Below are 57,051 nucleotides of genomic sequence, written 5' to 3'. Positions count from 1 at the left end.
GCGCATTGACGCCCGGATCGCGCAGCAGGAAATCGGGATCGGTGGGTTTCGCGCCGCGCTTGACGAAACAGGTCAGCGGCACCCCCCAGGCGCGCTGGCGCGACAGCACCCAGTCGGGCCGCGCCTCGATCATCGAGTAAAGCCGGTTGCGGCCCGTTTGCGGGGTCCATTTCACCAGCTGGTCGATCGAGGTCAGCGCGCGTTGGCGGATCGTCTCGCCATATTGGCCCATGCCGTCATCCAGCCTGTGGTCGATGGCGGCGAACCATTGCGGCGTGTTGCGGTAGATCAGCGGCGCCTTGGAACGCCAGCTATGGGGGTAGCTGTGCTTGAGCTTGCCCTTGGCCAGCAGCGCCCCGGCATAGGCCAGTTGCTTGATGACCGAGACATTCGCCGGACCTTCCTTGCCCTCGGGCGTCAGGATCGCCTGCCCGCCGAAGATCGGCAGGTCAGGCCGGAACGAGCCGTCTTCCAGCACGTTATAGGTCATCGGCAGGCCGTGTTTCAGGCCGATCTGGTAGTCGTCGTCACCATGGCTGGGCGCGGTGTGGACAAAGCCCGTGCCGGCGTCATCGGTGACATGATCGCCGGGCAGCGTGGGCACGTCGAAATCCCACTCGCCATTGCCGCCCTCGATGCCGCGGAAGGGGTGGGCCAGCGTCAACGCGCCGAGTTCATCGGCGGCCACGTCGCGGACCCGTTCCAGCGTGGCGCCCTTGGCGGCGGTGGCGACGCTGGCAGCCAGCGCGTCGGCGAGGATCACGGTTTCACCGGTCTTGGCGGTGCTGCCCTCGGGCGCCTCGGTGACACGGTAGAGGCCATAGGCGATGCCCGGGCCGAAGCAGACGGCACGGTTCTGCGGGATCGTCCAGGGGGTGGTGGTCCAGATCACCACCCTGGCCGAGAGAAGCTCGGTGTCGATGCAGGCGTCCTTCCCGGGGAAGGCAGAGGCCGAAACGACCGGAAACTGCACCCAGATCGTGTGGCTCTGGTGGTCGTGATATTCGACCTCGGCCTCGGCCAGCGCGGTCTTTTCCACCGGCGACCACATCACCGGCTTCGAGCCCTGGTAAAGCGACCCGTTCATCAGGAATGTCATGAATTCCTGCGCGATCACCGCCTCGGCGTGGAAATCCATGGTCAGGTAGGGATCGGCCCAGTTGCCGGTGATGCCGAGGCGCTTGAATTCCTCGCGCTGGATCTCGATCCAGCCTTCGGCGAATTTGCGGCATTCCTGGCGAAAGGCGACAACGTCAACCGCGTCCTTGTCCAGCCCCCTGGCGCGGTACTGTTCCTCGATCTTCCATTCGATCGGCAGGCCGTGGCAGTCCCAGCCCGGCACATAGCGCGCATCCTTGCCCATCATCTGCTGCGACCGCACGATGAAATCCTTGAGGATCTTGTTCAGCGCGTGGCCGATATGCAGATGCCCGTTCGCATAGGGCGGGCCGTCATGCAGGATGAAGGGCGCCCGCCCCGTCCGTTCCCGCAGCCGGTCATAGACCCCGAGCCGCGCCCAGCGGTCCAGCCAGGCGGGTTCGCGTTCGGGCAGGCCCGCGCGCATCGGGAAATCGGTTTCGGGCAGGAAGACGGTATCGCGATAGTCGGGCGTGTCGGCGCACATGGGGGCGGTCCTCGGAAAACGGGTCATGCGATCTGTTGAAGCTTCGGCGCGACGGGTCAAGCGCCTTGTCCCGGCCGCTCTGGATCAGAGCGCCGGGCGGCTAATTCGAATGATGCGCATGGGGCCGGACGACATGGGCGGGCTTATAGGCCGGGCGCGCGGGGCCGTAAAGGGCGGCTCAAGCGTCGGATTTCGAGAACAGCCCGGTCAACGCGCGTTTCACCAATGCCCCGACCGAGGGGCGCTTGAGCGCGCGGAAGGGCAGCGGGCGGCAGACCTCCATCGCGGCGACACCGACCCGCGCGGTCAGCGCGCCGTTCACCACGCCCTCGCCGAAGCGGCGCGAGACGCGCGACAGCATGCCGCCGCCCGCAATCGAGCCCAGCATGTCATCGCCCACCGCCACCGCCCCCGTGGCCACCAGATGCGTCATCACCGCGCGACCCAGCCGGATCGAGCCCAGAACCCCGCCGCGCCCGCCATAGATCTCGGCAATCCGCCGGATCATGCGCAGATTGGCCACCATCGCCGTCGCGACATCGGCCAACGCCAGCGGCACGATGGCGGTCACCGCGGCCACGGTCCGGGCGGCCGCCTCGATCTCGCGCGTGGCGGCGGCGTCGAGCGGGGCCAGCAATTCGCGCTCGGCCAGTCCCAGCAGCCCGTCGGCATCCAGGATATCGTCCCGCCGCTCCTTCAGCCGCTCGCGGCCCCAACTCGTATCCTCGCGGCGGGCATAAAGCGCCATCAGCCTGTCCAGCACCGCCCGCGCGGCCCCAAGGTCATGCGCCGCCAGCGCCGCCTCGGTCTCGGCATGCAGCCGGTCAAGCCGTGCCAGCCGCGAGAACGCCGCCAGCTCGCGCAGCCCGATCAGCAGAAGCGCCAGCAGAACGCTGCCCGCCAGCACGACCGCGATGCCCCCCAGAACCGGGTTGCGTGCGACCAGCCCGGTCACGAAATCCCATGCCGCCAGCGAGACGGCAAAGCCGATCAGCGCCGAGAGCGAGGCCCAGAAGAACCGCCCCAGCCGCGAGGGCGGCCGCGCGGCCAGCGCCACCACCGCCTGCATCGCACGCCCCTCGGGCAACGCATCGGGCTCCGGCACCGGCGGCGCGGAGGCAGGCGACAGCCGCGCCTCGGCCTCGTCCGCCTCGAACAGAAGCGGCGCCCTGGCCCTGCGGACCTCGCGGCCCGCCGCGCCCACCCTTGCGTCCCGCTCCCGCTCCTGTTCCAACCGTTCCCGCTCCTGCCGTTCCTGTTCATCCCGCGCGCGTTCCAGCCGCTCGGCCTCTGCCCGTTCCCGCTCGGCCCGCTCGCGTTCGGCCCTCTCGGCCTCGGCTAGCGCGCGCTCCCGGCGCGCCCGCTCGGCCTGTTCGCGTTCGACGCGTTCACGTTCCAACCGTTCTGCTTCCGCACGCGCCCGCTCGGCCTTCTCGCGCTCGACACGCTCTCGCTCGGCCCTTTCGGCGTCGGCCCGTTCGCGCTCGACGCGCTCACGTTCCAACCGCTCGGCCTCCGCACGCGCCCGCTCGGCCTTCTCGCGCTCGACACGCTCGCGTTCGGCCTGCTCGGCCTGCACCCGGGCGCGTTCCAGCCGCGCGGCTTCGGCCCGTTCCTGCTCGATCCGCTCCCGATCCAACCGCGCACGCTCCAGCCGGTCCCGCTCGGCGTCCTCCCGCTCCAGCCTTTCCGCCTCCGCGCGCTCCCGCTCGATCCGGGCCTGTTCCGCCCTTGCCTCGGCCAGCGCCTCCCGTTCCGCCCGTTCCCGCTCGGCCCGCTCCGCTGCCGCGGCCTGATCGCGCCGCCCCTCCGACCCCGCGCCGGGCTTGTCCCCCTCGCCATCGAGGTCGAAAAGCACCGGGCGGCGGGTCATCTCAGCCGATCCCCCAGCAGGAACTCGGCCGCCTTGTCCAGCCGGATATGGGGCGGCCCCTCGCCCGGGCGCAAGGTCAGCCGCGCGGGCGCAAAGCGCATAACCTCGTATTCGGCGTCCAGCCACGCCTCGGCCCCGTCCCGCGCCGCCTCCAGCAGGATACCGGGATCCTCGGGCAACTCGCCGGGATAAAGCGCCGCCTCGCGGCCGGTGTCCAGCAAGGTCCCGCGCACGCAGTCATAGCTTTCGCCGCCACGGGTGCGGGTCTCCTCCACCGTGGCGCGCAGCGCGGCGATCGCCATGGCGGCGGTCTCGGCACCCGCGAAATCGGCGCGGCGGCGGGCGTCGCGCATCAGGGCCTGCATGATCGCGGTCAGCCGGGGATGCTGGGTGTGGTGCAGATGATCGGCCTTGGTCGCGGCGAACAGGATCCTCTCGACCCGCCGCCCCAGCAGCAACTGGCTCAACCAGGCATTGCGCCCCGGCCGGAACGCGCCCAGGATCTCGGTCATCGCGCGGCGCAGATCCTCGACCGCGCGCGGACCTGCATGGATCGCGCCCAGCGCGTCGACCAGCACCACCTGCCGGTCGATCCGCGAGAAATGCTCGCGGAAGAACGGCTTGACCACCTCGGCCTTGTAGGCGTCGTAGCGGCGCTCCATCTCGCGCCACAGACTGCCGCGCGGCGTCGCGGCGCCGGGTTCGGGCAAGGGCGCAAAGGTCAGCACGGGCGAACCCGCCAACTCGCCAGGCAGGAGGAAGCGGCCCGGCGTGCAATCGGAAAACCCCGCCACCCGCGCCGCCTGCAACGCGTCGGTAAAGGCCGCGGCCAGCCCCTGGGCCCGGACCTCCTCGAACTTCGCGGCCGGATCGGCCTGCGCCAGCACCGCGGCAAACGCCTCGCCCCCCGGGCGCTCGCGCATCCGCGCCAGCGTGTCGCCCGACCACTCGGCATAGCCGCGCTCCATCAGCGCCAGATCCAGCAGCCACTCGCCGGGATAATCCACGATGTCCAGATGCACCGTCCGCGGTCCCGTCACCGCGCCCAGAAGCCCGCCGATCCCGCCCGGCCGCACCTTCATCGACAGCCGCAACTCGGAGACCGCGCGGGTCGACTCGGGCCAGTGCGGTTCGCTCCCGGTCAGCGCGGCCAGATGCGTTTCGTAATCGAATCGCGGCACGGTGTTGTCGGGCTGGGGCTGCAGATAGGCGGCCGAGATCGCGCCCGAGGCGGCAGCGCGCAGCTGCGGCATCCGCCCCCGCTCCATCAGATTGGCGACCAGCGAGGTGATGAACACGGTCTTTCCCGCCCGCGACAACCCCGTCACGCCCAGCCGGATCACCGGCTCCATGAAGGTCTCGGACACCGCGGCGGCAATCCCCTCCACCCCGCGCGTCACCCCGTCGGCAATATCGCCTATGCGCAAGATCGCTCCTTTCACGGCTCTGGCCAAGGTAAGCCCGGCGCCGCGCCCGCGCCAGCCCCGGGATAGGCGATTGCCAGGGAAGGATTGTCGCGGTAACGACCGGCCCATGCCCCGCTACGCGCTGAAGATCGAATATGACGGCACGCCGTTTTCCGGCTGGCAACGCCAGGCCGACCGCCCCTCGGTGCAAGGCGCCATCGAGGCGGCGCTCGCCCGGCTCGAACCCGGCCTGCCCGCCATCGCCGCCGCCGGGCGCACCGATGCCGGCGTGCACGCGCTGGGTCAGGTCGCCCATTGCGAGATGCGCAAGGACTGGGACCCGTTCCGACTGGCGCAGGCGCTGAACCACCACCTGCGCCCCGCGCCCGTTGCCGTGCTGGATTGCGCACGGGTGGGCGACGCGTTCCACGCCCGCTTCTCGGCGCTCGAACGGCGCTACCTCTTTCGCCTCGTCGCCCGCCGCGCCCCGATGACGCTCGAGCGCGGACGGGTCTGGCAGGTGCCCCACCCGCTCGCACTCGCCCCGATGCAGCAGGCCGCGCAGCACCTGATCGGGCGGCACGACTTCACCACCTTCCGCGCCGCGCTCTGCCAGGCGAAATCCCCGGTCAAGACGCTCGATGCGCTCGAGATCGAGGAACTGGCGAACCCGGACGGTCAGGAATTCCGCTTCCACCTGCGCGCCCGCAGCTTCCTGCACAACCAGGTGCGCAGCATCGTGGGCACGCTGGAACGCGTCGGCGCGGGCGCCTGGCCGCCCGGGCGCGTCCGCGCCGCCCTCGAGGCCCGCGACCGCGCCGCCTGCGGCCCGGTCTGCCCGCCCTCGGGGCTCTACCTCGCCGCGGTGGCCTACGACCCCGCCCCCTTCGCCAACCCGACGCGACCGACATCGGATATTTGACGCCAGAAGAAGGACAGGATCCGGCCCACCCGTCTTCTGGCCCTTCTTCTGGCCACAAATATCCCCGCCGGAGGCACCGCGCGCGCCAGCGCGCGGCCACGCCCAACCGCGGACAAGCGGGGCGCGCAGCGCGCCCCGCGCGGGCCGGGGGCGGGAGGGCTAGCTCACCACGTCGGGTCCGCTGCGGCCGGTGCGCGCGGTGATTCCCGCGATCTCGTCGGCGGCGGCGATGACCGGCGCCAGCACCTCGGATACCGGCAGGTCCAGCCGCCCGGGCGCGTCGACATACTCCTCCAGATAGACCCTCAGCGTCGCGCCCTCGGTCCCGGTGCCCGACAGCCGAAAGACGATCCGCGCGCCGCCCTCGAGCCCGATCCGCAGCCCCTGCCCCTCGGACCGGCTGCCATCGACGGGATCGTCATAGGCGAACTCGTCCGCCGCCACGATCCGCCGCCCAGCGGCCAGCGTCCCGACAAGCCCGGGCAGGCGGGCGCGCAGATCGTCCAGCATCGCCCCGGCAAGCCCCGCATCCAGCGCCTCGTAATCGTGGCGGGCATAGTAGTTGCGGCCGAACTCCCGCCAATGCGCGCGCAGCATGTCCGCCACCGAAGCCCCCGTCTCGGCCAGGATGTTCAGCCACAGAAGCACCGCCCAAAGCCCGTCCTTCTCGCGCACATGGTCCGATCCGGTCCCGGCACTTTCCTCGCCGCACAGCGTCACCCGGCCGGCATCCAGCAGGCTGCCGAAGAATTTCCACCCCGTCGGCGTCTCGTAAAGGGCTAGGCCGCGCGCCGCCGCGACCCGGTCGACCGCGGCCGAGGTCGGCATCGAGCGCGCCACGCCTGCCAGCCCCCGCGCATAGCCCGGCGCCAGATGCGCATTCGCGGCCAGCACCGCCAGGCTGTCGGAGGGTGTGACCACGATGCCGCGGCCCAGGATCATGTTCCGGTCGCCATCCCCGTCCGAGGCCGCGGCGAAATCGGGCGCATCCGGCCCCATCACCAGGTCGACCAGCGCCTTCGCCCAGATCGGGTTCGGGTCCGGGTGGCCGCCGCCGAAATCGGGGCTGGGGACTGCGTTGACGACGCTGCCTTCGGGCGCGCCCAGCATGTCCTGCAGGATCGCCCTGGCATAAGGCCCCGTGACCGCATGCATCGCGTCGAACCGGATCGTGAAGCCGCAAGCGATCAGCCGCGCGATGGCGCCGAAATCGAACAGCCGCGCCATCAGCGCCGCGTAATCGGCAACCGGGTCGACGATTTCCACCACCATGTCGCCCAGCCGCGTGGCGCCAAGCTGCGACAGGTCCACATCCTGCGCCTCGAGGATGGCATAGCTCTCCAGCCGCCCGGTCGCCTCGAAAATGCGCGCGCCCAGCTCTTCGGGCGCGGGGCCGCCATTGGGGCCGTTGAACTTGACGCCGAAATCCTCCTCCGGACCGCCGGGATTGTGGCTGGCCGACAGGATGATGCCGCCATCCGTCCCGCGCTGGCGGATCAGGTTCGAGGCCGCGGGGGTGGACAGCAGCGCGTTCTGCCCCACGATCACCCGCGCCGCACCGCCCGCCGCCGCCATGCGCAGGATCACCTGCGCCGCGCGGTCGTTGAAATAGCGGCCGTCGCCGCCCAGCACGAGGGTCTTGCCCTGCACCCCGCCGATCGCGTTCCAGACCGCCTGGACGAAATTCTCCAGGTAATGCGGCCCCATGAAGATGCGGGTCTTCTTGCGCAGCCCCGATGTGCCGGGTTTCTGCCCCTCGATCGGCCGGGTCTGGATCGTCCGTTTCTGCATGCCTGTCGGTCCCCTCCTGCCCGGCCACCCGCACGGGCAGGCGCGAGCATAGCGCCGCCGCCCCGGACCACAACCCACGCAGCCGTGACGGCCCCGCCCGGCCGCATGGCGTTGCCAAACCGGGCCGAAACGGGTGATTGATGCGCCCGGCGCCCTAGCTTGGGTGCCAGGGGATTCGCCGTGAAGGAGGCCGGGCCGCCATGAGGCTGACCGTGAACGGAACCGAGCACGATCTCGATATCGAACCCGAGATGCCGCTTCTGTGGGTGCTGCGCGATGTGCTGGGCCTGACGGGCACGAAATACGGCTGCGGCATCGGCCAGTGCGGCGCCTGCACCGTGCATCTGGGCGGGCGCGCGGTGCAGTCCTGCCAGATCGCGGCGGGCGATGTCGATGGCCCCGTGACCACCATCGAGGGGCTGGGCACGCCCGAGGCGCCGCATCCCGTTCAGGCCGCCTGGATCGAGACCCAGGTCGCGCAATGCGGCTATTGCCAGTCGGGCCAGATCATGGCCGCGGCCGCCCTTCTGGCCGAGACGCCCCAGCCCGACGCGGCGCAGATCGACGCCGCGCTCGACGCCAATCTCTGCCGCTGCGGCACCTATCCGCGGATCCGCGCGGCGGTGCGGCTGGCCGCCGACAAGCTGCGGGAGGGCTGAGCCATGGCAGGCATGGGCAAGATCGCGCGGCGGGGCTTCCTGATCGGGGCGGCGACGGTGGCGGGGGGCCTTGCGCTGGGCGTCTATTCGCTGCGCCAGCCCTATTCGAGCCCGCTGTCCAAGGACCTGCCCCCGGGCATGGCGGCGCTGACGCCCTATGTGGTGATCGACCGGACCGGGGTCACGCTGATCACCCCGCGCGCCGAGATGGGCCAGGGCGCGACCTCGATCCAGGCCGCGCTGCTCGCCGAGGAACTGGATTACCCGCTCGATGCGGTGCGCACCGATCCCGGCATCCCCGCCCCGGCCTATTACAATGCCCGCATCGTGGCCGAGGGGCTGCCTTTCGCCGCAACCGATACCGGCTGGCTGGCCGAGACCGCGCGCGAGACCGGCGCGATGGTCGGCAAGCTGATGTCGCTTCAGATCACCGGCGGCTCGACCACCGTGCCCGACGCCTATGACCGGCTGCGCATGGCCGGCGCCACGGCGCGCGCGATGCTGGTCACCGCCGCCGCCCGGCGGCTGGGCCTGGACGAGGCCGCGCTGCGCACCGAGGCGGGCGCCGTGATCGCGCCCGACGGCACGCGGCTGTCCTATGTCGAGCTTGCGCCCGCCGCGGGCAGGCTGCTGGAACCGCGCAAGGTCGCGCTCAAGGACCCCTCCGACTGGCGGATCCTGGGCAAGCCGATGCAGCGGCTCGACATCGTGGCCAAATCGACCGGCACCGCGCGCTACGGCATCGACCAGACCGCGCCGGGGATGCTGTTTGCCACGGTGCGCACCAATCCCGCACGCGGCGGCGGCGTGCTGAGTTTCGATGCAAGCCGGGCCGAGGCGATGCGCGGGGTGGTCAAGGTCATGCGCCTCCCCGACGGCATCGGCGTGCTGGCCGACAACACCTGGCGCGCCTTTCAGGCCGCGAAGGCGGTCGAGATCGAATGGGGTCCCGCACCCTCGCCCGCGAATACCGAGGCGCTGTTCGACAGCATCGCGGGCGCGTTCGAGACGCGGCGCGACAGTCGCCTGAAGAACGAGGGCGACGTCGAGGCCGCGCTGGCGGGCGGCGCGGATGTCGAGGCCGAATACCGCGTGCCCTTCCTCGCCCATGCGCCGCTGGAACCGATGACCGCCTTCGCCTGGTTCCGCAACGGCATGCTGGAATTGCGGGCGGGCACCCAGATCCCGCGCTTCGTGATCGACACCGCACAGCGGCTTTCGGGGCTGCACGAGGATCTGGTCGGGCTTTACGCTCTGCCGATGGGCGGCAGTTTCGGCCGCCGGCTGGAGGATGATTTCATCGACCAGGCGGTGCGCCTGGCCTGGGCGGCCGAGGGACGGCCCGTAAGGCTGACATGGTCGCGCGAAGAGGACATGGCCCGCGATTTCCCCCGCCCGGCCGCCATCGCGCGCGGTCGCGGCCGGGTCGAGGGCGGGCAGGTCGCGGCGCTCGATCTGGCGATCGCCGCGCCCTCGGTCTCGGCCTCGCAGATGGGGCGGCTGGGCGTGCCCACGATGGGCCCCGACACCGCCATCGTCGCGGGCGCCTGGGACCAGCCCTTCGCGATCCCGTCCTGTCGCGTGACGGGCCATCGCGCGCCCGAAACGGTGCCGGTCAGTTCCTGGCGCTCGGTCGGGGCCTCGGCCAATGCCTTCTTCCATGAAAGCCTGATGGACGAGCTGATCCACGCGGCGGGCGCCGATCCGCTGGCCGAACGGCTGCGGCTTTGCACCCACGCGCCCTCCGCCCGGGTGCTGGAGGCGGTGGGCCAGCTATCGGGATGGGGCACAGATCCGGGGCCGGGGCGCGGACGGGGGCTGGCCTTCTGCCTGTCCTTCGGGGTGCCCTGCGCCGAGGTGGTCGAGGTGACCGCGACCGCGGAGGGCATCCGCATCGACCGGGTCCTTGCCGTGGCCGAGGTCGGCCGGGTGCTGGACCCGGTGAATATCGAGAACCAGATCCAGGGCGGCGTGATCTGGGGGCTTGGCCACGCGATCTGGGGCGAGCTGACCCATGCCGAGGGCCGCGTCGAGCAGGCGAATTTCGACAGCTACCGCGCGATGCGGATCGGCGAATGCCCCGAGATCGTCGTGCAGGCGCTGGGCAGCGGCGGGCCGGTGCGCGGGATCGGCGAGCCCCCCGTGCCGCCCGCGGCCCCGGCCCTGGCGAACGCGATCTTCGCAGCGACGGGCCAGCGCCTGCGCAGCCTGCCGCTGGCCCGGTCGGTGCGCTTCGTCTGAGCGGGAAGGGGGGCGCTGCCCCCCGTCCTTGCGGACTCCCCCCGGGATATTTCCGGCCAGAAGAAGGACGGATCAGGGGGCGGCGACCGCCTGCTGGCGCTGCTGGCCCAGCCCCTCGACGCGCAGTTCCATCACGTCGCCGGGGCGCAGGAAGCGCGGCGGCTTCATTCCCATGCCCACGCCCGCAGGCGTGCCGGTGGCGATCAGGTCACCCGGCAACAGCCGCATGAAGCGGCTCATGTAGCTGATGATCTGGCGCACCGAAAAGATCATGTCCGAGGTGTCGCTGTCCTGCACCCGTTCCCCGTTCAGATCGAGCGAGAGCGCCAGCGCCTGGGGATCGGGCACCTCGTCGGCGCTCACCAGCCAGGGGCCTATGGGGCCGAAGCCGGGGGCCGACTTGCCCTTGATCCACTGGCCGCCGCGTTCAAGCTGAAAGGCGCGTTCCGACACGTCATTGACCACGCAATAGCCCGCCACATGGGCCAGCGCGTCGGCTTCGGAGACATTCTCAGCCGCACGCCCGATCACCACGCCCAGTTCCACCTCCCAGTCGGTCTTTTCGGACCCTTTCGGGATCACGACCGGATCATGGGGGCCGGACAGGCAGGAGCTGGCCTTGGTGAACAGGATCGGCTCGGCCGGCGGTTTCGAGCCGGTTTCTGCGGCGTGTCTGGCGTAGTTCAGCCCGATCGCGTGGAAATTCGGCACCGCGGCGAGGCAGGGGCCGATCCGGGCGCCCGGTTCGATCAGCGGCAGCGTGGCCGGATCGAGCGCGCGGATCGCCTCGAGCGCCTCGAGCGACACGCCCGGCCCGGCGAAATCGGGGACGCGGCCCGAGAGGTCGCGCATCCCGCCCCCGGCATCCAGGATCGCCGGTTTCTCCTGGCCCGCGGGGCCCACCCTCAACAGTTTCATGCGTCCCTCCCCTGTCATGTGCCGCCGCGCCGGCGGGTTGCGTCAGCTATACCGGGCGGGCGGCGCTTGTCGAGGGTGCCGCGCCAATGCAAACGGCCCCGCGGGTTGCGCGGGGCCGGCAGGCAGGATCGGGGGGCGGGTCAGGCGGTGGCCTGGGCCTTCTCGATATCCTTCTTGATCTTCAGCACCTTGCTGGACAGTTCGTCCTCGCGCGCCTTGGCGAGGAAGGCGTCCAGCCCGCCGCGGTGATCGACCGAACGCAGCGCAGCCGCCGAGATGCGCAGCTTGAACGAGCGGCCCAGAACGTCGGACAGCAGCGTGACCTCGTTCAGGTTCGGCAGGAAGCGCCGCTTGGTCTTGTTGTTGGCGTGGCTGACATTGTTGCCGACCATCGGCCCTTTACCGGTCAGTTCGCAGACGCGCGACATGGGGTTCTTCCTCGTCTCGAATAGCAGGGGGCGCCGCAGGGGCAGCGCCGCGAATTCCGTCGCGGTGCATTACGGGCAATCCCGGGGGGCGTCAAGCGATTCATGGGGAAAGCGGGTCAATGGCATGCATAGCGCGCCACGAAGCGCCTGAGGATCGTTTCGGGCAGGCGCACATCCTCGGCCCGGCACATCGCCACCAGGTCATCGGCGGTTTCGGGCGGGAAATAGCCGCGGTCGCGGTAGATGCGGATGCGCAGCTCGAACCCCGCGCTGTCGGCCTCGGGGTGGAACTGCGTGGCATAGACGTTCGCCCCGTAGCGGATCATCTGGAACGGGCACGGGTCCGAGGACAGCAGATGCACGCAGCCCGGCGGCAGCGCCTGCACCGCCTCCTTGTGGCCGACAAAGGCGCGGAAGGTGTCAGGCAGGCCCGCCAGCAGCGGATCAAGGCGCCCCTCTTCGGTCAGATGGCAGGTGGTGGCGCCGACGGGTTCGGAATAGCGGCGCTTCGACACCTCGGCGCCCAGGTGATGGGCAAGGATGCCGATACCGTAGCAGCAGCCCAGAAAGGGGATGTCGCGCGCGGTGATCTGGGGCATCAGCCCCATCACCGCCGCCTCGATCCGCCGCTCGACCGGGGATTTCGCGGCCTCCGGGTCCGAGACGCAGCCCGGACCTCCGCCCACGATCACGCCCGAACAGGCGTCCAGATCCAGCCCCGCGGGCAGCGGTTCGGCATCCAGCCGGATGCGCCGCACCTGATCGGGGGACAGCCCGCCCTTGGCCAGGATGGCGGCGAACTCGTCATCGGCGGCCTCGGTCTCGGGGCGCAGTTGCAGCACCAGAAAGGGCTTCACGGCGCCGCCCCCAGCGCGGTCAGCATCTCGGCGGTGGCCCGTTCCACGCTGGTCTCGCCCGCCGCCACCTGCGCGCCCAGCGCCGCCATCCGCGCCCGCATCGCGGGATCGTGGTCAAGCCGGGCCAGAAGCCCGCGCCGGACCTCCTCGGCGAACCAGTAGCGCGCCTGTTCGGCCCGCCGCGCCTCGAAATGCCCGGTTTCGCGCCGCCATTGGGCCAGCGCCTGCATCTCGGCCCAGGCATCCGACAGCCCCGCCTCCTGCAATGCCGAGACGCAGATCGCCTTGGGGAAATCGGGCGGATCCTGCGGGCGGCGGCGCAACAGCCGCAATGCGCCCGCGTAATCGGACCGGGTGCGTTCGGCCGCCGGTTTCAGGTCGCCATCGGCCTTGTTCACCAGGATCAGGTCGGCCATCTCCATGATGCCGCGCTTGACGCCCTGCAATTCATCGCCGCCCGCGGGCGCCATCAGCAGGATGAACAGATCCGTCATCTCGGCGACCATGGTTTCGGACTGGCCCACACCCACCGTCTCGATCAGCACGATGTCGAAGCCCGCCGCCTCGCACAGGCTCACCGCCTCGCGCGTGCGCCGCGCCACGCCGCCCAGCGCCGACTGGCTGGGCGAGGGGCGGATGAAGGCATCCGGGTCGCGGCTCAGCCGCTCCATCCGGGTCTTGTCGCCCAGGATCGAGCCGCCCGACCGCGCGGAAGACGGGTCCACCGCCAGAACCGCGACCTTGTGCCCCTGCCCGGTCAGCATCATGCCGAAGCTCTCGACAAAGGTGGACTTGCCCACCCCCGGCGTGCCTGACAGCCCGATGCGCAGCGCCTGCCCCGGCGCATCGGCCAACAGGTCCAGCAAGGCCCGCGCGGCGGCCCGGTGATCGGCCCGCCCGCTTTCGATCAGGGTGATCGCACGCGCCAGCGCCCGGCGTTCGCCGGCGCGGATGCGGGTGGCAAGATCCTCGATATCCATGGGCGGCTCCGCTGCTGCGCGGTCCTTCTCTTGCCGCGTGTGCGGGGGGCTGTCCACCCCTCTGGCGACCCCGCTGGCCAGCCCTCTGGCGAAGCGGGGCGGTTTCGCCCATAACCCACGGCCATGACGCCCCTGCCCATAGACGCCGCCCTGCCCGACCTGATCGCGGCCCTTGCCCGCGCACGCCGCGGCGTGCTCCAAGCCCCCCCGGGTGCGGGCAAGACGACGCGGGTGCCGCTGGCGCTGTTGCAGGCGGGCCTGACGGGGGGCCGCATCGTGATGCTGGAACCAAGGCGACTGGCCGCCCGCGCCGCCGCCGAACGCATGGCCGAGACGCTGGGCGAGGATGTCGGCGAAACGATCGGCTACCGCATCCGGGGCGAGGCCAAGGTCGGACGCAGAACCCGCATCGAGGTCGTGACCGAAGGCATCCTGACCCGGATGATCCAGTCCGATCCGGGGCTCGACGGCATCGGCGCGGTCATCTTCGACGAGTTCCACGAACGATCCCTGGCCGCCGATCTGGGCCTTGCGCTGGCCTGGGAGGTGCGCGGCGCGCTGCGCGAGGACCTGATCCTGCTGGTGATGTCGGCCACGCTGGACGCCGCCCCGGTGGCCGCCCTTCTCGACGACGCCCCGCTGGTCAGTTCCGGAGGCCGCGCCTTCCCGGTCGAGACATTCTGGCTCGACCGCCCCCTGCCCAAAGGCGCCCGCCTGCCCGAGGCCACGGCCGATCTGGTCGCCCAGGCGCTGGCCGAGACCCAAGGCGGCCTCCTCGTCTTCCTGCCCGGCGAGGGGGAAATCCGCCGCTGCGCCGCAGCCCTTGCACCCCGCCTGCCGCCCGATTGCCATATCCGCCCGCTCTACGGCGCCCTGCCCTTCGCCGAGCAACGCGCCGCGATCCGCCCCGAGCCCGAAGGGCGCAAGATCGTCCTTGCCACCGCCATCGCCGAAACCTCGCTGACGATCGAGGATATCCGCGTCGTCGTCGATGCCGGCCGCGCAAGGCGCGCGCGCTTCGACCCGAATTCGGGCATGGCCCGGCTGGTGACCGAACGCGTCACCCGCGCCGAGGCCGACCAGCGCCGCGGCCGCGCCGGGCGGGTTGCGCCGGGGCGCTGCTACCGGCTCTGGACCCGCGGCGAGGAGGGCGCGCTCGCCGCCTTCCCCCCGCCCGAGATCGTCGCCGGCGACCTGACCGGGCTCGCGCTCGACCTCGCGCTCTGGGGCACGGCCGATCCCGGCGCGCTGGCCCTGCTGACGCCCCCCAATCCCGGCGCTCTGGCCGAGGCGCGCGCGCTGCTCACCGCCCTCGGCGCGCTCGACGGCAAGGGCCGCGTCACCGATCACGGCTGCGCGCTGGCCGCGCTGCCGCTGCATCCCCGGCTCGGCCACATGCTGGCCATCGCAGGCAAACAGGCCGCCCCGCTCGCCGCCCTGCTCGAAGACCGCGACCCGCTGCGCGGCGCAGGCACCGACCTGACGCTACGCCTGCGCGCGCTGGCCGACCCCCGCGCCGAGACGCCCATCCCGCCCGACCGCGCAACGCTCGCCCGCATCCGCACCGAAACGAAGCGGCTGGCCGCCCGCGCCCCCGACAGCCCCCGGCCAATGTCAGCGGGCGAGATGGCGTCGCTTGCCTATCCCGACCGCATCGGCCTGCGCCGCAAGGGCGAGGCGCCGCGCTTCATCCTGTCGGGCGGCAAGGGTGCCGTGATGGACGCGGCCGACCCGCTGGCGGGCCAGCGCCTGATCGTCGCGCTCGATCTCGACGGCGACACGCGCGAGGCCCGCATCCGCCTCGCCGCCCCGCTGACCGAGGCCGAGCTGCGCGCCACCCATGGCCCCGCCATCGCCTGGCACGAGATCTGCCACTGGTCAGGCCGCGAAACCCGGGTGGTCGCGCGCCGACAGGAACGTTTCGGCGCGCTTGTCCTCGACGACCGCCCCTGGCCCGACGCGCCGCCCGAGGCCATGGCCCGCGCCGCGCTCGACGGTATCCGGGCGCTGGGGCTGCCCTGGACCGATTCCGCCCGCCGCTTCCAGGCCCGGGTCGAGTTGATCCGCCGGCAGGGCGCGGACCTGCCCGACCTCTCGGACACCACGCTTCTGGACCGTCTCGACGACTGGCTCCTGCCCCATCTCTCCGGCGCGCGCAGCGCCGAGGATCTCCGACGCCTCGACCTCCTGCCCGCGCTCCGCGCCTGCCTGAGCTGGGACCAACAGCAAGGCCTCGACCGCCTCGCACCGGCGCATTTCGAAACCCCGCTCGGCCGGCAAGTGCCCATCGACTATTCCGGCGACAGCCCGGCCATCGAATTGCGGCTTCAGGAACTCTTCGGCACCACGACCCATCCCTGCATCGGCCCGAACCGCCTGCCGCTCCGGATCACGCTGCTGTCGCCTGCACAGCGCCCGGTGCAGGTCACGACCGACCTGCCGGGCTTCTGGGCGACCAGCTATTCGGATGTCCGCAAGGACATGCGCGGGCGCTACCCCAAACATCCCTGGCCCGAAGACCCCACCGCCGCCACGCCCACATTGCGCCGGAAACCCCGGCCCTGAGCGTCTGTCAGACCGAGCGCCTGCGGCGCACGCCATTTATCTCGGGCCCGGCCCTCCGGCCGGTCCCTCGGGTGGCGCCCCACTCCTGACCGCTTTTTCTTCTTGGCCCAAATACCCCCGCCGGAGGCGCCGCGCGCGCCCGCGCGCGGCCACGCCCAACCCCGGACAAGCGGGGTGCAAGCCCCGCGCGGGCCGGGGGCGGGAGCGCCCCGTCAGACGCCCAGGCACCAGCGCAGGATCGCCTTCTGCGCGTGCAGCCGGTTCTCGGCCTCGTCGAAGATCACCGAATGCGGCCCGTCCATCACCGCGCTCGTCGCCTCCTCGTCGCGATGGGCGGGCAGGCAATGCATGAACAGCGCATCGGGCTTCGCCGCCGCCATCAGCGCCTCGGTCACCTGGTAGGGGCGCAACTGGTTGTGCCGCCGTTCGCGCGCCGATTGCGGGTCATGCATGCTCACCCAGGTATCGGTCACCACGAGGTCCGCGCCCTCGACCGCCTTCACCGGGTCGCGCTCGATCTCGACCCGCACGCCGCTGCCCCGCGCCTCCTCGACGAAGACCGCCTCGGGGTCGAGCGTCGGCGGGCCGGTGAAGGTGAAATCGAACCCGAACTGCCCCGCGGCCTGGAGGAAGGACGCGCAGACGTTGTTGCCGTCGCCCGACCAGACCACCTTGCGGCCCGCGATCGGGCCGCGGTGCTCCTCGTAGGTCAGGATGTCGGCCATGATCTGGCAGGGATGGGTGCGGTTCGTCAGCCCGTTGATCACCGGCACCGTCGCGTGCTCGGCCATCTCGTGCAGCGTCGCCTCCTCGAAGGTGCGGATCATGATGAGATCGACATAACGCGACAGCACGCGCGCGGTGTCGGCGATGGTCTCGCCGTGGCCCAGCTGCATGTCCGCCCCCGACAGGACCATGGTCTGCCCGCCCATCTGGCGCACGCCCACGTCGAAGCTGATCCGGGTCCGGGTCGAGGGTTTCTCGAAGATCAGCGCCACCATCCGCCCCGCGAGCGGCTGGTCGTCGTCGGGCGCGCCCTTCGGCCGGCCGGCGCGGGCCGCCTTCATCGCGCGGGCCTGGTCGATCATCGCCCGCAGCGCCCCGGCCTCGGTCCGGTTGATGTCGAGGAAATGGGTCATGCGCCCGCCCCCTCCAGCGCCGCCGCGGCGGCCTCCAGCCGCGCCACCCCCTCGGCGATCTCATCGTCGGTGATGTTCAGCGGCGGCAGCAGCCGCACCACGTTGTCGGCCGCACCCACCGTCAGAAGCCGCTGGGCATAGCCGGCCTGCACGACCTCGGTGTTCGGCACCCGGCATTTCAGCCCCAGCATCAGCCCCGCCCCGCGCACCAGTTCGAACACCTCCGGGTGCGCGGCCACCAGCCCCTCCAGCCGCTGGCGCAGAAGCCCCGCCTTGCGGTTCACCTCGGTCAGGAAGGCGGGCTCGGCCACGATCTCCAGCACCGCCTTGCCCACCGCGCAGGCCAGCGGGTTGCCGCCATAGGTCGAGCCATGCGTGCCGACCGTCATGCCGCTGGCGGCCTCCGCGCTCGCCAGCACCGCGCCCAGCGGAAAGCCGCCGCCGATGCCCTTGGCGATCATCATGATGTCGGGCGCAACCCCGGCCCATTCATGGGCGAACAGCCTGCCCGTCCGGCCCATCCCGCATTGCACCTCGTCGAAGATCAGCAGCGCCCCGGTCCGGTCGCACAGATCGCGCAGCCCCTTCAGGCAGGGTTCGGGCAGCGGCCTTATGCCCCCCTCGCCCTGCACCGGCTCCACCATGATCGCCGCCACATTGCCGTCGACGGCGGCCTCAAGCTCTGCGCCATGGGCCGGAAAGGGCAGATGGACAAAGCCCGGCAGCAGCGGGCCGAAGCCCCTGGTCATCTTCTCCGACCCCGCCGCCGCGATCGCGGCCGAGGACCGGCCATGGAACGCGCCCGCGAAGGTGACGATGTTCACCCGCTCGCTCTGGCCTTTGTCATACCAGTATTTGCGCGCCATCTTGACCGCGAGTTCGCAGCTTTCGGTGCCCGAATTGGTAAAGAACACCGTGTCGGCAAAGGTCTTCTCCACCAGCGCATCGGCCAGCGCCTGCTGTTCGGGAATGCGGTAAAGGTTCGACAGATGCCACAACCGGCCCGCCTGTGCCGTCAGCGCCGCGACCAGCGCGGGATGGGCATGGCCCAGCGCGTTCACCCCGATCCCGGCGCCGAAATCGAGAAAGCGGCGGCCATCCGTGGCGGTCAGCCAGGGGCCTTCGCCCCGCTCGAATTCCAGCGGCGCACGGTTATAGGTCGGCAGGATGGACGGGATCATGCGGAAAATCCTTGGGATCAGAGGCCAAAGGGGTGCCCCACGGCCGGGATCGTGTCAACGTGGGAGAGGAAGACGCGTTGGCGCACGCGCAGGCGGCCGGGTCAGGCCCGGCGGCGGCGTCGGCGCGAAAGGGGGCGGCACAGCGGCGTCATGGCCGCCCCGATAGCGCGGTTTCGACGCCCTGTCCAGCACCGGGGCGGCCCCACGGCCCCGGTTGCGATCCGCTCAGACCTGGGGATGCACCGCGCCCGGTCCTGCGGCCTCCTTCGGCGCGGGCGGGGTTGCGGCCAGCAGCGCCAGCGGCCCCAGCAGCACGGTCAGCAACCGGCCATTCTCGCGCCGGGTGATATGCCAGCCGATATAGGGCAGCGTCTGGTTGTCGGCCTTCCAGGGGCGCGGCTCGGCCCAGTCATCCGCAAGCCGCAGGCACAGGAAAACCGGCAGCGTTCCGCGCCGTTCGGGGATCATCACCTTGAAAAGCGTTCTGGGCATCCTTCGATCCGTTCCTTGGGGGCGCGCGCGCCCCGGTCTGCTCGGGAATCTATTCCAATTCAGGGGTTTGACCACAGCCTTTCCGCGGCATTCAGGCGTTTTTTCCGTGACGCCCCGCCGCCAGCGCCGCAAGGTCCTCCGGCGAAAGCCGCAGCACCGCGCCATGGGCAAAGCGGCTGGCCCAGGTCTCGTCCCGGCCCAGAAGGTGCTGGGCGGCGCGCATCAGCCCGGCATGGGTCACCGCCAGCCAGTCCTGCGCGGCACCCAGCCCGGCCAGCGCCTCGGCCACCCGCGCGGTGAACATCGCCACGCTTTCGCCGCCATGCGGCCGCGCATGCCAGAAATCCGCCGCCCAGGCATCGAGTTCCGCGCGCGGCACCGCGTCCCAGGCCAGCCCTTCCCAGGCGCCGAAATCGATCTCGATCAGGTCCGGCGCGACCTCGACCGGCAGCCCGCGCGCCGCACCCACATGCTCGGCCAGCGCCCGGCAGCGGATCAGGGGGCTGGTCAGCACCCTTGTCACGGGCGGCAGATTGGCCAGGACCCCCGCGGCCTCGTCGGCGAATCGCGGGCCGGGCGGCAGGTCGAGACGGCCGTAACAGGTGCCCGGCGCCACATCGGGGGCGGTGTGGCGCAGCAGGATCAGACCCATGCCAGCACGCCCAGCAGGATCGCCAACTCGGTCAGTTGCTGCACCGCGCCCAGCCCGTCGCCGGTATAGCCGCCCAGCCGCCGACGCAGCATCGCGCCGATCCACAGCGTCACCCCCGCCGCCGCCGCCAGCGCGCTCAGCGCCGCCCCCGGCCCCGCCGCAACCGCCAGCCCCAGCGCCGCCACCGCCCCGGTGCCCAGCACGATCCAAAGACCGCCCGGCCCGATCTCGGCCAGGCTGGCAAAGCCCGCCTTGCCCTCGGGGCGTGCATAAGGCAGCCGCAACATGGTCAGCACCACGAAGACCCGGCTCAGCCCATGCGCCGCGATCAGCGCCGCGACCGCCGCCCCGCCCAGATGCGCCAGCGCCCCGGCCTTGAGCAGCAGCACCAGCACCAGCGCGACCGTGCCATAACTGCCGATCCGGCTGTCGCGCATGATCTCCAGCGCATGTTCGCGGCTCTGCCCGCCGCCCAGCCCGTCGGCGACATCGGCCAGCCCGTCCTCGTGCAGCGCGCCGGTCAGCCGCACGCCCGCCGCCAGCGCCAGCCCCGCCGCCACCCATTCGGGCAGCACCAATGCCGCACCCCAGAACACCAGCGCCACGACCGCACCGATCCCCAGCCCCACCAGCGGGAACCAGCGCGTGGCCCAGGCCATCCGCTGCGGCGTGAAACCCGGATCGGGGGGCACCGGCAGCCGGGTCAGGAACCCCGCCGCCAGCAGGATCAGCCGCCCCTCCTGGACCAGACGCCCGGTCATGCCGGCCCCGTCACCCCGGCATCGGCGAAACTGGCCATCTCGGTCAGCATCGCCGCCGCGGCCTTCAGCAGCGGCCAGGCCAGCAGCGCGCCCGTCCCCTCGCCCAGCCGCATGCCCAGCGACAACAGCGGCTCGGCCCCCAGCGCGTCCAGCAGCGCGCCATGGCCCTGTTCCTCGGAGCGGTGGGCAAAGACCATCGCATCGCGCGTTCCGGGCGCCAGCCGCACCGCCGCCAGCGCCGCCGACGTGGCGATGAACCCGTCCACGATCACCACCCGGCCCGCCTCTGCCGCGCCGATCATCGCGCCCGCCATCATCGCGATCTCGAAGCCGCCATATTCGGCCAGCGCCTCCTGCGGGGCCAGGTCGCCGGTGCGCGCCGCGGCCCGTTCCAGCACCGCGCGTTTCTGCGCAAGGCCCGGATCGTCCAGCCCGGTGCCGCGCCCGGTCAGCACGTCCAGACCCACGCCGGTCAGCTTGTGCCCCAGCGCGGCGGCCGTGGCGGTGTTGGCGATCCCCATCTCGCCATAGGCGACCGCGTCCCAGTCGCCATCGGCCCCCAGCGCGCGGCCCGCCTCAAGTGCGGCGGCGCATTGCCCGGCGCTCATCGCCGGGCCGGTCAGGAAACTGGCCGTGCCCGCGCCTATCCGCCGCTCGATCAGCCCCGCGACCCCGAAGGGTTCCCCCGCCACGCCCGCATCGACCACGCGCAGATCGGCCCCGACGCTGCGGGCAAAGACATTCGCCGCCGCCCCGCCCGAAAGGAAGTTCAGCACCATCTGCCGCGTCACCTCCTGCGGGAACAGCGACACGCCCTCGGCCGCGATGCCGTGATCGGCGGCGAAGATCGTCAGCTGGCAGCGCTCCATCCGCGGCGTCAGACTGCCCTGCACCAGCCCGATCCGACGCGCCAGCGCCTCGATCCGACCCAGCGAGCCGGGCGGCTTGGTCTTGAGGTCGATCCGGCGTTGCAATTCGGCGGCAAGGGTCTCGGTCATGGTCGCTCCGGTTTCTTGTGACCGCGCCCTGATAGTCGCGCCCGCCCGCCCCGGCAACCGGCACCCGACGCCGCAGCCGCCCCGGACGACCGCCTCAGCCGCCCGCCGCCATGCCCGCCAGGAACACCGCGACCGCCCGGTCGACCCGGGCACGCGCGGCCTCCAGCGGCTCGTCGACGCCGTCGGTCCGCAGCAGCCGCTCCAGCGGACAGGGCAGCGCCATCCGGTGCAGCAGCGCCGCCGCCGCCCCGGGATCGTCCAGCGCGATCTCGCCCCGGCTCATCCCGCGCTCCAGTTCCTCGCGGATCAGCCGGCGCACGGCCAGCGGCCCCTCCTCCAGCATGCGCGCGGCCAGGTCCGGCTGGTGCGGCGCCTCGGCGATCGCCGCGCGCATCACCTCCAGCGCGGCCGACCCCGTGCCCGGCAACCGCTCGGGCGTCAGCAACAGCCGCAGCCGCTGCGCCAGCGGCAGCGCCTGCTGCACGTCGCCAAGCGGCCTCACGATCCCTTCGCGCAACCGGCGCACCAGCGCCTCGACCAGTCCCGCCCGCCCGTCGAACAGCTCGTAAAGCGTGCGCTTGGACATCCCCGCCTCGGCCGCCACCGCATCCATCGAGGTGCCCTGCAACCCGCGCGACAACAGCACCCGCTCGGCCGCGTCCAGAATCACCCGCGCGCGTTCCTCGGGGTCCATCCGGGGCGGACGCCCCCGGCGCGGCATGGGTTTGCCCATCCTTGCGGCACTTTCCTCGACCAGATCGCCCCCGCGGGCCGGGCCGGGCGGATTCCCGCTTGCACGAACCGGCGGAAGCGAATAACAAAACGATATCGTTTTATAAACGTGCGCGCCCCTCTCCGCCAGAGAAATCGCCTATCCCACGAGGTTCCCCATGCCCCGCCTTCCCCGGGTTCTCGCCGCAATCCTGACGCTGTCGCTGGCCGTGGCAACCGCCGCCCCGGCCCAGCAGGCGCAAGGCCAGCGCCCGCCCACGCCGGTCACCGTCGTCACCCTGTCCGCGCAGGACATCACGCTGACCACGCGGTTGCCGGGCCGGATCGTGGCCTCGGGCATTGCCGAGGTGCGCCCCCAGGTCGCGGGCATCATCACCGAGCGGCTGTTCGACGAGGGCGCCGAGGTCACCGAGGGCGAGGCGCTCTACCGCATCGACTCGGCCAGCTACGAGGCCCGCGTCGCCGCCGCCCTTGCCGCGGTCGCCCAGGCCGAGGCGACCCGCGACTCCGCAAGGCGCGAGGCGACGCGGTTCCAGACATTGCTCGAACGCAACGTCACCAGCCAGCAGGCCGTCGACGACGCGCTGGCCGCGCGCGATTCGGCCGAGGCCGGGCTTCAGGTCGCCGAGGCACAGCTTGTCGCGGCCGAGATCGACCTCGACCGCACCACCGTCACCGCGCCCCTGTCGGGCACGGTCGGCCGCGCGCTGACCACCCGCGGCGCGCTGGTCACCGCCGGGCAGGCGCAACCGCTGGCGGTGATCCGCGCCCTCGACCCGGTGCTGGTCGACGTCACCATGTCGGCCGCCGAACTCGTCGCCTGGCGGCGCGGCCACATGGAGGAGGCGCTGGGCGAGGCCGACCGCACCGTCCGGCTGACGCTTGCCGATGGTGGCGGATACGACCATACCGGCACGCTGCGCGCCGCCGAACCCTATGTCGACGAACGCACCGGCGTTGTCGTGCTGCGGATGGAATTTCCGAACCCCGACAAGATGTTGCTGCCCGGAATGTATGTGCAGGTCGAGATGCCCCAGGGCGTGATCGAGAACGCGATCCTCGCCCCGCAATCGGCCATCGGCCGCGACCGGCGCGGCCGTCCCACCGCGATGGTGGTCACGCCCGAGAACATCGTCGAGGAACGCGCGCTGACCGTCTTGCGCGACCGCGGCACCGACTGGATCGTGACCGAGGGGCTGGCGGATGGCGACCGGATCATCGTGGCCGGGCTGCAGAAGGTCGCCCCCGGCGCGGCGGTCGCCCCCGAAGAGCGCGCCGAGCCCGCGCAAGCAAACTGATCCCGACACCCCGAACCCCGGAGAGACCGCGCCATGGCCCGCTTCTTCATCGACCGCCCGGTCTTCGCCTGGGTCATCTCGATCCTCATCATGGGGATCGGCCTTCTGTCGATCCTGACCCTGCCGATCGCGCAATACCCGCAGATCGCGCCCCCGTCGGTCAGCGTGCAGGCCGCCTATCCCGGCGCCTCGGCCGAGACGGTGGCCAATACCGTGACCCAGATCATCGAACAGCAGATGACCGGGCTCGACGGGCTGCGCTACATCTCGTCCTCCTCGACCTCGGCGGGACAGGCGCAGATCACCCTGACCTTCGAGACCGGCACCGATCCCGACATCGCGCAGGTCCAGGTCCAGAACAAGCTGGCGCAGGCCACCCCCCTTCTGCCCGAAACCGTGCAGCGCCAGGGGGTAAGCGTGCGCAAATCCTCGGCCGGTTTCCTGATGGTGATCGCGCTGATCTCGGATGACGGCGCGCTGGAGCAGGTGGACCTGTCGGATTACATGGTCTCCAACCTCGTCGATGCCTTCGCCCGGATCGAGGGCGTGGGCGAGGTGCAGGTCTTCGGCTCGCAATACGCGATGCGGATCTGGCTCGACCCCGCGAAACTCGCCGCCTTCGAACTGACGCCCGCCGATGTCGTCGCCGCCGTCTCGGCCGAGAACGCCCAGATCTCGGCAGGCTCCTTCGGCTCGCTGCCCGCGCCTGCGGGCCAGCAGCTGAACGCCACGATCACCGCGCAATCGCTGCTGACCAGCCCCGGAGATTTCGAACAGATCGTGCTGCGCGCGGAAACCGATGGCGGGCTCGTGCTGCTGAAGGACGTCGCCAAGGTCGAGATCGGCGCGGAAAGCTACGACACCATCGCCCGGCGCAACGGCCAGCCCGCGGCGGGCATGGCGATCCGGCTTGCGCCCGGCGCGAACGCGCTGGACACCGCGCGCCGCGTCAAGGCGCAGATCGAGGAATACGCCCAGTTCTTCCCCGAGAACGTCTCCTACGTCATCCCCTACGACACCACCCCCTTCATCGAGATCTCGATCAAGGAAGTGGCCAAGACGCTGGTCGAGGCGATCATCCTCGTCTTCTTCGTGATGCTGCTGTTCCTTCAGAACCTGCGCGCCACGCTGATCCCCACGCTGGCGGTGCCGGTCGTGCTGCTGGGCACCTTCGGCGTGCTGGCGGCCTTCGGCTTCTCGATCAACACGCTGACCATGCTGGCGATGGTGCTGGCGATCGGTCTGCTGGTCGACGACGCCATCGTGGTGGTGGAAAACGTCGAGCGCATCATCGAGGAAGAGGGGCTTTCCCCGCGCGAGGCCACGCGCAAGTCGATGGGTCAGATCACCGGCGCGCTGATCGGCATCGCGCTGGTGCTGTCCGCGGTGTTCGTGCCGATGGCCTTCTTCGGCGGCTCGACCGGCGTGATCTATCAGCAATTCTCGATCACCATCGTCTCGGCCATGGCGCTGTCGGTGCTGGTGGCGCTGACGCTGACGCCCGCGCTCTGCGCCTCGATCCTGCGCTCGAAGGACGCGGTTCACACCCGGCGCGGGCCGTTCGGCTGGTTCAACCGCTTCTTCGACAAGCTGACGGGGGGCTATGCGGGGTCGGTCGGCTGGATCATCCGCCGCCCGCTGCGCATCGGGATGATCTATGTGCTGCTCGCCGTCACGATGGGCTGGATGTTCGTCAAGACGCCCACCGGCTTCCTGCCGAACGAGGACCAGGGCCTCTTGTTCACCCTGATCCAGGCACCCACCGGCGCCACCGCCGAGCGCACCCAGGCCGTGGCCGACCAGGTCAAGGATTTCTACCTGAATGCCGAGGCCGAGAACGTGAACTCGGTCTTCACGGTGGTCGGCTTCAGCTTTGCCGGGCGCGGCCAGAACATGGGGCTGGGCTTCGTCCAGCTCAAGGACTGGGACGAGCGCACCCGCCCCGACCAGGGCGTGCAGGCCATCGCCGGTCGCGCCTTCGGCGCCTTCAGCCAGATCCAGGATGCCATGGTCTTTCCCATCGTGCCGCCCTCGGTGATCGAACTGGGCAACGTCTCGGGCTTCGATTTCTACCTTCAGGCCCGCGGCGGACAGACCCACGAGGAACTCCTGGCCGCCCGCAACCAGCTTCTGGGGATGAGCGCGCAAAGCCCGCTGATCGGCTCGATCCGGCCCAACGGGCTGGAGGACGCGACGCAGTTCAGGCTGGACATCGACTGGCGCGCGGCCGGTGCGATGGGGCTGTCGGCCACCGAGGTCGGGCAGTTGCTCTCGATCGCCTGGGCCGGGCGCTACGTCAACGACTTCATCGACCGCGGCCGGATCAAGCGGGTCTATGTCCAGGGCGAACCCGAGGCGCGCGCGACCCCCGAGGATATCGAGCTCTGGCGCGTGCGCAATGCAAGCGGCGGGCTGGTGCCGTTCTCGAACTTCACCGATGCGGGCTGGGAATTCGGCCCGCAGGGCCTGACGCGCTATAACGGCGTGCCCGCGATGCAGTTGCAGGGCGGACCCGCCCCCGGCGTCACAACCGGCGAGGCCATGGCCGAGATCGAGCGGCTGGCAGGCCAGCTTCCCCCCGGCTTCGCCGTCGCCTGGACCGGCCTCTCGCTGGAAGAACGCGAATCCGGCAGCCAGGCGCCCCTGCTCTACGCGCTGTCGCTGGCGGTCGTCTTCCTCTGCCTCGCGGCGCTTTACGAAAGCTGGGCGATCCCCTTCGCGGTCATGCTGGCCATGCCCATCGGCGTCCTGGGCGCGCTGATCGGCGCCTGGCTGGGCGGGTTCGAGAACGGGGTGTTCTTCCAGGTCGCGATCCTGACGGTGATCGGGCTGACCGGCAAGAACGCGATCCTGATCGTCGAATTCGCGCGCGACCGGCAGGTGGCGGGCGAGGATCTCTTCACCGCCATCCGCGAGGCCGCCCGCCAGCGCTTCCGCCCCATCATCATGACCTCGATGGCCTTCTCGCTGGGCGTGCTGCCGCTGGTGCTAAGCTCGGGCGCAGGCTCTGGCGGGCGCAACGCCATCGGCTCGGGCGTGCTGGGCGGCACGCTGACGGCCACGATCCTGGGCGTTCTGCTGGTGCCGCTGTTCTATGTCGCGATCCGCCGCATCGCGCGCGGACCGATGGGCCGCTGACGCCCCCCGCCCGCGCAGGCAGCCGCATGGATGCGCGCGGGCGACCCGCCCGACCCCGCGCCCATCCGGGCCGCCGCTCAGGCCGCGTCCGTATTGTCGGCCGCCCCCTCGGGGCGGGTGAACACCGTGACCCGCGCGCGGCCTGCGCCCTTGGACTGGTACAGCGCGCAATCGGCCTCGCGCATCAGCCGCTTGGGATCCGGCGAATCCTGCCGCGAGAAGACCGACACGCCGATGCTGGCCGAGATCCGGCACTCCCGCATGCCGACCGGGATCGGCTCCTCGATCTGGCGGATCAGCCGCTCCGCGATCCGCGCAATGCGGAACGGCTCGACGATATCGACCAGGATCATCACGAACTCGTCGCCGCCGACCCGCGCCACCAGGTCCTGCGTCCGGCATTGCGCGCGCAGCAGATGCGCCACCTCGCGCAGCACCGCGTCGCCCACGTCATGGCCATGGGTGTCATTGACCAGCTTGAAGTAATCCAGGTCGATCTGCATCAGCGCAAAGGCCCGCCCCTGCCCCAGCAGCCGCGCCAGCGTGGCATCCAGGCGGCGCCGGTTGGCCAGCCCGGTCAGCGTGTCGGTCGCCGCCTCCTTCTCGGCCGAGACGCGCGCCCCGTTCAGCCGCTCCGCCAGGCGGCTCAATTCGGCGCTGACGACGGACTTGGCCTCATGCAGGTAGAGCAGTTCCACCGCCAGGTCGCTCGGCGAGAAATCCCCCAGCGTCAGGTCGAACCGGCTGACCGCCTCGATCAGCGAGATCCCCATCGAGATGTCGATCAGCGCGCCGCCATCCGGCAGTCCCGCCACCAGCCCCTTGAGCGGCAGCGCGGGCGCAACCGCCAGCGTCAGCTTCAGCGGCCGCCCCGCCAGCGCCAGAAGCCCCGCGATATCCGTGGCCGCCGCCGGTCGGCGCAGGCTGACCACCTCGGCAAAGGGGCGCCCGGCAAGTTCCGTTCCCGCGATCCGTTCCAGCGTCGGGCCGGCCTGGCGCACGCGCCCCTCCGCGTCCAGGCACAGATGCATCGGCAGCAGCCGGCCCAGAACCGCCCCGTCCAGCATGATCGCCCCGCCCTGCCGCGCCGCCCCGGTCATCGGTCCGCCACCAGCGAAAAGCTGCGCCCCTTGTGAAACGCGGTGTCCAGCAGGCTGATACTGACCGTCGCCTGCCCCGGCCCGCGCTCGATCACGTCCAGCACCGCCAGCGCGCCGTAATCGTCGGCCAGCGCCCGCAGCATGCCCTGCAGCACATATTCCACCCCCGGCCAGCCGCCGCGACAGCGGATCGCGACCCCGCCTTCGGTATCCTCGGCCAGTTCCAGCTCGGGCAGTTCCAGGTCCGGCACCGCCAGGCGGGCACGTTCGGGCAGGTCGTCCAGCGAGAACAGGAAATCCACGAAGGTCTCGCCCCCGAATCGCAGCAACCGGCGCAGCGCCTCCAGATCGGGATGCGAGACGAGATAGGTGCCCAGATCCTCCAGGATCATCTCGCGCGGCAGGTCCAGCCGGGCGACCGCGGCCTCCAGCACCGCCTCGGTCAGCTCGTCCTCGTAAGTCAGCATCGCTTCGAAGCCGCCGGGATCGACCCCTGCGACACGCGCCACATGCGTCCAGCATTCCCCGCCATGGGTATCACACAGGAAACGCTGAATCGCGCGGTTGAGCAGACCGTGCATCATTCACTCCGCCAAACAGAACAAGGCAATTGAATGCGAATCTGCGGCGAAGGTATTAAGAATTGGCAAAGCCCGGCCGGGATGCGACCGCCCGCCGCCCGCAACCGACCTCAGCGCCCGAAGAACAGCGTGCGGCCCTCGACCTCCAGCGCGTTCAGCCGCTGCGGCACCAGCCGGAACTCGCCCGCGACCAGCGCGTCGATGGCAGCGTCCGCGGCGCGGTAGAAATCGGCGCCGGTCAGGAATTCGGGGCTGCGCATGGTGAACCCCACCCCCTCGGCCTCGCGGAAATAGGCCCGCACCAGCAACGCCCCCGCCGGGTTATGCGCCACGATCAGCACCTCCTCGCCCGCGCGCGCCCCGGACAGATCGGCCAGCACCGCCACGCAGCCCGGATTGCCGCCCGCAGTGCGGTAGGTGCAGGCCCGCCCGATCTGCTGCAACTCCCACAGGCGCAGGCTCGACAGCAGCCCCTCGGGCAGCGCGCGGCCCTCGGGACGCACCGGCAGCATCCCGGCCAGATCGGCGACCAACTGGGCGACATCGCCGCTTTCGCCCTGGCGCTCAAAGGCATAGGGCGTCTCGGCATTCTCGAGCGCGGCCAGACGCTCGGCCAGACGCGCGGCCTCGGGATGGTCCTCCATCCCGGCCAGCCGCGCCAGCCCCGCCTGCCCCGCCCGGCCCCATTCCCGCCCGATCGCCCACAGGTCCAGCCCCTCGGCCCCGACCCGGCCGCTCTCGAACCGGGCGATCTGATGGGCCACCGCCAACCGCTGCGGATCGAGCGCGGGCGTGAAGAACCCCGCGACCATCGCCATCGCCACCAGCGCCATGCCGACATTGGCCCGCCGGATCCGCGCGCCCCAGCCCGGACCGGCCAGAACCGACCCGGCATAGGCCAGCCCATAGCCCAGCGCCAGCGCCGCCATCGCCCCGGCCACGACCCGGTCCGGCGTCAGGCCGTATTGCGCGACCCGCAGCCAGACCGCCACTCCCGCCAGCGCCGCCAGCGCGGGCAGCAGCAGCGCCAGGAACCGGCAGCACCACCAGGTCAGCCCCCCCGGCGCCCGCCGCTCGTCGCTGGCATCCAGCCCCGAGGACACCAGCGTCGCCGACCCGAAGGCCATCGCCAGCAGGATCGCCGCCGCCGAGAAATCGCCGAACAGGTTCGACAAGCCCCGGAACGGCAGCGCCGCCAGGAACACCGCCACCACCACCAGCACCACCGGCAAGAGCAGCCGCAGCAATTGCAGCACCAGCTCGGGCGAGACGTAATCCGACAGCTCGTCCACCACCGCCAGCGCCAGCCCCAGCATCAGCCCGCTCAGCAGATAGGGCATCTCGGCGCGGTTCATCAGCCGCTCGATCACGTCGATCCCCACCAGCCCCAGCAGCGCGTTCGACAGGAACAGCACGCCCCAGACCAGGCCCACGAACAGCCAGGCCGCCGCGAACCGGACGACGATCATCCAGGACTGGGTGAACAGCACCGCGTAGTCGGTCGGCCGCCGTCCCGGCCCCAGCCCCGCGATCAGGAAGGGCAGCGCCAGCCCCAGCAGCAGCGCAAGACCGATCCAGGGATGGCCCGTGGCCAGAAACCCCGCCACATCGTCGAAACGCAGGCTGGCCCAGGCCATCAGCCCCGCCAGCGGCAGCGCCACCAGCCCCGCCGCCGCCAGCGCGCGGCGCGGCGGCAAGGGGCCGCTCAGCGCCAGCGCGGCGGGAAAGAAGGCGGCCCCCAGGCTGGTGACGAACAGATGCAGCCGCGGCAGCCCGGCCATCCGGTCGGGCAGCACATCCACCAGCAGCCAGGCCGACATCCCGGCCAGCAGGCCCAGCAGGCCCAGCCTGACCCGCCCCGACACAAGCGCCGCCCGCACCCCGTCCATCGCCGCCTCCGACCCGCCATGACTGCCCCGGCGGACCATAGCGCCCGCCCGCCGCGCCGGCCAGTGGCGGCGGCGCAGTCAGGCCGGGGCCATCAGGCCGGGACAGCGCCCTCAGGCGGCAGAGCGGCAGATCTCGACGGTGTTGCGGCCCGACGCCTTGGCGGCATAAAGCGCGCGGTCGGCCTGCGCCATCAGGGCATTGACCTCGCCCTCGGGGCTGCCGTCTTCCTTGGGCGGACGCTCGCCGCCAAAGGCCACGCCGATGCTGATCGTCACGCCGATGGCACCCGGCTCGCCGGCCAGGTCCACCGGCCGCGCCTGCACCGCGGTGCGCAGCCGCTCGGCGGTGGCGCAGGCTTGCTCGAACCCGGTCTCGGGCAGCGCCACCATGAATTCCTCGCCGCCGATCCGAGCCACCAGGTCGACCGGGCGCAGGTTGTCCTTCAACCGGCGCGCCACCTCGACCAGCACCGCATCGCCCGCGGCATGGCCATGCTGGTCATTGACCAGCTTGAACCGGTCCAGATCGAGCAGCATCACCGCGTAACCGCGCCCGGTCTCGGACGAGCGCTCGACGATCCGGCCCAGATGCGGCAGCGCATAGCGGCGGTTGAACAGCCCGGTCAGCGGATCGGTCACCGCCAGCCGCAACCCGTCCTCGACCGTCGCCCGCAGCCGGTCGGCCTGCTGCTTGCGGCGCAGCTGGCTGCGGATCCGGATCGCCAGTTCCTGGGCATCGACCGGCGCCAGGATCAGGTCGTTCGCGCCCAGATCCAGCGCCATCGCCGCGGTCTCGCGCGCCGCCTCGGGCACCACGACCATCACCGCGGCATGGCGCGTCGCGGCATGCGCGCGCAGTTCGGACACCAGCCGCAGCCCCGCCCCCTCGGGGGCAAGCCGCGAATCGACCACGAAGACATCGGCCACCGGATGATCCGCCTGCGAATCCAGCGCCTCGGCCCGGGTGATCATGGCCAGCGGTTCCGACAGCAGCGGCGCCAGCCCCGCGCGCCAGGTCAGCCCGCTGCGCGGATCGGCCGCGATCAGCGCCACCCGGCCCGGCGGGGCAAAGATCTCGGGCGCCTCGGCAAAGCCCAGCGCGCGATGGGTGCCGTTGCGCAGCGCCAGTTCCTCGGCGGTCTCGCGGGCGCGCAACAGGTTGCGCACGCGCGCCAGCAGGATCATCTCGTCCAGCGGCTTCGACAGGAACTCGTCCGCGCCCGCTTCCAGCGCGCGCATCTTGACCTCGGCCGAGCGCGCCGCCGTCACCACGATCAACGGGATCGAGGCGGTCTCGGGATGCGCCTTCAGCGTGCGGCACAGCTCCGTCGCCTCCATGTCGGGCAATGCCATGTCCATCAGGATCAGGTCGGGCCGGTCGCGCCGCGCCGCCGACAGGGCCGAGGCGCCGTCGCGGGCCTGAAGCACATCGTAATGCGCCTCGCTCAACCGCACCTTCATCACGATGCGGTTGGTGGCCACGTCGTCGACTATCAGGATTCGCCGGGACATCGGCGCCGCTCCTCTGCCTGAAATATCCGAAACTTTTTACCGACATTTTCGAGGTTCAGTCTTGGGCAGGAAGTGTTAACAAACCCTTTAACGAGACCCTGGGGCAACGTTTCACGATGCGGAAATCCGCCGAAACACTGGCGCTGACCGCGCTGGCATGGCTCGCCGGACAGGACTCGCTTCTGGCGGTCTTCCTCGGCGCCACCGGCGCGACCGAAAACGACCTGCGAAACCGCGCCGACGACCCCGAATTCCTCGCCTCGGTGCTGGATTTCCTGCTGATGGACGATGCCTGGGTGCTGGCCTTCTGCCAGGCCCATGACCTGCCCGGTGCCGCGCTGATGCAGGCGCGCGCCGCCCTGCCCGGCGGCGCCGACCCGCACTGGACCTGAGCGGGCCTGTTGCATCAACGCCGGTGACGCGGCATCACCACGGCAAGCCACGGCACAGGACAGCGCAGGACCATGGGCCCGATCACCGCGATTCTCTTCGACAAGGACGGGACGCTGTTCGATTTCCATGCCTCCTGGGGCGATTGGGCGGCGGACATGCTCGACCGGCTGGCCGCGGGCGACGGCGCCCGCCACGCCGCCCTCGCCGGCGCGGTGGGATTCGACCCGGGCGCGCGGCGCTTCCGCGCCGACAGCATCGCCATCGCCGCCACCGTCGAAGAGGTCGCCCTGCGCCTCCTGCCGCACCTGCCCGCCACCGACCCGGCGCATCTCGTCGACCTGCTGAACAGCCTGGCCGCCCGCGCCCGGATGCGCCCCGCGGTGCCGCTCGCCCCCCTTCTCGACCGGCTCGCCGGGCGCGGCCTCGCGCTGGGCGTGGCCACCAACGACGCCGAAACCCCGGCCCGCTGCCACCTCGAAGCGGCCGGAATCGCCGACCGGCTGTGCTTCGTCGCAGGCTATGACAGCGGCCATGGCGCCAAGCCCGGACCGGGCCAGCTGCTCGCCTTCGCCGCCGCCACCGGCCGCCGCCCGGCCGAGGTGCTGATGGTCGGCGACAGCCGCCACGACCTGATCGCGGGCCGCGCCGCCGGCATGGCCACGGTCGGCGTCCTGACCGGCACCGCCGCCGCCGCGGAGCTGGCCGACCTCGCCGATGCCGTGCTGCCCGATATCGGCCACCTGCCCGCGCTGCTCGACCGGATCGCCGCCCGCTAGCGCCGAGCCCTGTTTCTTCTTGGCGAAAATACCCATGCCGCGCGTGCCACCCGCGCGCCGGTGCCGGGTCTAAAGCCGGATCGCCGAGATCAGCCGCCCGTAATCGGCCTCGCCCGAATGGACCGAGCGGCGATAGGAAAAGAACCGCTCGGCATCGGAATAGGTGCAATGCCGCGTCCAGATCGCCTGGCCGATCCCCGCCCGGCGCAACCGCGCCAGGCCGAAGGCCGGCAGGTCGAACAGCATCCGGTCGCCCGCACCCTGCGCGAAGAACCGCGTATTGCCCGGATCGTCGGCCCTGAACGCGTCCAGGAACTCGGGCCCCACCTCATAGGCGCGCTGGCTGATCGTCGGCCCAATCACCGCCACCGTGTCGGCCCGGCGCGCGCCCAGCCGCTCCATCGCGATCAGCGTGGCCTCCAGCACCCCGTCCAGCGCCCCGCGCCAGCCCGCATGGGCGGCACCGATCACCCCGGCCTCGCGGTCGGCGAACAGCACCGGCTGGCAATCGGCCGTCAGCACCGCCAGCGCCAGACCCGGGGTCGCGGTCACGATGGCATCGGCCTGCGCGCGCTCGGCCAGCGGCCCCTCGATCACCGCCACATCGGCCGAATGGACCTGATGCACCGTGACCAGGTGATCGGCCGCCACGCCCAGCGCCCCCGCCACCCGGGCGCGGTTGATCGCCACCACTTCCGACAGGTCGGACGAGCCCCCGCCGCAATTCAGCCCCTGAAACACGCCCGACGACGCCCCGCCCCGCCGGGTGAAGAACCCGTGCCGCAAGGGGGAAAGCACGTCGGAGGTGAGTATCTCCAGCGTCATGGATCGAATCCCGGTGGGGCCGGACTGCCCCGTCCTGTCAGCGCGATTGCCTGGAAGAGCGTTCCCATTTCCTGCGGATGGGTCAAGCGGCGATATGCGACAATATGCGCATCGCGCGCCACCCCCGTCAGCTTGCGCGCCAGAATCCCGGCCCGCGCCGCGATCCCCAGCCGGTCGAGCAACACCCCCTGCGCGGTCGGCGGCGCCACCGCCACCCCCGCGGCAAGGGCGGCCCGCGACAGCGCCTCGAAATCGACATGGGCGGTCAGATCGGCGTCGCCCGGATGGGCCAGCACCGGCTCGGGGCGATGGGCGCGCACCGCCTGCAACGTGTCGTCCAGCGAGCGCCAGCCGCCATAATCCACGATCAGCGCCGCGCCGCCATGGGCCGCGATGCGGTCCGCCACCGCCGCGACGATCGCCTCGCCCGGCGCGCAGGTCTCGACGATATCGCCCGGCCGCGTGTCGGCCAGCCGATGCGCCAGCGCGGCCACGGGCATGGGCACCGTCAGCCCGAATCCCAGCGCGCCCCCCACCAGCCCCACCTGCCGCTCGCACCAGCCCTCCGCGTCGCGCCGGAACTGGCGGATCGGCAGCGCGTCGAAGAACTCGTTGGCGACCAGGAACAGCGGCGCCTCGGGCAGCGCGTCCACGCTTTCGGCCCAGGTCACCGCATGGCCTGCCAGCACCTCGCGCTGGCGGGCGCGCAACACCGGGGAGGCCTCGACCAGATGCACCCGCGCCGCGGCCAGGAACCCCGGCACCCCGCGCGCAGCGCGCAGCGCGTCCGCCATCAGCGTGCCGCGCCCCGGCCCAAGCTCGGCCAGCGTGAAGGGCGCGGGCGACCCGCGGTCCAGCCAGGCCTGCGCCAGCCACAGGCCCAGCAACTCGCCGAACATCTGGCTGATCTCGGGCGCGGTGGTGAAATCGCCCGCCGCCCCGAACGGATCGCGCGTCGCATAATAGCCATGCTCGGGATGCATCAGGCATTCCGCCATGAACTCGGCGACGCTGATCGGACCGGCAGACGCGATCCTGCGGGCCAGAAGCTCGGCCAGCGCCGTCACGCGCGCCTGCGCGAGAGCAGCAGGAAGACAAGCCCCAGCGCCACCATCGGCAGCGACAGAAGCTGGCCCATGCTCAACCCCGCCCCGCCCAGATGCACGACATGGCCCAGCGGGTTGTCGGGCGTGATGAATTGCGGATCGGCCTCGCGGAACAGCTCGACGAAGATGCGCGCCAGCCCGTAGCCCAGGAAGAACACCCCCGCCACCGCGCCCGGCCGCCGCAGCGCCCCGCGCGCACGGACCAGCCAGACCAGCAGCAGCCCCAGCACCAGCCCCTCCAGCCCCGCCTCGTAAAGCTGCGAGGGATGGCGCGCACAGGGCATCATGTCCCAGCCCGGGCAGTCCTGCGCAAGATAGCCCGGAAACACCACCGCCCAGGGCAGGTCTGAGGGCCGCCCCCACAGCTCGGCATTGATGAAATTCGCGATCCGCCCGAAGAACAGCCCCACCGGCGTCGCCAGCGCCAGCGCATCGGCCGCCGACAGAAGCGGCACGCCATGGCGCCGCGCGAACAGCACCAGCGCGATGCAGACCCCGGCCAGCCCGCCATGGAACGCCATGCCACCCTGCCAGACCATCGGGATCTCCAGCGGATTGGCCAGGTAATGGCCCGGCTGGTAGAACAGCACGAAGCCCAGCCGCCCGCCCAGGATCACGCCCAGGATGATCCAGGTCAGCAACTCGTCCACCTGCTCGGGGCGCATCGGTGCCCGGTCCTCGGGCCACAGCGCCGGGCGGCGCATGGCCGCGACCACGATCCGCCAGCCGATCAGCAGCCCGGCGATATAGGCCAGCGCATACCAGCGCAGCGCGAATTCCAGTCCGAACAGCGAGACCGAGAAGATCTCGTTGCCGATATCGGGAAAATTCAGAACACCCAGCATGCCCCGCCTCATTGGCCCTCGCGCGGGCGAAGTCAACCTTGAGCTTGCCCCGCCCCCGGGTCATATAGGGGGCAAACGTAAACGCCAGGGGGCGCAGATGCAGACCAGCAACAAGTTTCTCGACGACATGTCGAAGCTGATGACCAACGCCATGGGCGTGGCCCAGGGCGCCAAGGACGAGGCAGAAACCGCGTTCCGCAGCATGATCGACCGCTGGCTCGCGGATCGCGATTTCGTCACGCGCGAGGAATTCGACGCCGTCCGCGCCATGGCCCAGAAGGCCCGCGAGGAGAACGAGGCGCTGAAGGCCCGGATCGAGGCGCTGGAAGCGGGCCGCTGACGGCCCCGCCGCGCGCAGGACACCGCCTTGCCCATGCCCATCTCCCGGGACCGGCCGCAGGCCGCGCCTGCCCCTTGGCCGCGCGTCGGTGACCGGCGATGAGGGCGGGCCTGCCCCATGCCATCCCCGGCCAGCGCATCGGGCTTCTGGGCGGGTCGTTCGACCCCGCCCATGAGGGTCATGCCCATATCACCCGGCAGGCGCTGAAACGCTTCGGGCTGGACGCGGTCTGGTGGCTTGTCAGCCCCGGCAACCCGCTGAAACCCGAAGGCCCCGCACCGATGGACCGCCGCATCGCCGCCGCGCGCCGGGTGATGGACCACCCGCGCGTGACGATCACCGATATCGAGGCCCGGATCGGCACCCGCTACACCGCCCAGACGCTGGCCCGCCTCATGGCGCTCTATCCCGGCACGCGCTTCGTCTGGCTGATGGGGGCGGACAACCTGCTCGGCTTTCACCGCTGGGAAAACTGGCGCTCCATCCTCGACAGCGTGCCGGTCGGCGTTCTGGCCCGGCCCGGCCAGGGGCTGGCGCACCGCCAGTCGAGGGCCGCGCTGATCTATGCCCGCCACCGCCTGCCCGCGGAACTGGCCCACAGCCTCGCCACGCGCCACCCGCCTGCCTGGTGCTATCTCAGCCTGCCCAAGATCGACATCTCGTCCTCGCAGATCCGCGCCCGCGGCCAGTGGCAGCGCAGCCCCTGACCTCCCCCGATCTGCGGACTTGCCGGGATGCGGCGGATTTGGTTCACTCCCCGCCATGACATTCGCCCGCACGCCCCTGTCGCGGCGCTGGGTGCTGGCCGGGCTGATGGCCGGCGCAGCCGGCCCCGCGCTTGCCACCCCGCTCGAGCGCAGCCCGCGCCCGCTGGCCCGGCCCGAAGCCGCGCGCCGCGCCGCCGAGGCCGAGCAGATCGTCGCCCGCGCCGGTCTGGGCGAGGCGCAGGTGGGCATCGCGCTGGCCGACACCGCGACGGGCGAGCTGCTCGAGGCGATCAGCCCCGATCTCGCGCTGCCCCCCGCCTCGGTCGCCAAGGCGGTGACCGCGATCTACGCGCTCGACACGCTGGGACCGTCGCACCGCTTCGCCACCCGCATCTTCGCCACCGGCCCGCTTGCGAACGGGCGGCTCGCGGGCGACCTGATCCTTTCGGGCAGCGGCGATCCGGTGCTCGACACCGACATGCTGGGCGATCTGGTCCAGGACCTGCGCGCGCGCGGGCTGACCGAGGTCGCGGGCCGCTTCCTCTATCACGAGGGCGCGCTGCCGCAATTCCCCGCGATCGACCCGGCCCAGCCGCCCCATGTCGGCTACAACCCGGCGATCTCGGGGCTGAACCTCAACTTCAACCGCGTCCATTTCGAATGGACCCGCCAGGGCGGCGGCTATGGCGTCAAGCTCGACGCCCGCGCGCGCCGCTACGCCCCCGCGGTCGGCGTCGCGCGCATGCAGATCGTGGACCGCGCGGCCCCCGTCTACACCTATTCCTCCAAGGGCGGCGTGGACGAATGGTCGGTGGCGCGCGGCGCGCTGGGCAATGGCGGCGCGCGCTGGCTGCCGGTGCGCCAGCCCGCGCTCTACTGCGCCGAGGTGTTCCACACGCTGGCCCGCGGCGCAGGCATCGCGCTGCCCCGCCCCGAACCGGGCGCCCCCCCGGCCGGGGCCAGCCTGCTGGCCGAACATCTCAGCGCGCCGCTGTCGGACATCCTGCGGGGCATGATGACCCACTCCACCAATGTCACCGCCGAGGCGCTGGGCCTGGCCTCGACGCTGGCCCGCGGCGGACAGCCCGCCACGCTGGCCGCGTCGGGACAGGCGATGGCAGCATGGCTCGCGGCGCGCACCGGCGCGACCGGCCCGCGCTTCGTCGATCATTCGGGCCTGGGCGATGCCTCGCGCCTGTCCGCGGCCGAGATGGTACGCGTGCTGAGCGCGGTGGCGCCCGAGGCGCAGCTCCGGGCGCTGATGAAACCGGTCGACCTGCGCGACGCCCAGGGCCGCCCGCGCAAGGACGCACCCGTCTCGATCCAGGCCAAGACCGGCACGCTGAACTTCGTGTCCTCGCTGGCAGGCTATGTCACCAGCCCCGGCGGGCGGGAACTGGCCTTCGCGATCTTCACCGCCGATACCGACCGGCGTGCGCGGCTGTCCCCACAGGAACTCGAAAACCCCGAGGGCGGGCGCGGCTGGCTTTCCCGCGCAAGACGGCTTCAGACCGACATGCTGGACCGCTGGGCCACGCTCTACGCCTGAGCCGCAGCTCAACAGGGCTGGCGCACCACATAGACCGAGCAATCGGAATGCCGCACGACGCGGGCCGCATTCGGACCCAGCAGATAGTCGCGCAGGTCGGGCTTGTGGGCGCCGATCACGATCAGGTCCGATCCCGCCTCGCGCGCGGCATGCAGGATCTCCTCATAGGCCTTGCCGGTCGCGACGATATGGCGGACGGCCTTGTTGGCCTCGGCCCCGATCGCCCCGATCACGAACTCGTCCAGCAGCTTGCGCGCCTTGGCCACCGCGCGGTCGTGGAACTCCTTGTCGAAATACTGGCCCACCACGCTCATCCCGAAATCGGGAACGACGGTGATGACATCCAGCCGGGCATCGTCCAGCCGGGCCAGCCGCTCGGCCACGCGCAGCACGCACAGATCGATTTCGGGCTGGCTGATATCGATCGCACACAGGACAGAGGCAGTCATGCGGAAACCTCCTCGCGGCGGGCCCGGCCCAGCTGCGCCCAGGCCACGAGGCCAAGCAGCAGCAAGGCGGGCAGGAACATCATTTCCTTGGGCGCTTGCTCCTGCGGGACGCGCAGCGCTGTGATCTCCACCGGCTCGTCGCCGTAGAAGTCGAAGGCGCGCAGCGCCTCGGCATAGGGCGTGCCGAACATCGGCTCGTCAAGAACCACAAGCCCGTCACGCTCCTCGGGCATCAGCCCCGTCGCCGCCAGCCGCGCAGCCCCCCCCGCCGCGTCGCCGACCGTCACGACAAGGCTGGTCTCGCGCGGGGCGAAGGTGTTGAAATCCGGCCCCAGCACGCGCAACCGGATCTCGTCGCCCGGCGCGGCCTCGCCCAGCACCTGTTCCAGCTGCGCAGGCGGCAGGTCGGCAAAGGGCGGTTGCAGCTTGTTCATGAAGAAATCCGGCCGGAACAGGGCAAAGGCGATCAGGATCAGCGCCGCGCTTTCATACAGACGGTTGCGAGTGATGAACCAGCCCATCGTCCCGGCCGTGAAGATCAGGATCGCCACGGTCGCCACGATGAACACCAGTATCCCCTGTGTCCATGTCACGTCGATCAGCAACAGATCCGTGTTGAAGATGAAGACGAAGGGCAGCGCCACCGTGCGCAGCGAATAGAAGAAGGCGGTGAACCCGGTGCGGATCGCATCCCCCCCCGACACCGCGGCGGCGGCAAAGCTGGCCAGCCCCACGGGCGGGGTCACATCGGCCATGATCCCGAAATAGAACACGAACAGATGCACCGCGATCAGCGGCACGATCAGCCCCGATTGCGCGCCAAGCTGCACCACCACCCCCGCCATCAGCGAGGAGACGACGATGTAATTGGCCGTGGTCGGCAGCCCCATCCCCAGGATCAGCGACAGGATCGCCACGAAGACCAGCATCAGGATCAGGTTCCCGCCCGAGACGAACTCGACCAGGTCGGCCATCACCTGCCCGATCCCGGTCAGCGTGACGGTGCCCACGATGACCCCCGCCGTGGCGGTGGCCAGCGCGATGCCGATCATGTTGCGCGCCCCCGCGATCAGCCCGCCGATCAGGTCGCGAAAGCCCTGCGCAAAGGCCGGCGCCATCTCGCGCCCGCCGCGGAACAGCGCCTTCAGCGGGCGCTGCGTGACCAGGATCGCGAACAGCAGCATCGTCGCCCAGAAGGCCGACAGGCCGGGCGATTTCTGCTCGATCATCAGGAAATAGACCAGCACGACGATCGGCAGCAGGAAATACAGCCCGCTCTTGTAGATCTCGGACACCACCGGCAGCCGCAGATCGCCGGAATTGGGATCGTCGGGCTCCAGGTCGGGCACGGTCGCGGCCAGCGCCAGCAGTCCGACATAGGCGACGAATACCAGCCCCGCCAGCACCAAGCCCGCGCCCTCGGGCACCAGCGCCACGACCCAGCCCACGGGATATTGCACCAGGTAGCACAGCGCCGCGAAGCCCGCGAAGAAGGCGAACATCCCGCCCACCGTGCGCCCCAGCGACACCACCCGGTCGCCCAGCGCGGGCATGTTCCGCTTCACCGCCTCCAGATGGACGATATAGACCAGCGCGATATAGGAGATCATCGCGGGCAGGAACGCATGGGTGATGACCTCGACGTAAGAGATCCCCACATATTCCACCATCAGGAAGGCCGCCGCCCCCATCACGGGGGGCATGATCTGGCCATTGACCGAACTGGCCACCTCGACCGCGCCCGCGCGCTCGGGGGTGAAGCCCACCCGCTTCATCAAGGGGATCGTGAAGGTGCCGGTGGTCACCACATTGGCGATCGACGAGCCCGAGATCAGCCCCGTCGCCGCCGAGCCCACCACCGCCGCCTTGGCCGGGCCGCCGCGCAGATGCCCCAGCGCGCCAAACGCCATCTTGATGAAGTAATTGCCCGCCCCCGCCTTGTCCAGAAGGGCCCCGAACAGCACGAACAGGAAGACAAAGCGCGTCGACACCCCCAGCGCGATGCCGAACACCCCCTCGGCGGTGATCCACATATGGCTCATCGCCTTCTGCAGGCTCGCCCCCTTCCACTGGATCACGTCGGGCACCCAACTGCCCGAGCCGAAGAAGACGTAGAGCAGGAAGATCGTCGCGATCGCCGCCATCGCGGGGCCCAGCGCCCGGCGCGCCGCCTCGAACAGCAGCACGAGGCCCGCCAGCGCGACCCATTTGTCGGTATTGTCCGCCAACCCGCCCGAGCGCACGATCTTGTCGTAGAAGAACACTCCGTAAAGCGCGATGAACGCCCCCGCGCCCGCAAGGATCCAGTCCTGGACGGGAATGCTGCGCCGCGGGCTCGATTTCAGCGCGGGATAGGCGCAGAACGCCAGGAAGATCGCGAAGGCCAGGTGGATCTGGCGCGAATTGTTGATGATGTCGCTGGGCAGCAGGACATTCGCCATCGGCGAGGCCAGCACCACCTGGAACAGCGACCAGCACAGCGCCACCGCCGCCAGGAACAGCCCCACCACGCCCGCCGGGTTTCGCGCCCCCGAATCCGAGGCCGCGACAAGCTGTTGCAGTTCCTCTTCGCTGAGCGCGCGGCCGCCGCCACCGGTTCTCGCCATGGCATTCCGTCTCCCGGCTGGGCCGCGGGCGGGCCGCGGCATGTCGTTCACCGGCGCTGTTGCCGCGCCTTGGGGGCCGGGGCACATCCGCGCCCCGGCCCGTCGATCATGGCAGAACCGTTTACTCGATCCAGCCCTTTTCGCGGTAATAGCGCGCCGCCCCGTCATGCAGCGGTGCGCTCAGGCCGTCGGCGATCATCTCCTCGGGCTTCAGATCGGCAAAGGCCGGGTGCAGGCCCTTGAACTCGTCGAAATTCTCGAACACCGCCTTGACCAGCACATAGACCGCCTCCTCGGACACATCGGCCGAGGAAACGAAGGTCGCGCCCACCCCGAAAGTCTCCACATCCGCGTCGGTGCCGCGATACATCCCGCCCGGGATCGTGGCATGCCGGTAATAGGGCCGCTCCGCGATCAGCGTCTCGATCGCCCCGCCCGCGACATTGACCAGCACCGAATCGCAGGCCGTCGTCGCCTCCTGGATCGAGCCCGAGGGGTGGCCGACCGTGTAGACCATCGCGTCGATCTGGTTGTCGCACAGCGCCTGGCTCTGTTCCGCGGGGCGCAGCTCGGCGGCCAGGGCGAAATCGGCACTGGTCCAGCCCAGCGCCTCCATCACCACTTCCATCGTGCCGCGCTGGCCGGAGCCGGGATTGCCGACATTCACCCGCTTGCCCTTGAGATCCTCGAAATTCGCGATCCCGGCATCGGCGCGGGCGACCACGGTGAACGGTTCGGGATGCAGCGCAAAGACCGCGCGCAGCCCCTCGAACGGGCCGTCAGCCTCGAAATTCTCGGAACTGCCATTGTAGGCATGGAACTGCCAGTCCGACTGCACCACGCCGAATTCCAGCTCGCCCGCGCGCAGGGTCTTGAGGTTGTAGACCGACCCGCCCGTGGATTCGACCGAACAGCGGATGCCGTGCTCGCGCCGGTCCTTGTTGACCAGACGGCAGATCGCGCCGCCCGCGGGGTAATAGACGCCGGTCACGCCGCCGGTGCCGATGGTGATGAATTCCTCGGCGGCCACGGGGGCGGCCATCGCGCCCAGGGCGGCGGCAGCCGCGGTCAGTTTCAGTTTCGCAAGCATCAAGGATACTCCCTTCGATGGATTTGGTTTGCTTCTTGGTCTTCGCTCACGCGCTCCAGAGTTCGTCCAGGTTGTGACTGCGCGCTTCCACCTCTTCGATCCGGGCCTTGGCCTCCGGCCCTGCCCGGGCCGCCATCATCCCGATGATGGTCTCGGCCAGCACCAGGCTTGCGGCATAGGACGAAAAGAAATGCGGGCTTTCCGAGGGCAGGATGAAGCCCTGATCGGCCCATTTCAGCGCCGGGCAGGCATGGGTATCGGTGATCACCACCAGATAGGCCCCGCGCTCGCGCCCCATCCCGGCGGCCAGGATCGACCGCCGCGCATAGGGCGGCTTGGTCAGCACGACCAGCGCATCCGCCGCCGTCAGGTCGGCCATCGCGCTGCCCAGCGACGCCCCCATCCGCCCCGCCAGCCGCCAGTTCGCGGCAAGGTAATTGCCCATATAGGCCATGTATTCGACGATCCCGGTCGAGCCAAGCGCGCCGAACAGCACCACTTGGCGCGCGCCATGCAGCCGCTCGACCGTCGCCTCCAGCCGTTCGGGGTCGATCAGCCGGGTCATCGCCTCGATATTCGACGCACAGGCACTGGCCTGCCGCATCAGGAAGGGCGGCCGTTCGCCCGCCTCCGCCTCGGCCTGCAAGCGGCGCACCCGCTCGGAAAAACTGACATAGCGCCGCCCGACCGCGTTGCGGGACAGTTCGCGCATTTCCTCGTAGCTGGCAAAGCCCAGCGCGCGTGCCAGCCGCGAGAATGTCGCCGGCGCCAGCCCCGACGAGGCCGAGATCGCGCGCAGCGAGCGCGTCGCCACATCCACCGGATTGGCCGCGACGTAATCGGCAGCCGCGCGCAGCTTGGCGCTCAACGTGCCGTATTCCGCGGCGATCTTGTCCTCGATGGATGGCCCCTCCGGCATCCGCACCCCTGTCAGATTCGCTGAAACATAGCGTTTCAACCGTTTTGCGCGTTGTCAATTCCTGAAACGTCTGTTTCACTTTTACGTTGAACCATTCCCCGCGACTCGCGTCCGAAAGCTCCCATGTCCCACATCTTCCCCCGCAACTCCCGCGCCCGCCTGCCCGTCATCGACCACGGCGACGGCGTCTATCTCGTTGATAAGACTGGCAAACGCTATCTCGACGGATCCGGCGGGGCGGCGGTGTCCTGCCTTGGCCATTCCGATGCGGCGGTGACCGCGGCGATCAGGGCGCAACTCGACCGCGTGGCCTTTGCCCATACCGGCTTCTTCACCTCCGACCCCGCCGAGCGGCTGGCCGACACGCTGATCGCGCACGCGCCCGAGGGGCTCGATCGGGTCTATCTCGTCTCCGGCGGGTCCGAGGCGGTCGAGGCCGCGCTGAAACTCGCCCGCCAATACGCGCTGGAAACCGGCCAGCCCGCCCGCCACCGGGTCATCGCAAGACGGCAAAGCTATCACGGCAACACGCTGGGCGCGCTGGCCACCGGCGGCAACATGTGGCGGCGCGAACCCTTTGCGCCCCTGATGATCGAGACCACCCATATCGCGCCCTGCTACGCCTATCGCGGCCAGGCCGAAGGCGAAGGCGCATTCGACTACGGCCAGCGCGTCGCCAACGAGCTGGAGGCCGAGATCCTCCGCCTCGGCCCCGAAACCGTGCTGGCCTTCGTCGCCGAACCCGTCGTCGGCGCCACGCTGGGCGCGGTGCCCGCCGTCGACGGCTATTTCCGCCGAATTCGCGAGATTTGCGATACTTACGGCGTGTTGTTGATCCTGGACGAGGTGATGTGCGGCATGGGCCGCACCGGCACGCTCTTCGCCTGCACCCAGGACGGCATCGCCCCCGACATCCTGACCATCGCCAAGGGGCTGGGCGCGGGCTATCAGCCGGTCGGCGCGATGCTGTGCACCGCCGCGATCCACGACGCCATCGCCGAAGGCTCCGGCTTCTTCCAGCACGGCCACACCTATATGGGCCACCCGGTCGCCGCCGCCGCCGCGCTGGCGGTGCTGGGACGGCTGACCGATGACGGTCTGGTTGCCCGCGCCCGGACCATGGGCACCCGCCTGCGCACCGCGCTGCAGGACGCCTTCGGCCAGCACCCCCATATCGGCGACATCCGCGGCCGGGGCCTGTTCCTCGGGCTCGAACTCGTCGCGGATCGCGAGACGAAACAGCCCTTCGACCCCGCCCGCAAGCTGCATGCCCGCCTCAAGGCCGCCGCCTTCGAGGCCGGCCTGATCTGCTACCCGATGGGCGGCACGATCGACGGGCGGCAGGGCGACCATGTGCTCCTGGCGCCGCCCTTCATCCTGGAAGACACCCATATCGACGAGATCGTGACCAAGCTGGACAGCGCGCTGGCGCAAAGCCTGTAAGCCTCAGGGCGCAATCCCCAACGGCAGCAGGATCGGCAACAGCGTCACCGACACGACCAGCGTGACCACGGTGAACGGCGTGCCGATCCGCACGAAATCCATGAACCGATACCCCCCCGGCGCCAGCACCAGCAGGTTCACCGGCGAGGAGACCGGCGTCATGAACGCGGTCGAGGCCGCCAGCGCCACGCACATCGCGAACGGATAGGGCGAGGCGCCCAGCCCCTGCGCAATCGCCAGCGCGACGGGCGCCATCAACACCGCCGTCGCCGTGTTCGAGATGAACAGGCTCAATGTCGTCGTCGCGATGAACAGCGCCGCCAGCAACAGCCGCGGCTCGCCCGGCCCGATCAGCTCAAGCGCCGCATTGGCCGCCAGATCGACGCCCCCCGTGCGCTGCAGGGCCAGCGCAAAGGGCATCATCCCGGCAATCAGCACCAGCGTCTGCCAGCTTATCGCCCGATAGCCCGACCGCGTGTCCATCACCCCGAACAGCCCCAGCGCCAGACAGCCCAGCAACGCGGCCTGCGCATTCGGCACCACCCCCGTCGCCATCGCCGCCACCACGCCCAGCAGAACGGCCACCGCAATCGGCGCGCGGCGCCGCTCGGGCACGAATTCCTCGGCCTCCTCGGGCAGGTCCAGCAGCACCAGATCGCGCCGCTGCCCCGCCAGCGGACGGATCACCCGCCACGGCCCGGCCAGCAGCAGCGTGTCCCCCTCGCGCAGCGCATTGTCCGAGGCGGGACCGGGCAGCACCGCCTGCCCGCGCCGGACCGCGATCACCGAAAGCCCCAGAACGTCGCGCATCCGTGCCGCGGCAGGCGAACGACCGGCAAAGGCCGACCCGGGCGGCACCATCGCCTCGACCAGCCCGTATTCCCGCCCCGGCCGCGCCAGGTCCCGCCCCCTCAGCGGCAGCAGGGTCAGCCCGTTGCCCGCGGCAAACGCCGCCGCGTCGAACCCTTCGCCGACCACGCCCAGCCACAGGATGTCCTGCGTTTGCAGCCGGGTTGCCGCCACCGGCTCGACCAGTTCGGCGCCCAGCCGCCCGCGCCGCTCGATCGCGACCACCGTGATCCCGGCCCGCGCGGGCAGGTCCAGCGCATCCAGGCTCTGCCCCGCCAGCGCCGATCCCGCGCCGACCTGCAACCGCGCCAGCCGCCCGTCCGGGGCATAGCTCGCCGCCAGATCCCGCATCCGCAGACGGCGCGGCGGCGGCGCATCCTCCCCCCTTGTCAGCCAGCCCCGCACCGCCAGCATGTAAAGGATCGCCAGAACCAGGATCGGCAATCCGAACGGGGTAAAGGCGAAGAACCCGAACCCCTCATGCCCCTCGCGCACCAGCGCGGCGTTGACGACCATGTTGGGCGGCGTGGCGACCAGCGTCAGCATCCCGCTGATCAGCGCCGCCATCGACAGCGGCATCATCAGCCGCCCCACCGCCACCCGCGCCGCGCGCGCGATGCGCAGCACGATGGGCACGAAGATCGCGACGACGCCGGTGGAACTCATCACCGCGCTCAGCCCGGCCGCGGCCAGCATCAGGAAGGCGATCAGCCGCGTCTCGCGCCCGCCCGCGGCCCGCACCATCCGGTCGCCGATCCATTGCGCGACCCCCGTGCGCACCAGCGCATCGCCGATCACGAACAGCGCGGCGATCAGGATCACGGAAGGATCGGAAAAGCCCGACAGCGCCTCGGGCACCGACACGACGCCGGTAAAGGGCAGCACCGCCACCAGCATCAGCGCGACCGCATCCATCCGCGGCCTTCCCAGCGCGAACAGCACCAGGGCCACCCCCAGCAGCCCCAGGATCATCACCAGTTCGCCCGTCATCGCCGCCCCCGCCTGCCCGTCCCGCGCCGCTGGCCGGGCAGGCTCAGGCGCTGTCTAGCGCCTTGCACCCGCCCGCATCAACCGCACGCCCGGGGCGCGGCCTCAGAAAAAGCTCTGCGGGTCGATATCGACCGCCAGCCGCACCTGCGCGGGCAGCTTCACGGGGGCCAGCCAGTCGCGGATCGCCGCCTGAAGGGGCGCGCCCTTGGCCGCCTTGACCAGCAGCCGCACCCGATGGCGGCCGCGGATCCGCGCGATCGGTGCGGGCGCGGGGCCGTAAAGCTGCGCGCCGATCCGGCGCAGCGCCGCGTCGTTGCGCGCCAGATGGGTGCCCAGATCGAAGGCCGCCCGCGCCTCGGGCGCCGAAAGGATGATCCCCGCCAGCCGCCCATAGGGCGGCATCCCCGCCGCGCGCCGCTCGGCCGCCTCGGCCCGCCAGAACCCTTCCTCGTCGCCGGTCAGGATCGCGCGGATCACCGGATGCTCGGGCTGAAAGGTCTGCAACAGCGCCACGCCCTGCTCGGCCCCCCGCCCCGCGCGCCCCGCCACCTGCCGCATCAACTGGAAGGTTCGCTCCGCCGCGCGCAGGTCGGACCCTTGCAGCCCCAGATCCGCGTCGATCACGCCCACCAGGGTCAAAAGCGGGAAATTATGCCCCTTCGCAACAAGTTGCGTGCCGATGATGATGTCGGCCTCGCCGCCCGCGATGGCCTCGATCTGCGCTTTCAACGCCCGCGCGGTGGTGAACAGGTCCGAGGACAGCACCGCCACCCGCGCCCCGGGGAACAGCGCCGCGGTTTCCTCGGCCAGCCGCTCGACGCCGGGGCCGACCGGGGCCAGCTTGTCCGCCGCACCGCAGGAGGGGCAAGTCTCGGGGATCGGTTTCGTCTCGCCGCATTGGTGGCAGACGAGGCGTTTCAGAAAGCGATGCTCCACCATCCGCGCATCGCAGTGATCGCAGCCGATCATGTGCCCGCAAGCCCGGCAGACGGTGACCGGCGCATAGCCCCGGCGGTTCAGGAACAACAGCGACTGCCGCCCCGCCGCCAGCCGCGCCGCCACCGCCCGTTGAAGCCTGGGCGAGATCCAGCGCCCCGCGGGCACATCCTCGGCCCGCATGTCGATCGTCGCCATCTCGGGCAGTTCCGCCGGACCGAACCGCGCGCTCAGATCGAGGCGGGCATATTTCCCCGCCTCGGCATTGGCCCAGCTTTCCAGCGACGGCGTGGCCGAGGCCAGCACCACCTGCGCCGAGGCCAGCGTGGCGCGCAGAACGGCCATGTCGCGAGCATTGTAAAGCGCGCCCTCCTCCTGCTTGTAGGAGCTGTCATGTTCCTCATCGACCACGATCAGCCCCAGATCGCGGAACGGCAGGAACAGCGCCGAGCGCGCCCCCACCACCAACTGCGCCTCGCCCCGCCCGACCATCCGCCACAACCGCCGGCGTTCGACCATGGTGACCCCCGAATGCCACTCCGCCGGCCGCGCGCCGAAGCGGCGCTCGACCCGCGCGAGGAACTCGGCGGTCAGCGCGATTTCCGGCAGCAGGACAAGGGCTTGCCGTCCTTTCCTCAGGCATTCCGCGACCGCCTCCAGATAGACCTCGGTCTTGCCCGACCCGGTCACCCCCTTCAGCAGCGTCGTGCCATAGCCCCCGCCCGCCACGCCCGCACAAAGCCGCGCCGCCGCCGCCGCCTGATCCCCTTCCAGCGCCAGCCCCGGCCGGGCCGGATCGAGACGCGGATAGGGCCGGTCGCGCGGCGTGTCCTCCTCCAGCACCGCACCGCTGGCCACCAGCCCCTTGACGACCGTCGGCGACACGCCCGCCTCGCCCGCCAGTTCCCCCAGCGTGAAGGCCAGCCCGCCATAGCCCTCCAGCAGCTCGATCACCCGCGCCCGCGGCTCGGTCATCCGCCCCGGCAGACCCGCGCCCCGGCGATAGATCTTCTGCATCGAGGGCGCGTCCCCCAGCCCCGGCGCCCGCGTCGCCAGCCGCAGCATCGCCGATAGCGGCGTCAGCGTGTAATCCGCCGCCCGCTCCAGGAAGGCGCGCAATTCGTCCCGCATCGGCGCGGCATCCAGCACCCGGGCGACGCTGCGCAGCCTTGCGGCGTCAAAGCCGCCCTCGCCCGCCCCCCAGACCACGCCCAGCACCCGGCGCGGGCCCAGCGGCACCTCGACGAAATCGCCCGTCCCGCAGCCGCCCTCGGGCGCCAGGTAATCCAGCACCCGGTCCAGCCGCTCGGCCGTCAGCACGCCCACCCGCGCCCCTTCGGCGAACCGATCAGCCATGCGCGGGCCGCCCAAAGACGGGGTTCCGCCCGATCCCCGCCTCGGCTATCACGGGCGCGACAAGACGCATCCAGCCCCGAGGCAGCCCCATGAAATTCTTCGTCGATACCGCCGATGTGGACGCGATCCGCGAACTGAACGATCTCGGCATGGCCGATGGCGTGACCACCAACCCCTCGCTGATCCTGAAATCGGGCCGCGACATCCTCGAGGTCACGCGCGAGATCTGCGGCATCGTCTCCGGCCCCGTCTCGGCCGAGGTGATCGCGACCGAGGCACCCGCGATGATCGAGGAGGGCCGCAAGCTTGCCCGGATCGCCCCCAATATCGCGGTCAAGGTGCCCTTGACCTGGGACGGGCTCAAGGCGTGCAAGGCGCTCAGCGGCGAGGGGCACATGGTCAATGTCACGCTCTGCTTTTCCGCCGCGCAGGCGATTCTGGCCGCCAAGGCGGGCGCAACCTTCGTCTCGCCCTTCATCGGGCGGCTCGATGACATCAATCTCGACGGCATGGACCTGATCGCCGACATAAGGACGATCTTCGACAATTACGGCTTCGGGACGCAGATACTGGCCGCCTCGATCCGCACGGTCAACCATGTGACCGACGCCGCGAAGATCGGCGCCGATGTGGTCACCGCGCCGCCCGGCGTGCTGAAACAGATGGCCGCCCATCCGCTGACCGACAAGGGTCTGGCCACGTTCCTGGCGGATTGGGAAAAAACGGGGCAGAAAATCCTGTAGCCTTGGTGTAAGATCGCACAAAACGACCATAACAACGAGGCAGACATGAGCAGTTCCCCCGCCGTCGCGGACGATCTTCGCGCGCAGATTCTGGCCGATCCCGACGTGATCCTCGACGACCCGGACGTGATGCGCGCGCTTGTCGCCGCGAACGAACGGATGATGGGCGCCAATATCGTCGATCTGCGCGGCATCGCGATGGAACGGCTCGAGGCCCGGCTCGACCGGCTGGAGGAAACCCACCGCTCCGTCATCGCCGCCGCCTACGAGAACCTGTCGGGCACCAACCAGATCCACCGCGCCGCGCTGGCCCTGCTGGAGCCCGGGGATTTTCCGGACTTCATCGCCACGCTCTCGGGCGAGGTGGCCGCGATCCTGCGGCTCGACGGCCTGCGGCTGGTGCTGGAAAGCCATCAGGGCGACGCGGCCGAGGCGCTGTCCCGGCTGGGCGCGGTGGTGCAACTCGCCCCCGAAGGCTTTGTCGAGGCTTATGCGGGCGGTCTGCATGGGCGCGGCGCGCGCGTCGTGACCCTGCGCCAGAAGCTGCCGGAAAACGGCGCGCTTTACGGCGACAGGCGCAGCCCGATCCGCTCCGAGGCGCTGCTCAGGCTGGATTTCGGCCCCGACCGGCTGCCGGGCATGCTCGCCATGGGCTCCGAGGATGCGCAGCAATTCGCGCCGAACCAGGGCACGGACCTCTTGACCTTCTTCGCGGGCCTCGTCGAACGGACGATGCGCCGCTTCCTGGGATGAGCCTTGCGCTGAGCCCCGCCGCGCGGGCGGCGCTGTCGGACTGGCTGGCCGAGGAACGCGCCCTGAACGGCGCGGCCGCGAACACGATCCGCGCCTATGGCGCGGACGTGACCGGCTTTCTGGCCTTCCTTGCGGAATATGACGGGGCGCCCGCGGGGCCTGCGCGGCTGGCCGCGATCGAGCTGCGCGACCTGCGCGCCTGGATGGCGCATGAACGCGGCCGGGGGCTGGGCGCACGTTCGCTCGCCCGGGCGCTGTCGGCGGTCAAGGGCTTCTTCCGCTGGTATGGGCGGCGCGAGGGGTTCGAGCCGACCGCCGTGCTGTCGGTGCGCGCGCCAAAAATCCGGCGCAAGCTGCCCCGCCCGCTGGCCGAGGATGCCGCCCGCGCGGTGCTCGACACGGTCGGCGACAGCGCGCGCGACCCCTGGATCGCGGCGCGCGACGGGGCGGTGGTGACGCTGCTCTATGGCTGCGGGCTGCGCATCTCCGAGGCGCTGGGCCTTCTGCGCCGCGACGCGCCCCTGCCCGACAGCCTGCGGATCGTCGGCAAGGGCGGCAAGGAACGCATCGTGCCCGTCCTGCCCGCCGCGCGCGAGGCGGTCGCCACCTATCTGCGGCTCTGCCCGTTCGAACTGGCCCCCGACGCGCCGCTCTTTCGCGGTGCCCGCGGCGGCCCGCTCAATGCCCGTCTCGTCGCCCGCGCGATGGAACAGACGCGGGGTCGGCTCGGCCTGCCCGCCACCGCCACGCCGCACGCCCTGCGCCACAGCTTCGCCACGCATCTGCTCGCCGCAGGCGGCGACCTGCGCGCGATCCAGGAACTTCTGGGCCACGCCTCGCTCTCGACCACCCAGGCCTATACGGCCGTCGACACCGCCCGCCTGATGGAGGTCTACGAGGCCGCCCATCCCCGCGCCTGACCGCGGACAGCCCGACGATCTGCCATATGAAAGTCCGATGGAATTCCGATGAAAGTCCGATGGAATTCCGATAACGGCCAGCACCTCGTCGCAGCCCGGCGAAACCGCCCCCCGCGCCGGTTCAGCGCCGCGCGGCAAAGAACTCGCGCAACAGCCGCTCGGCCTCGGCCGCGTTGATTCCGTCATAGATTTCAGGAACATGGTGGCATTGCGGATGCTCGAACACGCGCGGCCCCTGCGCCACGCCGCCCGATTTCGGATCCGCCGCCCCGTAATACAGCCGCCCGATCCGCGCCTGGCTGATCGCCGAGGCACACATCGGGCAAGGCTCCAGGGTGACATAAAGATCACACCCCCCCAACCGCTCGGATCCCAACGTCTGACAGGCCGCCCGGATCGCCAGGATCTCGGCATGCGCCGTGGGATCGCGCAACTCGATCGTGCGGTTTCCCGCGGCGGAAACCACAACGCCTTGGGGTGAAACGACAACCGCGCCCACCGGCACCTCGCCGCGTGCGGCGGCGGCGCGGGCCTCGGCAAGGGCGGTTTCCATATGGCTGCGAAACGGGCTCATCCCCCTTCATCGCCCCAGCCCCGCCCCCGCGCAAGCCGCTTTCCCACGCCCCGAAACCCGCGTAAACGATGCCCATGGAACAGGATACCCCAGAGGGCGATCGCATCGCCAAGGTGCTGGCCCGCGTCGGCATCGCCTCGCGCCGCGAGGCCGAGCGCATGATCGAGGCCGGCCGCGTCGCGGTCAACGGCAAGCGGATCGACAGCCCCGCGCTGAACGTGACCGCCAAGGACCGGATCGAGGTCGACGGCCAGCCCATCGCCGAGGCCGAACCCCCGCGGCTGTGGCTTTATCACAAGCCCAGCGGGTTGGTGACCACCGAGAAGGACGAGAAGGGCCGCCCCACCGTGTTCGACGCCCTGCCCGAGGACATGCCGCGGGTGATGTCGGTGGGCCGGCTCGACCTCAATTCCGAAGGGCTGCTGCTGCTGACCAATGACGGCGCGATCAAGCGACGGCTGGAACTGCCCTCGACCGGCTGGCTGCGCAAGTACCGCGTCCGCATCAAGGGCACACCGTCGGACGAGACGCTGGCCCCCCTGCGCGCGGGCATCACCGTCGAGGGCGAGCGGTTCCAGCCGATGGAAGTGAGCCTTGACCGCCAGCAGGGCGCGAATGCCTGGCTCACCGTGGGTATCCGCGAAGGCCGGAACCGCGAGATCCGCCGCGCGATGGAGGCGGTGGGGCTGGTCGTGAACCGGCTGATCCGCGTGGGCTATGGCCCGTTCCGGCTGGCCGATCTGAAACCCGGCGAGGTCGAGGAGGTGCGCTCGCGCGTGCTGCGCGACCAGTTGGGGCTCGACCACGATTTCCAGCCGGCGACACCCCCGCGACCGAAGCGCACGGTACGCAAGGCCGGGCCGCCGAAGCGGCGCTGAGGCCCGCGTCGGGCTTGCTTTTCGGAACGCGCTCGCATCCCATATGATGGGGAGAGCGAAACGGGATGGGTCGATGTCCGAATCCGGGCTACAGAAACTGGCGTTCTTCCTGCTGGTCGCGCTGATCCTCTATGTCGCGATCGTGGGGGGCGGCTGATGGCACAGCGCTATGGCGGGAAATACAGCCCCGATCCGCGGCCCGGCGACGGGAGCGCGCCGCCGCCGCGTCACCCGTTCCAGGGCCAGCGTGCCGCCCGGTCCCGCGGCCGGGCCAACCTGATGTTCGTGGTGCCGCTGGCCCTTGTGCCGCGCGCCTTCCTGTCCGATCCGACCGGGATGGCGCTCACGCTGATCGCGCTGGGCGTGCTTCTGCTGGCGGCCTGGCTGACGCGCGAGGGGCTGAAGGCCGAGGATGCCTGGGCCGCGCGCAAGGTCGCCCGCCGCCCGGCGATCCCGCGCAAGATGTTCGGCTCGGCACTCACCGGGGCGGGACTGTTCCTGGCGGGCATGGCGCCCGGTGCGGGGTTCCTGGCCCCCGCGATCTTTGCCGTCCTCGGGATCGTCCTGCACTCCGCCGCCTTTGGTGTGGACCCGATGCGCGACAAGGGGATCGAGGGCGCCGACAGCCTGCAGCGCGAGCGGGTGGCGCGCGTGATCGACGAGGCCGAGAAGCACCTGCGCACCATGTCCGAGGCGATCCTTCGCGCGGGCGACCGGCGGCTGGAGGCGCGACTCGAGCGGTTCCAGGCCACCGTGCGCGAGATGTTCCGCTCGGTCGAGGAAGATCCCCGCGACCTGACGTCCGCGCGGCGCTATCTGGTGGTCTACCTGCTGGGCGCGCGTGATGCGACCGTGAAGTTCGCCGAGCTTTACGCCCGCACCCGCGACGCGGGCGTGCGGGCGGATTACGAGGCGCTGCTGAACGATCTTGAGGAAAATTTCGCGGCCCGAACGCGCGCCCTGTTGCTGGACGACCGGGCCGATCTGGACGTCGAAATCGAAGTGCTGCGCGACAGGCTGCAGCGTGAAGGCGTGCGCACTGCGTCCGCCATGCCAAATTCTGGAGAGTGAAAACCATGTCCGAGAACGTCAGACAGAAGGCCCAGGCCGCCCTTTCCGAGGTCGAGCAACTGAGCGCCGTGATTCTGCCCGCCCCCGCCGCCGAGGTGGTGCCGCTGGCCGCCGCCGACGACAAGCAGGCGCTGGGCATCCGCACCCGCATGGCCGAGATCGACATGGCCGACAGCGGCTCGATCATCTCCTTCGGCGCCTCGGCCCAGGCCGAGTTGCAACAGATCAGCCAGGCGATGCTGGCCGATGTGCGCAACAAGGATGCTGGGCCCGCGGGCGACTCCTTGCGCGAGATCGTGACCACGATCCGCGGCTTTTCGGTCAGCGAACTGGATGCCGGGCGCAAGCGCAGCTGGTGGGAGAAACTGACCCGCCGTGCCGCGCCCATCGCGAATTTCATGGCGCAGTTCGAGACCGTGCAGGGCCAGATCGACAAGATCACCGACGATCTGCTGACCCATGAGCACCGGCTGCTCAAGGACATCAAGTCGCTGGACAAGCTTTATGAAAAGACGCTGGGCTTCTACGACGAACTGGCGCTTTACATCGCGGCAGGCGAGGCGAAGCTGGCCGATCTGGACAGCCGCGACATCCCCGCGCGCGAGGCCGCGGTCAGCGCCGCGCCCGAGGGCGACCAGGTCATCAGGGCGCAGGAGCTGCGCGACCTGCGCGCCGCGCGGGACGATCTGGAACGGCGCGTGTACGATCTCAAGCTGACCCGCCAGGTCACGATGCAGTCGCTGCCTTCGATCCGGCTGGTGCAGGAAAACGACAAGTCGCTGGTCACCAAGATCAACTCGACGCTGGTCAATACCGTGCCGCTCTGGGAAACCCAGCTTGCGCAGGCGGTGACGATCCAGCGCTCGCGCGAAGCGGCCGAGGCGGTGCGCGCAGCGTCCGACCTGACCAACGAGCTGCTGACCGCCAATGCAGAGAACCTGCGCGAGGCCAACAAGATCGTTCGCGAAGAGATGGAGCGTGGCGTGTTCGACATCGAGGCGGTCAAGACGGCCAATGCCACGCTGGTCGCCACCATCGAGGAAAGCCTGCAGATCGCCGACGCGGGCAAGGCGCACCGCGCCCGGGCCGAGGAAGACCTCAAGAAGATGGAGTCCGAACTGCGCGACACGCTGGCCTCTGCCAAGTCCCGCGCGCAGGCCGCGGGCGCGGTTCCGGGGGCCTGATACTTCGGTGAAGCTGCGCCTCCGCCCCCTTCTGATATGCGGTTTCGTCCTGGGGGCGCTGGCCGGCTGTCAGGTCGCGCCCCCTGCGACCAGCCCGCGCCCGGTGCCGCGCCCCGATCTGGTGCGCCCAGCGCCCTCGCCTGAAAGCGAGGCGATCGCCCGGCATTTTGCACGGGTGGAGGCCGACCTTCTGTCGCGCGGGCTGCTCCGGACCGAGGGCGCTGCCCCCGACGCGCCCTTCGCGCGCCGGGCCGTGGTCGAGAACTTCATCCGCATCGCGCTTTACGATGAATATGTCACGCGCGCGGGCGCGCTTGTGCCGCGCGAAACGCCCAGCCGACTGCGCCGCTGGCAACAGCCGATCGGGCTGGGGCTGGTCTTCGGCGACACCGTGACCGAAACGCGGCGCGCGAAGGACCGGGCCGAGATCGACGCCTATGCCCGGCGGCTGTCCGGGCTGACCGGGCTGGCGATGCGGCAGGTCGAACCGGAAAAGGCGAATTTCCACATCCTGATCCTGAACGAGGACGAACGCCGCACCATCGGGCCGCGCCTGCGTGCGATGGTGCCCGGCATCGACGCCACCGCCATCCGCACGATCGAGGGCATGCCGCGCTCGACCTTCTGCCTGGTGCTGGCGTTTTCCAGCGGCGAGTCGAGCGTCTATTCCCACGCGGTCGCGGTGATCCGGGGCGAACATCCCGACCGTCTGCGCCGGTCCTGCATCCACGAGGAACTGGCCCAGGGGCTGGGGCTGGCCAATGACAGCCCGACCGCCCGCCCCTCGATCTTCAACGATGACGAGGAATTCGCGCTGCTCACACCGCATGACGAATTGCTGCTTCGCATCCTCTACGACCGCCGCCTGCGCCCCGGCATGCGCGAGCCCGAGGCCCGCCCCATCATCGAGACCATCGCGACGGAACTGATGGGGGGCGAAAGCTGACCGGCGGGGTCGCGCTTGTGCGTGACCTGAGCGGGGCGTCGCGCGTATACTCGGAGCAACCCGACCCGAAGGACCAGACCCATGCGCATCTTCGACTTCCTGTCCGGCGAGTTCATCGACGTCATCCACTGGGTGGACGATACCCGCGATACCATGGTCTGGCGGTTCGAGCGGCAGGGCCACGCGATCAAGTATGGCGCCAAGCTGACCGTGCGCGAGGGGCAGGCCGCCGTCTTCGTCCATGAGGGGCAACTGGCCGATGTGTTCACGCCCGGGCTCTACATGCTGGAGACCAACAACATGCCGGTGCTGACGACCCTGCAGCACTGGGATCACGGCTTCCGCTCGCCCTTCAAGTCCGAGATCTATTTCGTCGCCACCACCCGCTTTCCCGGCCTGAAATGGGGCACCAAGAACCCGGTGATCCTGCGCGATCCGGAATTCGGGCCGCTCAGGCTGCGCGCCTTCGGGACCTGCGCGATCCGCATCACCGACCCCGCCCGCTTCATGGTCGAGATCGTGGGCACCGATGGCGAGTTCACCCGCGACGAGATCGCCTTCCAGATCCGCAACATCATCGTGCAGGAATTTTCCCGGGTGATCGCGCGGTCCGGCATCCCGGTGCTGGACATGGCGGCGAATACCGACGACCTGGGCCGGCTGATCGCGACCGAAGTCTCGAAGACGCTGGAGGCTTACGGGCTGAGCATGCCCGAATTCTACATCGAGAATATCAGCCTGCCGCCCGAGGTGGAAAAGGCGCTGGACAAGCGCACCTCTATGGGGATCGCGGGCGATCTGGGCCGGTTCACCCAGTATTCGGCGGCCGAGGCGATGACATCGGCGCAAGGCCAGGAGGGCGGCGGCATGGCCGCGGGGCTCGGCGCCGGGATGGGCATGGCGATGGGCGCACAGATCGCGCAGCAGGGGCCATGGGGGCCGATGCCCGGCGCCGCCCCGCCGCCCCCGCCGGTCGAACATGTCTGGCACATCGCCGAGAAGGGCGCGACGACGGGGCCATTCTCCAAGGCCGATCTGGGACGGATGGCGATGGCCGGAACGCTCC

The 57,051-nt window shown here is 70.6% G+C and carries 49 protein-coding genes (2 of these 49 running past the window's edge); 20 read left to right on the top strand and 29 right to left on the bottom strand.

The window, feature by feature from the left end:
- The 3 genes from ileS to NHN26_RS03305 form a co-directional block, all read right to left on the bottom strand.
- A protein-coding gene (gene ileS, locus NHN26_RS03315) for an isoleucine--tRNA ligase (protein WP_253088245.1) crosses the window boundary here: on the bottom strand, positions 1-1,624 show its 5' portion. The gene continues 1,304 nt to the left of window position 1, outside the view; the window shows 1,624 of its 2,928 coding nt (coding positions 1-1,624); its start codon is at positions 1,622-1,624; its stop codon lies off the left edge, out of view.
- A 178-nt stretch (positions 1,625-1,802) separates the two neighbouring features.
- Entirely contained in the window at positions 1,803-3,497 is a 1,695-nt protein-coding gene (locus NHN26_RS17690) for a YcjF family protein (protein ID WP_435594170.1), read from the bottom strand.
- Entirely contained in the window at positions 3,494-4,924 is a 1,431-nt protein-coding gene (locus tag NHN26_RS03305; protein ID WP_253088104.1) for a YcjX family GTP-binding protein, read from the bottom strand. Before NHN26_RS03305 ends, NHN26_RS17690 begins: the two co-directional genes overlap by 4 nt.
- A 106-nt stretch (positions 4,925-5,030) precedes the next feature.
- Between NHN26_RS03305 and truA the strand changes: the two genes are divergently transcribed.
- The gene (truA, locus tag NHN26_RS03300) at positions 5,031-5,825 is read left to right on the top strand and encodes a tRNA pseudouridine(38-40) synthase TruA (RefSeq protein ID WP_253088103.1); all 795 of its coding nucleotides are present in this window, start codon (positions 5,031-5,033) and stop codon (positions 5,823-5,825) included.
- Between the two features lie 159 nt (positions 5,826-5,984).
- Here truA and NHN26_RS03295 read toward each other — a convergent pair whose 3' ends face one another.
- Complete coding sequence (locus tag NHN26_RS03295; RefSeq protein ID WP_253088102.1) at positions 5,985-7,616, bottom strand: alpha-D-glucose phosphate-specific phosphoglucomutase; 1,632 nt, start codon at positions 7,614-7,616, stop codon at positions 5,985-5,987.
- Between the two features lie 200 nt (positions 7,617-7,816).
- Here NHN26_RS03295 and NHN26_RS03290 point away from each other — a divergent pair, with 200 nt between their 5' ends.
- Together NHN26_RS03290 and NHN26_RS03285 are read left to right on the top strand one after the other, a co-directional pair.
- Entirely contained in the window at positions 7,817-8,275 is a 459-nt protein-coding gene (locus tag NHN26_RS03290; RefSeq protein ID WP_253088101.1) for a (2Fe-2S)-binding protein, read from the top strand.
- Positions 8,276-8,278: 3 nt separating this feature from the next.
- Positions 8,279-10,516: a xanthine dehydrogenase family protein molybdopterin-binding subunit gene (locus tag NHN26_RS03285; RefSeq protein ID WP_253088100.1), complete on the top strand. Its 2,238-nt coding sequence runs from the start codon at positions 8,279-8,281 to the stop codon at positions 10,514-10,516.
- Positions 10,517-10,588: 72 nt separating this feature from the next.
- Here the strand turns inward: NHN26_RS03285 and NHN26_RS03280 are convergent, their stop codons facing one another.
- The 4 genes from NHN26_RS03280 to meaB form a co-directional block, all read right to left on the bottom strand.
- Complete coding sequence (locus tag NHN26_RS03280; protein ID WP_253088099.1) at positions 10,589-11,434, bottom strand: fumarylacetoacetate hydrolase family protein; 846 nt, start codon at positions 11,432-11,434, stop codon at positions 10,589-10,591.
- Between the two features lie 140 nt (positions 11,435-11,574).
- Complete coding sequence (gene rpmB / locus NHN26_RS03275) at positions 11,575-11,862, bottom strand: 50S ribosomal protein L28 (protein WP_253088098.1); 288 nt, start codon at positions 11,860-11,862, stop codon at positions 11,575-11,577.
- A gap of 116 nt (positions 11,863-11,978) precedes the next feature.
- The gene (locus tag NHN26_RS03270; RefSeq protein WP_253088097.1) at positions 11,979-12,719 is read right to left on the bottom strand and encodes a glutamine amidotransferase; all 741 of its coding nucleotides are present in this window, start codon (positions 12,717-12,719) and stop codon (positions 11,979-11,981) included.
- Complete coding sequence (meaB, locus tag NHN26_RS03265) at positions 12,716-13,699, bottom strand: methylmalonyl Co-A mutase-associated GTPase MeaB (RefSeq protein ID WP_253088096.1); 984 nt, start codon at positions 13,697-13,699, stop codon at positions 12,716-12,718. The genes NHN26_RS03270 and meaB overlap by 4 nt, the downstream gene beginning before the upstream one ends.
- Positions 13,700-13,822: 123 nt before the next feature.
- Between meaB and hrpB the strand changes: the two genes are divergently transcribed.
- Positions 13,823-16,264, top strand: coding sequence for an ATP-dependent helicase HrpB (gene hrpB / locus NHN26_RS03260; RefSeq protein WP_253088095.1), 2,442 nt, complete (start codon positions 13,823-13,825; stop codon positions 16,262-16,264).
- 212 nt (positions 16,265-16,476) lie between these two features.
- Here the strand turns inward: hrpB and argF are convergent, their stop codons facing one another.
- From argF to NHN26_RS03225, 7 genes are all read right to left on the bottom strand, one after another.
- Entirely contained in the window at positions 16,477-17,403 is a 927-nt protein-coding gene (argF, locus tag NHN26_RS03255) for an ornithine carbamoyltransferase (RefSeq protein WP_253088094.1), read from the bottom strand.
- Entirely contained in the window at positions 17,400-18,584 is a 1,185-nt protein-coding gene (locus NHN26_RS03250; RefSeq protein ID WP_253088093.1) for an aspartate aminotransferase family protein, read from the bottom strand. The genes argF and NHN26_RS03250 overlap by 4 nt, the downstream gene beginning before the upstream one ends.
- 225 nt (positions 18,585-18,809) lie before the next feature.
- Positions 18,810-19,076 (bottom strand): hypothetical protein, encoded by a 267-nt coding sequence (locus NHN26_RS03245; RefSeq protein WP_253088092.1) that lies wholly within the window; start codon positions 19,074-19,076, stop codon positions 18,810-18,812.
- 91 nt (positions 19,077-19,167) lie between these two features.
- Complete coding sequence (gene cobC, locus NHN26_RS03240) at positions 19,168-19,728, bottom strand: alpha-ribazole phosphatase family protein (RefSeq protein ID WP_253088091.1); 561 nt, start codon at positions 19,726-19,728, stop codon at positions 19,168-19,170.
- Positions 19,719-20,489 carry an adenosylcobinamide-GDP ribazoletransferase gene (gene cobS, locus NHN26_RS03235; RefSeq protein WP_253088090.1) on the bottom strand — a complete coding sequence of 257 codons (771 nt, stop codon included), beginning with the start codon at positions 20,487-20,489 and terminating at the stop codon, positions 19,719-19,721. Before cobS ends, cobC begins: the two co-directional genes overlap by 10 nt.
- Positions 20,486-21,487 carry a nicotinate-nucleotide--dimethylbenzimidazole phosphoribosyltransferase gene (gene cobT / locus NHN26_RS03230; protein WP_253088089.1) on the bottom strand — a complete coding sequence of 334 codons (1,002 nt, stop codon included), beginning with the start codon at positions 21,485-21,487 and terminating at the stop codon, positions 20,486-20,488. The genes cobS and cobT overlap by 4 nt, the downstream gene beginning before the upstream one ends.
- 94 nt (positions 21,488-21,581) lie before the next feature.
- On the bottom strand, positions 21,582-22,208 hold the full coding sequence (locus NHN26_RS03225; protein WP_253088088.1) for a TetR/AcrR family transcriptional regulator: 627 nt from the start codon (positions 22,206-22,208) through the stop codon (positions 21,582-21,584).
- 169 nt (positions 22,209-22,377) lie between these two features.
- Between NHN26_RS03225 and NHN26_RS03220 the strand changes: the two genes are divergently transcribed.
- Both NHN26_RS03220 and NHN26_RS03215 read left to right on the top strand, forming a co-directional pair.
- A complete protein-coding gene (locus tag NHN26_RS03220) occupies positions 22,378-23,517 on the top strand; it encodes an efflux RND transporter periplasmic adaptor subunit (RefSeq protein WP_253088087.1) in 1,140 nt (379 codons plus the stop codon).
- Between the two features lie 33 nt (positions 23,518-23,550).
- On the top strand, positions 23,551-26,655 hold the full coding sequence (locus tag NHN26_RS03215) for an efflux RND transporter permease subunit (RefSeq protein ID WP_253088086.1): 3,105 nt from the start codon (positions 23,551-23,553) through the stop codon (positions 26,653-26,655).
- Positions 26,656-26,732: 77 nt separating this feature from the next.
- Here the strand turns inward: NHN26_RS03215 and NHN26_RS03210 are convergent, their stop codons facing one another.
- The 4 genes from NHN26_RS03210 to NHN26_RS03195 form a co-directional block, all read right to left on the bottom strand.
- Positions 26,733-27,755, bottom strand: a complete 1,023-nt coding sequence (locus tag NHN26_RS03210) for a GGDEF domain-containing protein (protein WP_253088085.1) — start codon at positions 27,753-27,755, stop codon at positions 26,733-26,735.
- Complete coding sequence (locus tag NHN26_RS03205) at positions 27,752-28,336, bottom strand: heme NO-binding domain-containing protein (protein ID WP_253088084.1); 585 nt, start codon at positions 28,334-28,336, stop codon at positions 27,752-27,754. Before NHN26_RS03205 ends, NHN26_RS03210 begins: the two co-directional genes overlap by 4 nt.
- Positions 28,337-28,446: 110 nt before the next feature.
- Positions 28,447-30,225: a DUF4153 domain-containing protein gene (locus NHN26_RS03200; protein ID WP_253088083.1), complete on the bottom strand. Its 1,779-nt coding sequence runs from the start codon at positions 30,223-30,225 to the stop codon at positions 28,447-28,449.
- A 111-nt stretch (positions 30,226-30,336) separates the two neighbouring features.
- On the bottom strand, positions 30,337-31,737 hold the full coding sequence (locus NHN26_RS03195; RefSeq protein ID WP_253088082.1) for a diguanylate cyclase: 1,401 nt from the start codon (positions 31,735-31,737) through the stop codon (positions 30,337-30,339).
- A gap of 116 nt (positions 31,738-31,853) precedes the next feature.
- Between NHN26_RS03195 and NHN26_RS03190 the strand changes: the two genes are divergently transcribed.
- Both NHN26_RS03190 and NHN26_RS03185 read left to right on the top strand, forming a co-directional pair.
- On the top strand, positions 31,854-32,129 hold the full coding sequence (locus NHN26_RS03190) for a DUF3572 domain-containing protein (RefSeq protein WP_253088081.1): 276 nt from the start codon (positions 31,854-31,856) through the stop codon (positions 32,127-32,129).
- A 72-nt stretch (positions 32,130-32,201) separates the two neighbouring features.
- Positions 32,202-32,906 carry an HAD family hydrolase gene (locus tag NHN26_RS03185; RefSeq protein ID WP_253088080.1) on the top strand — a complete coding sequence of 235 codons (705 nt, stop codon included), beginning with the start codon at positions 32,202-32,204 and terminating at the stop codon, positions 32,904-32,906.
- Between the two features lie 69 nt (positions 32,907-32,975).
- On the opposite strand, the gene pgeF is transcribed toward NHN26_RS03185, so the two are convergent.
- From pgeF to lgt, 3 genes are read right to left on the bottom strand one after another with little or no spacing between them, the layout of a single operon-like run.
- Positions 32,976-33,731, bottom strand: a complete 756-nt coding sequence (pgeF, locus tag NHN26_RS03180) for a peptidoglycan editing factor PgeF (protein ID WP_253088079.1) — start codon at positions 33,729-33,731, stop codon at positions 32,976-32,978.
- Positions 33,728-34,798, bottom strand: a complete 1,071-nt coding sequence (locus NHN26_RS03175; protein ID WP_253088078.1) for a class I SAM-dependent methyltransferase — start codon at positions 34,796-34,798, stop codon at positions 33,728-33,730. The genes pgeF and NHN26_RS03175 overlap by 4 nt, the downstream gene beginning before the upstream one ends.
- A complete protein-coding gene (gene lgt, locus NHN26_RS03170; RefSeq protein ID WP_253088077.1) occupies positions 34,795-35,682 on the bottom strand; it encodes a prolipoprotein diacylglyceryl transferase in 888 nt (295 codons plus the stop codon). Before lgt ends, NHN26_RS03175 begins: the two co-directional genes overlap by 4 nt.
- A gap of 97 nt (positions 35,683-35,779) precedes the next feature.
- Here lgt and NHN26_RS03165 point away from each other — a divergent pair, with 97 nt between their 5' ends.
- From NHN26_RS03165 to dacB, 3 genes are all read left to right on the top strand, one after another.
- The gene (locus NHN26_RS03165; protein ID WP_132693964.1) at positions 35,780-36,022 is read left to right on the top strand and encodes an accessory factor UbiK family protein; all 243 of its coding nucleotides are present in this window, start codon (positions 35,780-35,782) and stop codon (positions 36,020-36,022) included.
- 98 nt (positions 36,023-36,120) lie between these two features.
- Positions 36,121-36,729, top strand: a complete 609-nt coding sequence (locus tag NHN26_RS03160; protein WP_253088076.1) for a nicotinate-nucleotide adenylyltransferase — start codon at positions 36,121-36,123, stop codon at positions 36,727-36,729.
- A gap of 55 nt (positions 36,730-36,784) precedes the next feature.
- Entirely contained in the window at positions 36,785-38,278 is a 1,494-nt protein-coding gene (gene dacB, locus NHN26_RS03155) for a D-alanyl-D-alanine carboxypeptidase/D-alanyl-D-alanine endopeptidase (RefSeq protein WP_253088075.1), read from the top strand.
- An 8-nt stretch (positions 38,279-38,286) separates the two neighbouring features.
- Here the strand turns inward: dacB and NHN26_RS03150 are convergent, their stop codons facing one another.
- The 4 genes from NHN26_RS03150 to NHN26_RS03135 form a co-directional block, all read right to left on the bottom strand.
- Positions 38,287-38,727 (bottom strand): universal stress protein, encoded by a 441-nt coding sequence (locus NHN26_RS03150; RefSeq protein ID WP_253088074.1) that lies wholly within the window; start codon positions 38,725-38,727, stop codon positions 38,287-38,289.
- Positions 38,724-41,333, bottom strand: coding sequence for a TRAP transporter permease (locus tag NHN26_RS03145; protein ID WP_253088073.1), 2,610 nt, complete (start codon positions 41,331-41,333; stop codon positions 38,724-38,726). Before NHN26_RS03145 ends, NHN26_RS03150 begins: the two co-directional genes overlap by 4 nt.
- Positions 41,334-41,454: 121 nt before the next feature.
- Entirely contained in the window at positions 41,455-42,423 is a 969-nt protein-coding gene (locus NHN26_RS03140) for a TAXI family TRAP transporter solute-binding subunit (RefSeq protein WP_253088072.1), read from the bottom strand.
- Between the two features lie 46 nt (positions 42,424-42,469).
- On the bottom strand, positions 42,470-43,342 hold the full coding sequence (locus NHN26_RS03135; protein ID WP_253088071.1) for a MurR/RpiR family transcriptional regulator: 873 nt from the start codon (positions 43,340-43,342) through the stop codon (positions 42,470-42,472).
- Positions 43,343-43,465: 123 nt separating this feature from the next.
- Between NHN26_RS03135 and NHN26_RS03130 the strand changes: the two genes are divergently transcribed.
- Positions 43,466-44,785 carry an aspartate aminotransferase family protein gene (locus NHN26_RS03130; protein WP_253088070.1) on the top strand — a complete coding sequence of 440 codons (1,320 nt, stop codon included), beginning with the start codon at positions 43,466-43,468 and terminating at the stop codon, positions 44,783-44,785.
- Positions 44,786-44,788: 3 nt separating this feature from the next.
- On the opposite strand, the gene NHN26_RS03125 is transcribed toward NHN26_RS03130, so the two are convergent.
- A complete protein-coding gene (locus tag NHN26_RS03125) occupies positions 44,789-46,624 on the bottom strand; it encodes an SLC13 family permease (protein ID WP_253088069.1) in 1,836 nt (611 codons plus the stop codon).
- Between the two features lie 102 nt (positions 46,625-46,726).
- A complete protein-coding gene (locus tag NHN26_RS03120) occupies positions 46,727-48,916 on the bottom strand; it encodes a primosomal protein N' (protein WP_253088068.1) in 2,190 nt (729 codons plus the stop codon).
- An 89-nt stretch (positions 48,917-49,005) separates the two neighbouring features.
- On the opposite strand from NHN26_RS03120, the gene fsa reads away from it, so the two are divergent.
- Genes fsa through NHN26_RS03105 form a run of 3 tightly spaced genes read left to right on the top strand, consistent with a single transcriptional unit; the run spans position 49,006 to position 51,332 of the window.
- Positions 49,006-49,659 carry a fructose-6-phosphate aldolase gene (fsa, locus tag NHN26_RS03115; RefSeq protein ID WP_132693972.1) on the top strand — a complete coding sequence of 218 codons (654 nt, stop codon included), beginning with the start codon at positions 49,006-49,008 and terminating at the stop codon, positions 49,657-49,659.
- Positions 49,660-49,704: 45 nt separating this feature from the next.
- Complete coding sequence (locus tag NHN26_RS03110) at positions 49,705-50,412, top strand: DUF484 family protein (RefSeq protein WP_253088067.1); 708 nt, start codon at positions 49,705-49,707, stop codon at positions 50,410-50,412.
- Positions 50,409-51,332 carry a tyrosine recombinase XerC gene (locus tag NHN26_RS03105; protein WP_253088066.1) on the top strand — a complete coding sequence of 308 codons (924 nt, stop codon included), beginning with the start codon at positions 50,409-50,411 and terminating at the stop codon, positions 51,330-51,332. The genes NHN26_RS03110 and NHN26_RS03105 overlap by 4 nt, the downstream gene beginning before the upstream one ends.
- Positions 51,333-51,453: 121 nt before the next feature.
- Here NHN26_RS03105 and NHN26_RS03100 read toward each other — a convergent pair whose 3' ends face one another.
- Positions 51,454-51,906 carry a nucleoside deaminase gene (locus tag NHN26_RS03100; RefSeq protein ID WP_253088065.1) on the bottom strand — a complete coding sequence of 151 codons (453 nt, stop codon included), beginning with the start codon at positions 51,904-51,906 and terminating at the stop codon, positions 51,454-51,456.
- Positions 51,907-51,980: 74 nt separating this feature from the next.
- Between NHN26_RS03100 and NHN26_RS03095 the strand changes: the two genes are divergently transcribed.
- The 5 genes from NHN26_RS03095 to NHN26_RS03075 all read left to right on the top strand — a co-directional run.
- Entirely contained in the window at positions 51,981-52,784 is an 804-nt protein-coding gene (locus tag NHN26_RS03095) for a pseudouridine synthase (protein ID WP_253088064.1), read from the top strand.
- Between the two features lie 156 nt (positions 52,785-52,940).
- Positions 52,941-53,855 carry a 5-bromo-4-chloroindolyl phosphate hydrolysis family protein gene (locus NHN26_RS03090; protein WP_253088063.1) on the top strand — a complete coding sequence of 305 codons (915 nt, stop codon included), beginning with the start codon at positions 52,941-52,943 and terminating at the stop codon, positions 53,853-53,855.
- 5 nt (positions 53,856-53,860) lie between these two features.
- Complete coding sequence (locus tag NHN26_RS03085; RefSeq protein ID WP_253088062.1) at positions 53,861-55,039, top strand: toxic anion resistance protein; 1,179 nt, start codon at positions 53,861-53,863, stop codon at positions 55,037-55,039.
- Positions 55,040-55,046: 7 nt separating this feature from the next.
- Positions 55,047-55,985, top strand: a complete 939-nt coding sequence (locus NHN26_RS03080; RefSeq protein WP_253088061.1) for a DUF2927 domain-containing protein — start codon at positions 55,047-55,049, stop codon at positions 55,983-55,985.
- Between the two features lie 81 nt (positions 55,986-56,066).
- Positions 56,067-57,051, top strand: the 5' portion of a protein-coding gene (locus NHN26_RS03075; RefSeq protein WP_253088060.1) for an SPFH domain-containing protein. The gene runs 116 nt beyond the window's last position; only the first 985 of its 1,101 coding nucleotides appear in the window; its start codon is at positions 56,067-56,069; its stop codon lies beyond the right edge, outside the window.

Source organism: Rhodovulum tesquicola, from assembly GCF_024128855.1.
In the GTDB taxonomy this organism is placed as follows: Bacteria; Pseudomonadota; Alphaproteobacteria; order Rhodobacterales; family Rhodobacteraceae; genus Rhodovulum; species Rhodovulum tesquicola.
This window is presented reverse-complemented; position numbering and strand designations above follow the sequence as displayed.

Bases quoted from the DNA above. Each gene is read 5' to 3' on its own strand.
- NHN26_RS17690 (WP_435594170.1), bottom strand. From the start codon at position 3,497: ATGACCCGCCGCCCGGTGCTTTTCGACCTCGATGGCGAGGGGGACAAG.
- truA (WP_253088103.1), top strand. From the start codon at position 5,031: ATGCCCCGCTACGCGCTGAAGATCGAATATGACGGCACGCCGTTTTCC.
- NHN26_RS03295 (WP_253088102.1), bottom strand. From the start codon at position 7,616: ATGCAGAAACGGACGATCCAGACCCGGCCGATCGAGGGGCAGAAACCC.
- NHN26_RS03290 (WP_253088101.1), top strand. From the start codon at position 7,817: ATGAGGCTGACCGTGAACGGAACCGAGCACGATCTCGATATCGAACCC.
- NHN26_RS03285 (WP_253088100.1), top strand. From the start codon at position 8,279: ATGGCAGGCATGGGCAAGATCGCGCGGCGGGGCTTCCTGATCGGGGCG.
- NHN26_RS03280 (WP_253088099.1), bottom strand. From the start codon at position 11,434: ATGAAACTGTTGAGGGTGGGCCCCGCGGGCCAGGAGAAACCGGCGATC.
- rpmB (WP_253088098.1), bottom strand. From the start codon at position 11,862: ATGTCGCGCGTCTGCGAACTGACCGGTAAAGGGCCGATGGTCGGCAAC.
- meaB (WP_253088096.1), bottom strand. From the start codon at position 13,699: ATGGATATCGAGGATCTTGCCACCCGCATCCGCGCCGGCGAACGCCGG.
- hrpB (WP_253088095.1), top strand. From the start codon at position 13,823: ATGACGCCCCTGCCCATAGACGCCGCCCTGCCCGACCTGATCGCGGCC.
- argF (WP_253088094.1), bottom strand. From the start codon at position 17,403: ATGACCCATTTCCTCGACATCAACCGGACCGAGGCCGGGGCGCTGCGG.
- NHN26_RS03250 (WP_253088093.1), bottom strand. From the start codon at position 18,584: ATGATCCCGTCCATCCTGCCGACCTATAACCGTGCGCCGCTGGAATTC.
- NHN26_RS03245 (WP_253088092.1), bottom strand. From the start codon at position 19,076: ATGCCCAGAACGCTTTTCAAGGTGATGATCCCCGAACGGCGCGGAACG.
- cobC (WP_253088091.1), bottom strand. From the start codon at position 19,728: ATGGGTCTGATCCTGCTGCGCCACACCGCCCCCGATGTGGCGCCGGGC.
- cobS (WP_253088090.1), bottom strand. From the start codon at position 20,489: ATGACCGGGCGTCTGGTCCAGGAGGGGCGGCTGATCCTGCTGGCGGCG.
- cobT (WP_253088089.1), bottom strand. From the start codon at position 21,487: ATGACCGAGACCCTTGCCGCCGAATTGCAACGCCGGATCGACCTCAAG.
- NHN26_RS03225 (WP_253088088.1), bottom strand. From the start codon at position 22,208: ATGCCGCGCCGGGGGCGTCCGCCCCGGATGGACCCCGAGGAACGCGCG.
- NHN26_RS03220 (WP_253088087.1), top strand. From the start codon at position 22,378: ATGCCCCGCCTTCCCCGGGTTCTCGCCGCAATCCTGACGCTGTCGCTG.
- NHN26_RS03215 (WP_253088086.1), top strand. From the start codon at position 23,551: ATGGCCCGCTTCTTCATCGACCGCCCGGTCTTCGCCTGGGTCATCTCG.
- NHN26_RS03210 (WP_253088085.1), bottom strand. From the start codon at position 27,755: ATGACCGGGGCGGCGCGGCAGGGCGGGGCGATCATGCTGGACGGGGCG.
- NHN26_RS03205 (WP_253088084.1), bottom strand. From the start codon at position 28,336: ATGCACGGTCTGCTCAACCGCGCGATTCAGCGTTTCCTGTGTGATACC.
- NHN26_RS03200 (WP_253088083.1), bottom strand. From the start codon at position 30,225: ATGGACGGGGTGCGGGCGGCGCTTGTGTCGGGGCGGGTCAGGCTGGGC.
- NHN26_RS03195 (WP_253088082.1), bottom strand. From the start codon at position 31,737: ATGTCCCGGCGAATCCTGATAGTCGACGACGTGGCCACCAACCGCATC.
- NHN26_RS03190 (WP_253088081.1), top strand. From the start codon at position 31,854: ATGCGGAAATCCGCCGAAACACTGGCGCTGACCGCGCTGGCATGGCTC.
- NHN26_RS03185 (WP_253088080.1), top strand. From the start codon at position 32,202: ATGGGCCCGATCACCGCGATTCTCTTCGACAAGGACGGGACGCTGTTC.
- pgeF (WP_253088079.1), bottom strand. From the start codon at position 33,731: ATGACGCTGGAGATACTCACCTCCGACGTGCTTTCCCCCTTGCGGCAC.
- lgt (WP_253088077.1), bottom strand. From the start codon at position 35,682: ATGCTGGGTGTTCTGAATTTTCCCGATATCGGCAACGAGATCTTCTCG.
- NHN26_RS03165 (WP_132693964.1), top strand. From the start codon at position 35,780: ATGCAGACCAGCAACAAGTTTCTCGACGACATGTCGAAGCTGATGACC.
- NHN26_RS03160 (WP_253088076.1), top strand. From the start codon at position 36,121: ATGAGGGCGGGCCTGCCCCATGCCATCCCCGGCCAGCGCATCGGGCTT.
- dacB (WP_253088075.1), top strand. From the start codon at position 36,785: ATGACATTCGCCCGCACGCCCCTGTCGCGGCGCTGGGTGCTGGCCGGG.
- NHN26_RS03150 (WP_253088074.1), bottom strand. From the start codon at position 38,727: ATGACTGCCTCTGTCCTGTGTGCGATCGATATCAGCCAGCCCGAAATC.
- NHN26_RS03145 (WP_253088073.1), bottom strand. From the start codon at position 41,333: ATGGCGAGAACCGGTGGCGGCGGCCGCGCGCTCAGCGAAGAGGAACTG.
- NHN26_RS03140 (WP_253088072.1), bottom strand. From the start codon at position 42,423: ATGCTTGCGAAACTGAAACTGACCGCGGCTGCCGCCGCCCTGGGCGCG.
- NHN26_RS03135 (WP_253088071.1), bottom strand. From the start codon at position 43,342: ATGCCGGAGGGGCCATCCATCGAGGACAAGATCGCCGCGGAATACGGC.
- NHN26_RS03130 (WP_253088070.1), top strand. From the start codon at position 43,466: ATGTCCCACATCTTCCCCCGCAACTCCCGCGCCCGCCTGCCCGTCATC.
- NHN26_RS03125 (WP_253088069.1), bottom strand. From the start codon at position 46,624: ATGACGGGCGAACTGGTGATGATCCTGGGGCTGCTGGGGGTGGCCCTG.
- NHN26_RS03120 (WP_253088068.1), bottom strand. From the start codon at position 48,916: ATGGCTGATCGGTTCGCCGAAGGGGCGCGGGTGGGCGTGCTGACGGCC.
- fsa (WP_132693972.1), top strand. From the start codon at position 49,006: ATGAAATTCTTCGTCGATACCGCCGATGTGGACGCGATCCGCGAACTG.
- NHN26_RS03110 (WP_253088067.1), top strand. From the start codon at position 49,705: ATGAGCAGTTCCCCCGCCGTCGCGGACGATCTTCGCGCGCAGATTCTG.
- NHN26_RS03105 (WP_253088066.1), top strand. From the start codon at position 50,409: ATGAGCCTTGCGCTGAGCCCCGCCGCGCGGGCGGCGCTGTCGGACTGG.
- NHN26_RS03100 (WP_253088065.1), bottom strand. From the start codon at position 51,906: ATGAGCCCGTTTCGCAGCCATATGGAAACCGCCCTTGCCGAGGCCCGC.
- NHN26_RS03095 (WP_253088064.1), top strand. From the start codon at position 51,981: ATGGAACAGGATACCCCAGAGGGCGATCGCATCGCCAAGGTGCTGGCC.
- NHN26_RS03090 (WP_253088063.1), top strand. From the start codon at position 52,941: ATGGCACAGCGCTATGGCGGGAAATACAGCCCCGATCCGCGGCCCGGC.
- NHN26_RS03085 (WP_253088062.1), top strand. From the start codon at position 53,861: ATGTCCGAGAACGTCAGACAGAAGGCCCAGGCCGCCCTTTCCGAGGTC.